This window comes from Gymnodinialimonas sp. JB5-7, assembly GCF_055693405.1.
Map to the genome: position 1 here is coordinate 1,393,954 of NZ_JBVFUX010000012.1, position 54,955 is coordinate 1,448,908.

The 54,955-nt window shown below is 62.3% G+C and carries 56 protein-coding genes and 6 pseudogenes (2 of these 62 running past the window's edge); 17 read left to right on the forward strand and 45 right to left on the reverse strand.

Translation table 11 applies throughout. The features are described from left to right. The 3 genes from ACZ1HK_RS15370 to ACZ1HK_RS15380 form a co-directional block, all read right to left on the reverse strand. On the reverse strand, positions 1–1,259 hold the 5' portion of the coding sequence (locus ACZ1HK_RS15370; RefSeq protein WP_472629431.1) for a heme biosynthesis HemY N-terminal domain-containing protein. 262 nt of this gene lie to the left of the window's left edge; only the first 1,259 of its 1,521 coding nucleotides appear in the window; it begins with the start codon at positions 1,257–1,259; its stop codon lies off the left edge, out of view. Then, positions 1,241–2,650: a COG4223 family protein gene (locus ACZ1HK_RS15375; protein ID WP_472629432.1), complete on the reverse strand. Its 1,410-nt coding sequence runs from the start codon at positions 2,648–2,650 to the stop codon at positions 1,241–1,243. The genes ACZ1HK_RS15370 and ACZ1HK_RS15375 overlap by 19 nt, the downstream gene beginning before the upstream one ends. A gap of 73 nt (positions 2,651–2,723) precedes the next feature. Beyond that, on the reverse strand, positions 2,724–3,446 hold the full coding sequence (locus tag ACZ1HK_RS15380; protein ID WP_472629433.1) for a uroporphyrinogen-III synthase: 723 nt from the start codon (positions 3,444–3,446) through the stop codon (positions 2,724–2,726). Between the two features lie 52 nt (positions 3,447–3,498). Between ACZ1HK_RS15380 and tsaD the strand changes: the two are divergent. The 4 genes and pseudogenes from tsaD to ACZ1HK_RS15400 all read left to right on the forward strand — a co-directional run bounded on the left by tsaD (position 3,499) and on the right by ACZ1HK_RS15400 (position 6,172). Continuing rightward, positions 3,499–4,564: pseudogene (gene tsaD, locus ACZ1HK_RS15385) on the forward strand (tRNA (adenosine(37)-N6)-threonylcarbamoyltransferase complex transferase subunit TsaD). Further along, a pseudogene (locus ACZ1HK_RS15390) lies at positions 4,561–5,483 on the forward strand (NAD(P)H-dependent glycerol-3-phosphate dehydrogenase). The pseudogenes tsaD and ACZ1HK_RS15390 overlap by 4 nt, the downstream one beginning before the upstream one ends. A gap of 3 nt (positions 5,484–5,486) precedes the next feature. Then, positions 5,487–5,759, forward strand: a complete 273-nt coding sequence (locus ACZ1HK_RS15395) for a YciI family protein (protein WP_472629434.1) — start codon at positions 5,487–5,489, stop codon at positions 5,757–5,759. Continuing rightward, complete coding sequence (locus ACZ1HK_RS15400; protein WP_472629435.1) at positions 5,759–6,172, forward strand: EVE domain-containing protein; 414 nt, start codon at positions 5,759–5,761, stop codon at positions 6,170–6,172. The genes ACZ1HK_RS15395 and ACZ1HK_RS15400 overlap by 1 nt, the downstream gene beginning before the upstream one ends. Positions 6,173–6,179: 7 nt before the next feature. Here ACZ1HK_RS15400 and ACZ1HK_RS15405 read toward each other — a convergent pair whose 3' ends face one another. The 9 genes and pseudogenes from ACZ1HK_RS15405 to ahcY all read right to left on the reverse strand — a co-directional run bounded on the left by ACZ1HK_RS15405 (position 6,180) and on the right by ahcY (position 12,704). Beyond that, positions 6,180–6,611 (reverse strand): DM13 domain-containing protein, encoded by a 432-nt coding sequence (locus tag ACZ1HK_RS15405; protein WP_472629436.1) that lies wholly within the window; start codon positions 6,609–6,611, stop codon positions 6,180–6,182. A gap of 367 nt (positions 6,612–6,978) precedes the next feature. Continuing rightward, on the reverse strand, positions 6,979–7,293 hold the full coding sequence (locus ACZ1HK_RS15410; RefSeq protein WP_472629437.1) for a DUF1272 domain-containing protein: 315 nt from the start codon (positions 7,291–7,293) through the stop codon (positions 6,979–6,981). 68 nt (positions 7,294–7,361) lie between these two features. After that, complete coding sequence (locus ACZ1HK_RS15415; RefSeq protein WP_472629438.1) at positions 7,362–7,703, reverse strand: DUF2853 family protein; 342 nt, start codon at positions 7,701–7,703, stop codon at positions 7,362–7,364. Positions 7,704–7,840: 137 nt separating this feature from the next. After that, positions 7,841–8,416, reverse strand: coding sequence for an HD domain-containing protein (locus tag ACZ1HK_RS15420; RefSeq protein WP_472630851.1), 576 nt, complete (start codon positions 8,414–8,416; stop codon positions 7,841–7,843). A 23-nt stretch (positions 8,417–8,439) separates the two neighbouring features. Beyond that, positions 8,440–9,300 carry a phytanoyl-CoA dioxygenase family protein gene (locus ACZ1HK_RS15425; RefSeq protein WP_472629439.1) on the reverse strand — a complete coding sequence of 287 codons (861 nt, stop codon included), beginning with the start codon at positions 9,298–9,300 and terminating at the stop codon, positions 8,440–8,442. Between the two features lie 332 nt (positions 9,301–9,632). Further along, positions 9,633–10,277, reverse strand: a complete 645-nt coding sequence (locus ACZ1HK_RS15430) for a class I SAM-dependent methyltransferase (RefSeq protein ID WP_472629440.1) — start codon at positions 10,275–10,277, stop codon at positions 9,633–9,635. A 91-nt stretch (positions 10,278–10,368) separates the two neighbouring features. Next, a complete protein-coding gene (locus ACZ1HK_RS15435; protein ID WP_472629441.1) occupies positions 10,369–10,770 on the reverse strand; it encodes a glycosyltransferase in 402 nt (133 codons plus the stop codon). 70 nt (positions 10,771–10,840) lie between these two features. Continuing rightward, complete coding sequence (locus ACZ1HK_RS15440) at positions 10,841–11,311, reverse strand: hypothetical protein (protein ID WP_472629442.1); 471 nt, start codon at positions 11,309–11,311, stop codon at positions 10,841–10,843. A gap of 9 nt (positions 11,312–11,320) precedes the next feature. After that, positions 11,321–12,704: pseudogene (ahcY, locus tag ACZ1HK_RS15445) on the reverse strand (adenosylhomocysteinase). Positions 12,705–13,176: 472 nt separating this feature from the next. Here ahcY and ACZ1HK_RS15450 point away from each other — a divergent pair. After that, a complete protein-coding gene (locus tag ACZ1HK_RS15450) occupies positions 13,177–13,740 on the forward strand; it encodes an HD domain-containing protein (protein ID WP_472629443.1) in 564 nt (187 codons plus the stop codon). After that, positions 13,737–14,225, forward strand: coding sequence for a GNAT family N-acetyltransferase (locus tag ACZ1HK_RS15455; protein WP_472629444.1), 489 nt, complete (start codon positions 13,737–13,739; stop codon positions 14,223–14,225). The genes ACZ1HK_RS15450 and ACZ1HK_RS15455 overlap by 4 nt, the downstream gene beginning before the upstream one ends. Positions 14,226–14,288: 63 nt before the next feature. On the opposite strand, the gene ACZ1HK_RS15460 is transcribed toward ACZ1HK_RS15455, so the two are convergent. Then, a complete protein-coding gene (locus ACZ1HK_RS15460) occupies positions 14,289–14,450 on the reverse strand; it encodes a hypothetical protein (protein ID WP_472629445.1) in 162 nt (53 codons plus the stop codon). Between the two features lie 95 nt (positions 14,451–14,545). Here ACZ1HK_RS15460 and ACZ1HK_RS15465 point away from each other — a divergent pair, with 95 nt between their 5' ends. Continuing rightward, positions 14,546–15,451 carry a LysR family transcriptional regulator gene (locus tag ACZ1HK_RS15465; RefSeq protein WP_472629446.1) on the forward strand — a complete coding sequence of 302 codons (906 nt, stop codon included), beginning with the start codon at positions 14,546–14,548 and terminating at the stop codon, positions 15,449–15,451. Positions 15,452–15,476: 25 nt separating this feature from the next. After that, positions 15,477–15,878, forward strand: a complete 402-nt coding sequence (locus ACZ1HK_RS15470) for a hypothetical protein (protein ID WP_472629447.1) — start codon at positions 15,477–15,479, stop codon at positions 15,876–15,878. On the opposite strand, the gene ACZ1HK_RS15475 is transcribed toward ACZ1HK_RS15470, so the two are convergent. From ACZ1HK_RS15475 to regB, 14 genes are all read right to left on the reverse strand, one after another. After that, the gene (locus ACZ1HK_RS15475; protein WP_472629448.1) at positions 15,875–16,222 is read right to left on the reverse strand and encodes a hypothetical protein; all 348 of its coding nucleotides are present in this window, start codon (positions 16,220–16,222) and stop codon (positions 15,875–15,877) included. The two genes, ACZ1HK_RS15470 and ACZ1HK_RS15475, sit on opposite strands and share 4 nt — an antisense overlap. Beyond that, complete coding sequence (locus tag ACZ1HK_RS15480; RefSeq protein WP_368477290.1) at positions 16,219–16,779, reverse strand: ActR/PrrA/RegA family redox response regulator transcription factor; 561 nt, start codon at positions 16,777–16,779, stop codon at positions 16,219–16,221. Before ACZ1HK_RS15480 ends, ACZ1HK_RS15475 begins: the two co-directional genes overlap by 4 nt. A gap of 143 nt (positions 16,780–16,922) precedes the next feature. Further along, entirely contained in the window at positions 16,923–17,243 is a 321-nt protein-coding gene (trxA, locus tag ACZ1HK_RS15485) for a thioredoxin (protein ID WP_339986555.1), read from the reverse strand. Between the two features lie 60 nt (positions 17,244–17,303). Further along, positions 17,304–17,951, reverse strand: a complete 648-nt coding sequence (locus ACZ1HK_RS15490; RefSeq protein ID WP_472629449.1) for a PD-(D/E)XK nuclease family protein — start codon at positions 17,949–17,951, stop codon at positions 17,304–17,306. Positions 17,952–17,992: 41 nt separating this feature from the next. After that, complete coding sequence (locus tag ACZ1HK_RS15495) at positions 17,993–18,937, reverse strand: 3'-5' exonuclease (RefSeq protein WP_472629450.1); 945 nt, start codon at positions 18,935–18,937, stop codon at positions 17,993–17,995. After that, complete coding sequence (locus ACZ1HK_RS15500) at positions 18,897–20,663, reverse strand: UvrD-helicase domain-containing protein (RefSeq protein ID WP_472629451.1); 1,767 nt, start codon at positions 20,661–20,663, stop codon at positions 18,897–18,899. The genes ACZ1HK_RS15495 and ACZ1HK_RS15500 overlap by 41 nt, the downstream gene beginning before the upstream one ends. After that, complete coding sequence (gene addB, locus ACZ1HK_RS15505) at positions 20,656–22,677, reverse strand: double-strand break repair protein AddB (protein WP_472629452.1); 2,022 nt, start codon at positions 22,675–22,677, stop codon at positions 20,656–20,658. The genes ACZ1HK_RS15500 and addB overlap by 8 nt, the downstream gene beginning before the upstream one ends. A 30-nt stretch (positions 22,678–22,707) precedes the next feature. Then, positions 22,708–23,175 carry a hypothetical protein gene (locus tag ACZ1HK_RS15510; RefSeq protein WP_472629453.1) on the reverse strand — a complete coding sequence of 156 codons (468 nt, stop codon included), beginning with the start codon at positions 23,173–23,175 and terminating at the stop codon, positions 22,708–22,710. Continuing rightward, complete coding sequence (locus tag ACZ1HK_RS15515; protein WP_472629454.1) at positions 23,091–23,612, reverse strand: hypothetical protein; 522 nt, start codon at positions 23,610–23,612, stop codon at positions 23,091–23,093. The genes ACZ1HK_RS15510 and ACZ1HK_RS15515 overlap by 85 nt, the downstream gene beginning before the upstream one ends. Next, positions 23,605–24,300 carry a nucleotidyltransferase family protein gene (locus tag ACZ1HK_RS15520; protein WP_472629455.1) on the reverse strand — a complete coding sequence of 232 codons (696 nt, stop codon included), beginning with the start codon at positions 24,298–24,300 and terminating at the stop codon, positions 23,605–23,607. The genes ACZ1HK_RS15515 and ACZ1HK_RS15520 overlap by 8 nt, the downstream gene beginning before the upstream one ends. Then, positions 24,297–25,196: a phosphotransferase gene (locus ACZ1HK_RS15525; RefSeq protein ID WP_472629456.1), complete on the reverse strand. Its 900-nt coding sequence runs from the start codon at positions 25,194–25,196 to the stop codon at positions 24,297–24,299. The genes ACZ1HK_RS15520 and ACZ1HK_RS15525 overlap by 4 nt, the downstream gene beginning before the upstream one ends. Further along, positions 25,193–25,723, reverse strand: coding sequence for a tRNA (adenosine(37)-N6)-threonylcarbamoyltransferase complex ATPase subunit type 1 TsaE (tsaE, locus tag ACZ1HK_RS15530; protein ID WP_472629457.1), 531 nt, complete (start codon positions 25,721–25,723; stop codon positions 25,193–25,195). Before tsaE ends, ACZ1HK_RS15525 begins: the two co-directional genes overlap by 4 nt. A gap of 92 nt (positions 25,724–25,815) precedes the next feature. After that, on the reverse strand, positions 25,816–27,468 hold the full coding sequence (locus ACZ1HK_RS15535; protein WP_472629458.1) for a PAS-domain containing protein: 1,653 nt from the start codon (positions 27,466–27,468) through the stop codon (positions 25,816–25,818). 107 nt (positions 27,469–27,575) lie between these two features. Further along, entirely contained in the window at positions 27,576–28,994 is a 1,419-nt protein-coding gene (gene regB / locus ACZ1HK_RS15540; protein ID WP_472629459.1) for a sensor histidine kinase RegB, read from the reverse strand. Positions 28,995–29,281: 287 nt separating this feature from the next. Here regB and ACZ1HK_RS15545 point away from each other — a divergent pair, with 287 nt between their 5' ends. Further along, positions 29,282–29,725, forward strand: a complete 444-nt coding sequence (locus ACZ1HK_RS15545; protein WP_472629460.1) for an SCO family protein — start codon at positions 29,282–29,284, stop codon at positions 29,723–29,725. 99 nt (positions 29,726–29,824) lie between these two features. On the opposite strand, the pseudogene ACZ1HK_RS15550 reads toward ACZ1HK_RS15545, so the two are convergent. Together ACZ1HK_RS15550 and ACZ1HK_RS15555 are read right to left on the reverse strand one after the other, a co-directional pair. Further along, a pseudogene (locus ACZ1HK_RS15550) lies at positions 29,825–31,214 on the reverse strand (ammonium transporter). A 34-nt stretch (positions 31,215–31,248) separates the two neighbouring features. Further along, entirely contained in the window at positions 31,249–31,587 is a 339-nt protein-coding gene (locus tag ACZ1HK_RS15555; protein ID WP_011457169.1) for a P-II family nitrogen regulator, read from the reverse strand. A 333-nt stretch (positions 31,588–31,920) separates the two neighbouring features. Between ACZ1HK_RS15555 and ACZ1HK_RS15560 the strand changes: the two genes are divergently transcribed. Next, positions 31,921–34,194 carry a transglycosylase domain-containing protein gene (locus ACZ1HK_RS15560; RefSeq protein WP_472629461.1) on the forward strand — a complete coding sequence of 758 codons (2,274 nt, stop codon included), beginning with the start codon at positions 31,921–31,923 and terminating at the stop codon, positions 34,192–34,194. Positions 34,195–34,250: 56 nt separating this feature from the next. Here the strand turns inward: ACZ1HK_RS15560 and ACZ1HK_RS15565 are convergent, their stop codons facing one another. After that, entirely contained in the window at positions 34,251–35,819 is a 1,569-nt protein-coding gene (locus ACZ1HK_RS15565; RefSeq protein ID WP_472629462.1) for a gamma-glutamyltransferase family protein, read from the reverse strand. A gap of 86 nt (positions 35,820–35,905) precedes the next feature. On the opposite strand from ACZ1HK_RS15565, the gene ACZ1HK_RS15570 reads away from it, so the two are divergent. Further along, positions 35,906–36,112, forward strand: a complete 207-nt coding sequence (locus tag ACZ1HK_RS15570; protein ID WP_472629463.1) for a hypothetical protein — start codon at positions 35,906–35,908, stop codon at positions 36,110–36,112. Positions 36,113–36,246: 134 nt separating this feature from the next. On the opposite strand, the gene ACZ1HK_RS15575 is transcribed toward ACZ1HK_RS15570, so the two are convergent. Next, a complete protein-coding gene (locus ACZ1HK_RS15575; RefSeq protein ID WP_472629464.1) occupies positions 36,247–36,597 on the reverse strand; it encodes an ATP-binding protein in 351 nt (116 codons plus the stop codon). Further along, positions 36,584–36,988 (reverse strand): STAS domain-containing protein, encoded by a 405-nt coding sequence (locus ACZ1HK_RS15580; RefSeq protein ID WP_472629465.1) that lies wholly within the window; start codon positions 36,986–36,988, stop codon positions 36,584–36,586. The genes ACZ1HK_RS15575 and ACZ1HK_RS15580 overlap by 14 nt, the downstream gene beginning before the upstream one ends. Before the next feature lie 90 nt (positions 36,989–37,078). On the opposite strand from ACZ1HK_RS15580, the pseudogene ACZ1HK_RS15585 reads away from it, so the two are divergent. Next, positions 37,079–38,251: pseudogene (locus ACZ1HK_RS15585) on the forward strand (acetyl-CoA C-acyltransferase). Positions 38,252–38,272: 21 nt separating this feature from the next. Continuing rightward, entirely contained in the window at positions 38,273–38,737 is a 465-nt protein-coding gene (locus tag ACZ1HK_RS15590; RefSeq protein ID WP_472629466.1) for a GAF domain-containing protein, read from the forward strand. Positions 38,738–38,828: 91 nt separating this feature from the next. On the opposite strand, the gene ACZ1HK_RS15595 is transcribed toward ACZ1HK_RS15590, so the two are convergent. The 11 genes and pseudogenes from ACZ1HK_RS15595 to ACZ1HK_RS15645 all read right to left on the reverse strand — a co-directional run bounded on the left by ACZ1HK_RS15595 (position 38,829) and on the right by ACZ1HK_RS15645 (position 51,184). Next, positions 38,829–40,202 carry a DNA recombination protein RmuC gene (locus ACZ1HK_RS15595; RefSeq protein ID WP_472629467.1) on the reverse strand — a complete coding sequence of 458 codons (1,374 nt, stop codon included), beginning with the start codon at positions 40,200–40,202 and terminating at the stop codon, positions 38,829–38,831. Next, complete coding sequence (locus tag ACZ1HK_RS15600) at positions 40,135–40,317, reverse strand: hypothetical protein (RefSeq protein WP_472629468.1); 183 nt, start codon at positions 40,315–40,317, stop codon at positions 40,135–40,137. Before ACZ1HK_RS15600 ends, ACZ1HK_RS15595 begins: the two co-directional genes overlap by 68 nt. Positions 40,318–40,320: 3 nt before the next feature. Then, positions 40,321–42,167, reverse strand: a pseudogene (gene mutL / locus ACZ1HK_RS15605) (DNA mismatch repair endonuclease MutL). A 49-nt stretch (positions 42,168–42,216) separates the two neighbouring features. After that, entirely contained in the window at positions 42,217–43,491 is a 1,275-nt protein-coding gene (locus tag ACZ1HK_RS15610; RefSeq protein WP_472630852.1) for a M16 family metallopeptidase, read from the reverse strand. Positions 43,492–43,583: 92 nt separating this feature from the next. Beyond that, positions 43,584–44,954 carry a M16 family metallopeptidase gene (locus tag ACZ1HK_RS15615; RefSeq protein WP_472629469.1) on the reverse strand — a complete coding sequence of 457 codons (1,371 nt, stop codon included), beginning with the start codon at positions 44,952–44,954 and terminating at the stop codon, positions 43,584–43,586. A 124-nt stretch (positions 44,955–45,078) separates the two neighbouring features. Continuing rightward, positions 45,079–45,579 (reverse strand): DUF3035 domain-containing protein, encoded by a 501-nt coding sequence (locus ACZ1HK_RS15620; RefSeq protein WP_472629470.1) that lies wholly within the window; start codon positions 45,577–45,579, stop codon positions 45,079–45,081. Between the two features lie 57 nt (positions 45,580–45,636). Next, positions 45,637–46,110: a signal peptidase II gene (gene lspA, locus ACZ1HK_RS15625; protein WP_472629471.1), complete on the reverse strand. Its 474-nt coding sequence runs from the start codon at positions 46,108–46,110 to the stop codon at positions 45,637–45,639. A gap of 39 nt (positions 46,111–46,149) precedes the next feature. Beyond that, positions 46,150–46,524 (reverse strand): hypothetical protein, encoded by a 375-nt coding sequence (locus ACZ1HK_RS15630; protein WP_472629472.1) that lies wholly within the window; start codon positions 46,522–46,524, stop codon positions 46,150–46,152. A 10-nt stretch (positions 46,525–46,534) separates the two neighbouring features. Then, positions 46,535–48,121: a bifunctional phosphoribosylaminoimidazolecarboxamide formyltransferase/IMP cyclohydrolase gene (gene purH / locus ACZ1HK_RS15635; RefSeq protein ID WP_472629473.1), complete on the reverse strand. Its 1,587-nt coding sequence runs from the start codon at positions 48,119–48,121 to the stop codon at positions 46,535–46,537. 26 nt (positions 48,122–48,147) lie between these two features. Further along, complete coding sequence (locus tag ACZ1HK_RS15640) at positions 48,148–49,626, reverse strand: heparinase II/III family protein (protein ID WP_472629474.1); 1,479 nt, start codon at positions 49,624–49,626, stop codon at positions 48,148–48,150. A 325-nt stretch (positions 49,627–49,951) separates the two neighbouring features. Beyond that, positions 49,952–51,184, reverse strand: coding sequence for an RsmB/NOP family class I SAM-dependent RNA methyltransferase (locus ACZ1HK_RS15645; RefSeq protein WP_472629475.1), 1,233 nt, complete (start codon positions 51,182–51,184; stop codon positions 49,952–49,954). A gap of 77 nt (positions 51,185–51,261) precedes the next feature. Here ACZ1HK_RS15645 and ACZ1HK_RS15650 point away from each other — a divergent pair, with 77 nt between their 5' ends. Next, positions 51,262–51,435 (forward strand): DUF1674 domain-containing protein, encoded by a 174-nt coding sequence (locus tag ACZ1HK_RS15650; RefSeq protein ID WP_472629476.1) that lies wholly within the window; start codon positions 51,262–51,264, stop codon positions 51,433–51,435. Between the two features lie 139 nt (positions 51,436–51,574). Here ACZ1HK_RS15650 and ACZ1HK_RS15655 read toward each other — a convergent pair whose 3' ends face one another. Both ACZ1HK_RS15655 and dapB read right to left on the reverse strand, forming a co-directional pair. After that, positions 51,575–51,934: a dihydrodipicolinate reductase gene (locus tag ACZ1HK_RS15655; RefSeq protein ID WP_472629477.1), complete on the reverse strand. Its 360-nt coding sequence runs from the start codon at positions 51,932–51,934 to the stop codon at positions 51,575–51,577. A gap of 52 nt (positions 51,935–51,986) precedes the next feature. Further along, complete coding sequence (gene dapB / locus ACZ1HK_RS15660) at positions 51,987–52,793, reverse strand: 4-hydroxy-tetrahydrodipicolinate reductase (protein WP_472629478.1); 807 nt, start codon at positions 52,791–52,793, stop codon at positions 51,987–51,989. 116 nt (positions 52,794–52,909) lie between these two features. Here dapB and rbfA point away from each other — a divergent pair, with 116 nt between their 5' ends. The 3 genes in view from rbfA to truB are tightly spaced (each overlapping or abutting the next) and all read left to right on the forward strand, a layout consistent with a single transcriptional unit that may run on beyond the window. After that, on the forward strand, positions 52,910–53,317 hold the full coding sequence (rbfA, locus tag ACZ1HK_RS15665) for a 30S ribosome-binding factor RbfA (RefSeq protein WP_472630853.1): 408 nt from the start codon (positions 52,910–52,912) through the stop codon (positions 53,315–53,317). Next, positions 53,314–54,138 (forward strand): phosphodiester glycosidase family protein, encoded by an 825-nt coding sequence (locus tag ACZ1HK_RS15670; protein ID WP_472629479.1) that lies wholly within the window; start codon positions 53,314–53,316, stop codon positions 54,136–54,138. The genes rbfA and ACZ1HK_RS15670 overlap by 4 nt, the downstream gene beginning before the upstream one ends. After that, a protein-coding gene (gene truB / locus ACZ1HK_RS15675) for a tRNA pseudouridine(55) synthase TruB (RefSeq protein ID WP_472629480.1) crosses the window boundary here: on the forward strand, positions 54,072–54,955 show its 5' portion. It continues 22 nt past the right edge of the window; only the first 884 of its 906 coding nucleotides appear in the window; its start codon is at positions 54,072–54,074; its stop codon lies beyond the right edge, outside the window. Before ACZ1HK_RS15670 ends, truB begins: the two co-directional genes overlap by 67 nt.

Consider the following 54,955-nt stretch of genomic DNA (forward strand, 5'->3'; position numbering starts at 1 on the left):
CAATCCTCATGGACGTGCCCGCAATTTCCGCAGACCCATTGGTTCCCGCGAGAGGCTGTGACAGCGCGCGCCAACCAGCCGCGAACGACGCGGTCTTCCGCGCCTTCGCCCCGTTCAATAGCAGCCATCAATGTCAGAGAGCGCGCTGTGGGGCTGGTTTCCGCCAGATCGCCGAGCGCTTGGCGCGCGGCCGGGAAATCCTCCGCCGCAATCTGCAGCTCGGCCTCCAGCATCTTGGTCTCGGGATGCCCGCGATGCTTGGCGAGAAGGGGACGGAACCGGCGCAGGCGCAAGGCAGGGGTCTCATCGGGTTCGATATCCGCGAAAGCGGCGGCCAGGTCCGGGTGCGGGGCCTGATCCCAGGCCTTGCGAATGGTCTTCACGGCCTGACGCTTGTTCCCGGCCTCGGTTGCCAGACGCGCCGACATGACGGAGGCCGGCACAAGGCCCGGGGCCAGGCGGCTCGCCTCGGCCACATCGCGGGTGGCGGTCACAACCTGCCCCTCAGCCATCGCCTCACGCGCATGGGCGAGCGCCAGAACAGCATCACGGCGACGGTGCAGATCGCGGGGCACATTGCCTGATTTCAGCGCTTGCGCGAGCGTGCCGCGCGCTCCCTGCCAATCTTCATGGCGTGATTGCAGCGAGATAAGAGTGGTCTGTACCTCGGCATTTTTAGGGCGCAGCGCCAGAGCCTTTTCCCCAAGTTTCAGGGCCGTATCCGTATCGCCCTCCTCAAGCCGCTGCTTCATCAGCCCGCGCACGCCGACAAACCGGGTGCGATCATCCTGGACCAATGCCTTGAAGGTCTCGGTCGCCAGCACCCGGTCCCCCACCATTTCCGCGCCCTGCGCTTTCACGAGGTTGGTCAGTTCGGGACGGTTCAAATACTTGCCCGCCCGCTCCGCCTTGCGGATCGCCAGACGGCCTTCGCCCGCGGCCAGCGCCATCATGCCCTCGCTCAGTGCCTCGAAGCCTTTGCGTTCCGAGCGGCGGTCGAAATAGCGGCTGACCGCAGTCTCATCCCCGTTCAGGAAGCGCAACGTGGCGACCAGAAGGCCCACGACCTTGAACAGGATCCAAACCGCCAGCAGCAGCACAAGCGCACCGATCACGGCCTTCACCGGCGTGATGATGTACTCGGTACCCAACACGATCAGAGTGCCAAGGTTGTCCATCTCGAACAACGCCGTCACGCCAAGGGTGAGGCCGACGACGATCAGGATGAACAGGATGATTTTCAGTAGCGACCAGAGCATGTCCCGCTCTCCTTAATTGTCGAGCGTGGCGGCAAGCTCCGCCAGAGCTGCATCTGCGTCGGCGCGGGTTTGCACTTGTGCGACCCAATCCGCCAAAGGCTGCGCGCGCCTTCAGGCAGGCTCTCGATCTCGGTGAGGGCCGAGGCAAGATCGCCCGCCTCTACGGCGGCGCCGACACGGCTGAGCACGGCATCCGGGTCATCGCCTTCGCGCGGCACAACGGACCGTCCGCCAAGCTGGTTTTGCAGGAACGCGCCAAGCCCGCCCATCACGCCATCCTCGGCGGTTTCTCGGTTGGCCTCGGCAAGTGCCGCCCGGGCTGCAGCGGGGTAGGCGGCTTGCAGGTCTTCCAGTGTCGGCACGCCAGTTTCGGCCACGGCCTGCAAAGCGTCAGGCACTTCGACATCCATACCCGATAGTGCCTCAGCAAAGGGATCACCGGCGGCCATGGCGATTTGCACGCGGCTCAGTGCGGCCTGCGCCTGTGTGGCGGCGGCAGTGGCTTGTGCTTCGGCCTGCGCCTCGGCAATTGCGGCCTGTGCCGCGTCGGAGGCTGCTTGCAATTCGGCGGCAGCAGCGGCCTGCGCGGCTTCAGCGGCGGCAACTGCCTCGGCGGCGGCATTGCGTTCTTCCGCCAGCCGGCCTTCAAGCGCTTCGACGGCGGCGGCCATCGCCGCGCTGTCTTCATCGATTTCGCCCGTGAAGACCGGTCGCTCTTCAAGTGCCACAACGCGGCCGGTTAATGCCTCAACCGCTGTACCGACGCCCGCAACATCGGACGCAACGCCTGCGATTGCGTTTTCGATGCCGGACAAATCCACCTCGGGCATTGCGGGCGGTTCAGCTGCGGCAAGCGCCGCGATCTGTTCCTGCAATCCGGCAATCGTGCCTTGCTGAGTCTCGATCTGTTCCAAGGCGGCCGTCAGGGTCGGGTCAGCTTCGGGGGCCTCACTGGGCCGCAATCCGAACAGGGCGGCCCCATAGCCAAGGGCCGCTGCAACCACACCCCCGATCAGGAGCGGACCAAACCCCGGGCCGGTCCGTTCCACCACACGCTCCACCGTCACGGGCGCAGCGGGCGCCTCCTCGACCGTAGTGGCACCTTCAGCTGGGGCGGTATCTTCCACAATCTCGGTTTGCGCGGGGTCATCATCGGCGCCTTGGGCCGCCGTTGTATCGCCCGGCTCGATCGTCACGCGATCACCAGGATTGGGTTCGGCTGCCACGGCATCCTCGCCCAACGTATCATCCCCCAGCAAAACCGTATCGCCGCCCAATTCGCCTTCACGCGCCTCAGTGCTCACGCTCTCTGCGTCTGGCGAAACACTTTCTTCTGCGTCCGACTTGCGCGATTTCCGGCTGCCCGAACGGGAGGACGTTTGCTTCGCCATATGCTGAGGCCCCTCATCTCTGTCATACACAAGCTGTCAACGTAACCTGACAGGGGCTCCGAGTCAGCCCGGTTCAAACTGTCACGACGCAGCAGCGGCTTCTAGGGGAATTCCGCCGCATTCCATACGGTTCCAATGCCTTGCGCATTTCTTCGCCATTGGGCTCTGAAATTACCTTCACACGCGTCTGGAGCGCTGCAGGGAGTGTGTCTTTCACGGCATCGCTCATCGCAAAAAGAACTGAATTTTCAGCAGGTTCCGGCGCCGCGTCCGCGAACAAGGCGGCGGAGCGCGGCGAGAAGAGGGGCACAAGCACCTCCGGCTGCCTAAGCGCCGCGTGAAACGTGGCGTCGGGCGGTAGGATGGCCTGATCATAGGCGGCAATCCCACGCGCATCGAGGCCCGCATCGCGCAGATGCCCCACCACATCCCCACGCGTATGCCGACCATGAACATGCAAAAGCGTGCCCGCCAGGCGACGCGCCACCAAGTCCGCAACCAGCGCCTCAGCATTCGGACCGGATTCGACGGCATCAAACCCGGCTTGGGATGCCGCATGGGTCGTCCGCGGGCCCACGCAAAAGGCGGTCAGGGCGGCCTGCGGTAGGAACGGGACTGCATTTTCAGAAGTCAGGATCAGGGCCGAGATACCATGCAGCACAACCGGCGCACCCGTCGGAACAATCTCCATCAATGGTGCAATGACCACATCGAACCCGTCCAAACCTTCTGCGAACCGCTCGGATGCTGCGCGCGGGCGGGTCAAAAGCAGGGTGGGGCGCGAGTGGACAGCCATGGACCACGGTGTTACCCCGCATGGGCTTGGCAGACAACGGCAGCGCGCGCCCATGACCCTGACGATCCTCGGCATCGAAAGCTCTTGTGACGATACTGCCGCCGCCATCTTGCGCGGCTCGGGCGATGCGCCGCAGATCCTGTCAAACGCAGTGCGAAATCAGACGGATCTACATGCAGCCTACGGAGGCGTTGTGCCTGAGATCGCCGCGCGCGCCCATGCCGAGGTGCTTGATCTGATGGTTGAACAGGCGTTGGCGCAGGCCGAAGTCTCGCTGTCAGATGTCGATGCGATTGCCGTCACTGCGGGGCCGGGGCTGATCGGGGGCGTGCTGTCGGGCGTCATGGCCGCGAAGGGCCTGGCGATGGGGCTTGGGAAACCGCTTGATCGGTGTGAACCATCTGGCCGGTCATGCCCTGACCCCGCGTCTGACTGATGGGGTCGCCTTTCCCTATCTGCTTCTGCTGGTCTCAGGTGGGCATTGCCAATTCCTGCGTGTGGAGGGGCCGGACGCATTCACTCGCCTCGGCGGCACCATCGACGACGCGCCGGGCGAGGCGTTCGACAAGGTCGCCCGCCTTTTGGGCCTGCAGCAACCCGGTGGTCCGTCCGTCGAGCTGGCCGCGCAAGCGGGCGATGCGAAGCGCTTCAAGCTGCCGCGCCCCCTGTTGGATCGCTCGGGGTGCGACCTCAGTTTCTCGGGTCTTAAAACCGCCGTGTTGCGTGCGCGGGACGATCTGGTGGCAGAGAAGGGCGGGATGACAGAACAGGACCGATCCGATCTGTGCGCCAGTTTTCAGATGGCAGTAGCAGATGTGCTTGCCCAGAAATCGCGCCGCGCGCTGGCAGCATCGGATGTCACCGCTTTTGCCGTGGCGGGTGGTGTCGCGGCCAACAAGACGCTGCGCGCGCGGTTGGAGGATGCCACGGACCTGCCGTTCATTGCGCCACCCCTCGCGCTTTGCACCGACAATGCCGCGATGATTGCCTATGCGGGGATAGTCGCATTTGAGGCCGGGCGCACGGACGATATGGCCCTCAATGCGCGCCCGCGCTGGCCGTTGGATGAAACGGCGGCCCCCATGATCGGATCGGGCAAGAAGGGGGCCAAGGCATGAGGTTGGATGTCATCGGGGCAGGGGCCTTTGGCACGGGCCTTGCCATCGCCTTCGCCGAGGGCGGGATCGACGTGACCCTTTGGGCGCGCGACATCGGGACCTTCACAGGTGGCGAGAGCCATCGACTGCCCGGCCATAAACTGCCGGTAAATATTCGCGCGACGGATGATCTGTCGACCTGTACCGCCGAAACCGCCGTCTTCGCCCTGCCCACCCAAACTCTGGGCGGCTTTTTGGCTGCACGTCGCTTTGGCGCACAAACCGCCATCTCGTGCGCGAAGGGCATCGACCGCGCGACGGGTGCCGGACCAACGTCGCTTATCGCAGCCCACATCTCGCAGGTCGCGCAACTCACCGGCCCCAGCTTCGCGGCCGACATCGCCAAGGGCCTGCCCACGGCCCTGACGCTGGCTTGCGCAGACGATGCCCTTGGGGCGCATCTGCAAACCGCACTCAGTACGCAGGCCCTGCGCATCTACCGCACGACGGATGTGATCGGGGCGGAGCTTGGGGGGCACTCAAGAATGTAATCGCCATCGCTGCGGGCGCTGTCATTGGCGCGGGTTTGGGCGAGTCGGCGCGGGCAGCCTTGATCGCGCGCGGCTTTGCCGAGATGACCCGCTATGCGACTGGAAAAGGCGCCCAGGCAGAAACCCTCACCGGCCTGTCCGGCCTTGGTGATCTGATCCTGACCTGCGGGTCCGAGCAATCGCGCAACTTCCGTTTCGGCCTCGCCCTTGCGCGCGGCGAGGCTCTTCCTGAGGGTACCACAGTTGAGGGCCTGCACACCGCTCGCCAACTTAGCGAAAGTGCCGCTGATACGCCAATCGCAGACACGGTTGCGGCCCTTGCAGATGGCAGGCTGGACATAGCCGGCGCGCTCGACCACCTTCTCAACCGTCCCCTCAAACCGGAGTAAGCCATGCTTGTTGCCATCATTGCCACCGACAAACCGGGGCATCTGCAAACCCGCCTCGACAACCGTGATGCGCATCTCGCCTATGGCAAGGACAGCGGCAAACTGGTGATGGCGGGGCCAATGCTGGACGCCGACGATCAGATGTCCGGCAGCCTTCTGGTGATCGAGGTCGACACCATTCAGGAAGCATACGATTTCGCCGACAACGACCCCTACGCCAAGGCGGGCCTCTTTGAGAAAGTGCGGATCGAGAAGTGGAAGAAGGTGATCGGCTGATGCGCTACTGGCTGTTCAAATCCGAACCCTCAACCTGGAGCTGGGATCAACAGGTTGCCAAGGGCGAGGCGGGCGAAGAATGGGATGGAGTGCGTAACTACCAGGCGCGCAATTTCATGCGCGAGATGGCGTTGGGCGACCGCGGCTTTTTCTACCATTCGCAGAAGGAGAAGGCGGTTGTGGGCATCGTGGAGGTTTGCGCCGAAGCGCACCCGGACAGCACCACCGATGATGATCGGTGGGAGTGTGTGGATATCAAGGCAATAAAGGCGGTGCCTACTCCGGTCACGTTGGATCAGATCAAGGCGGACGAGCGGCTGGCGGACATGGTTCTCGTCAAGAATTCCCGCTTGTCCGTGCAGCCGGTGACCGAGGATGAGTTCAAGGTGATCTGCACCCTCGGTGGGCTTTAGGCTACACTCAGTTCAGCGTGGCCGTTGCGAACAACACGCTGAAATCTTCGCACCAGATAACGACCGAGCCATAGGCGCTTACGTCGACATCCGCCGGGATGCTGTAGGTCTGCGTGCCCTGCGGCGATTGCAGCCGCCCGAGCGATACCCACTGGCTCGCGAGTACCGCGCCGCTTGTTGCGGGGGAGCCATCGACCACCAGCCAGACCTCAAGGTCCGGGCCCGGCGTGACCGAGAATTCCGACAATTGCAGGATCGTGTCGCCGTCCGCTGTTGTGGCGATCGTCGCCGTGCCGTCGCCCTGATGGCGCGCGTCGGCGTCCTGGAACTGGCCGGAGGCCACGGCGGTCGCAGTGGCTTGCGCCTCTGCTGGTGCGGTGAAGCCTCCAAGGCCGGCAAGGCCGACACAAAGGGCAAGGGAAAGGGTGAAAGCGCGCATGGCTTGTCCTCCGGCACGAGATTGGATGCCGCAAACCTAGTCGCGTCGCGTCTCAAACAGGAAATCACGTTCGCGGCACAGCGGCGTGAACACTGCCTTGCCGTAAATAGAAATGGGGGTTCCGACCCCTTGGAACCCCCCATCCACCCACGCGCGGCCTCGCTCCGCTCGTGTAACTGAAATTCGGGTCCGCCTTACTGGCCAGACGACAGCGTTATGCCATTCATGCCGCCCTGCAGCAAAGGAATTGCATTTCGCATTTGACCTAAATGCTAGGGCACTTTGCGTTTTATCTGGGGCATTCTTCCCGCGTTCGCGCCATCGGCGCGAGGCAGCGGGTTGCGATTCAAATCAATCGCAAAGTGCTCTAGCGCTTGCCGGGCGGAAGTTTGGCAAGGCGATCCGATAGATGGGCCACTTCTGCCGCGCTCCATTGCGAATGCACCCGCGTGGTGCTGGCGGGTTGATGCCCCAAGCCCAATGTCTTGCCTTCCCGATGCGCGCCGCGTGGGCGGATCGGCCGCGGTTGAAAGCCTCCGCCGCAAGTTGGGCAGACATTCCGCAAAACCTGTTCCACGCAGTCCGCGCAATAAGTGCACTCATAGGAACAGATGCGCGCCTCCGCCGCGTCCGGTGGAAGATCCTTGTCGCACCATTCACAGTTTGGCCTCAGCTCAAGCATAACCCACTCCTCAAACGAAAAAGGCCCACCCGAATTGGGCAGGCCCTCAACAGTCAACGCATCCGGTCTCAGCCGTAAACGCTCTCTTTGCCGAAATGCTTGGTCAGCATGTAGTAGACCACGGCGCGGTATTTGTTGCGCTCGGAACGGCCATAGGTCTCGATGACCGAGTTGATCGCGTTCATCAGATCGGGGCTGTCGGGCAAACCCAGCTTCTTCATCAGGAAGTTGTTCTTCACGGTTTCCAGCTCGCCTGCCTGCGTTGCCGCCACAGTCGATGCGTCCGCGTCGTAGATCGACGGGCCGCAGCCGATGGTCACTTTGGTCAGCAGCGCCATGTCCGGCTCCATGCCGCACTTGTTCTTCAGGTCATCCGCATATTGCGCGATCAGATCGTCACGTTTGCCCATGGGTTGGTTTCTCCCCCGTTAGTGTTTTCATGTCTCGCACCGGACCTTTCGGCCTGGCTCGCGCGGAGGTTAAACGCGCGCACCCTTTCGAAGAAAGAAAAAGTTGCAGGGAAAAACGTCCCGGCGGTCCCCTGCGCTTATGCTGCAACAAGCGGCGAGACTTCGCCTTCGCGCAAAACATCAGCCGCATAGGCCTTTCGGCCAAAGACCTCACGCACCATCGGCTCAAAATGATCCAGCGTCTCGCTGTCATAGTCCGGGTCGAAACTGGACTGATCCCAGCGCTCGCAGAAGGTCGCGCAGCTCTCGAAGCAGGGATGATCGCGGTAGCGGTCCCGCGCGTTGCGATCCCAGCCATAATGGTGCCCATAGTAGAGCATCTGGAAAAGCCCATGATGTTCCACCACCCAGGCCACATCCCAACGCACGAACGGGCGGATCACTTCGGCTGACATGCGATCGTGGTTTTGCGGGGCCAGCCCGTCGCCGATATCATGCAGGAGCGCGCCAACGATCCAGTCGATGTCCGCGCCGTCCCGTTCCGCTCTGGTGGCGCTTTGCAGGCCATGGTCCAGCCGAGTGATCGGATAACCTTCCAAGGTGATGTGCTCCTGCCGCCGCAACTCGTCCAGTACGCGGTCCGCCGTCAGAGCAAGGAACGGCTTCTCCAGCCGTTCGAGCATTTCGTAGTCGGCCTTCGTGCCATCCTTCATCTGCGTGAAACTGACGGTCTCGCTCACAGCTTGGCCCCTTCATACATCGCCACATCGGCTTCGGCCCCGGCCGTCAAGGCAGCTGATTGGGCGACCAGAACCTCATTATAGAGGGTCAGATCTCGTGGGTCGAACAAACCGCGTGGCCCGGCAAGGTTGATCCAACCCTGTGCCTTGTCCTTCCCGCGCACGAGCATCGCATAGTCACGATGCAACCCCTGCCGCACGTCCGGCGTGACATAGCGGATCGCGCAACCAATGCGCCGATCGTCCGAGCGGTTGGGCGCCGAGGCATGGAAGCAGCGCCCGTGGTGCAGCGACATCTCACCCGGGCGCAACGGGCCGGGCACCGCGCGCGCTTCATCGACACCCGCAATTTGCTGTCCGCGGCTCAGAAGGTTCGCGTCGTCAAACGTGTCTTCATGGCTGACAATGCCACCGACATGGCTGCCGGGAATGAAGCGCATGCACCCGGCCTCAACCGACACGTCACTTAGCGCAAGCCATGCGGTCACTTCCTCGTCGGTCTCGCCCATGCCCCAATAGGTGATGTCCTGGTGCCAAGTGACAATGGTGCCATCGCCGGGTTCCTTGATGAACAGCTCAACCGACCAGACCAGAAGGTCGGGGCCAAGAACGTCTTCCACTGCATCCAGAATTGCGGGTGTGCGCGCGATCTCAGCCAGAAGCGGGATCACCAATTGCCCATTCACCCTGAAAAACTGGCTTAGGCTGTGACCGCCCGCACCATCGCCGTGGGTTGCCTCCAAGGCCTCAACCTCGGCGCGCAGATCGGCGGCCTCTCGTTCCGTGAAGACCGGGACGGGGTGAAGGACACCGTCCGCACGATACCGCGCGATTTCTGCGTGATTGAGTCCAGCCATGACGAACCCTCCCTTACGCTGAACGGTTTCATTGCGGCTTTGTGGCGTCTGTCACAAAATCGACCCGTGAAGCGTCGCATTTTCTTCATATCGTTAACGTTTCTGAAACCCCGCCACAGGACAAAGCCTGTCGATGCATCACTGCGGGGCTTCTCGACAAGGGCGGCACCGCTTCGACGACGGTTTGAAAACCTGGCCGAAGACAGCCCCCGAATTGGGCCTAGGTCAGGTTTCTCGGACGCGCATATTCCGCCCCGTTAGCACCGGGGATCGAACCGCCGCACCTGCGCGGCGCCGCGTATCTTGTTTGACGGTTGCCCGATCAAACCATCCTAAAGCGAGGCGATGTAGCGATCCGGATCCTGCAACTCGAACGCGCCGAAAAACGCATCGGGCCCGTAATCCGCCATGTCCAATTCTAGGAAATCGGCAAAGATCTCGTGCTCAGCGTCGAACAGGGTGCGGTTGTTCGGGTCTATGTTTCGGACAACAAGAATGCCCGTGCGCGGCGCACCGACAACCTCCAGCACCAGATCGGGGCGGTATTTCTGCAGGATCGGAATGATCTTCCATACATCACCTGTCCAGGCATCGATCTCGTCCAGCGCGCTCAGCTCGCGCGTCGTCATCTCGGCATTGAATGGCAAGATGTCATGCAGCGCGATCACGCCACCCGCCGCCATTGCAGCTTCGGTATTGCGAAAATCGCGCAGCACATAGTCGATCAGATGCATCCCGTCGATGAAGGCCAATTGCGGGCTGATCCCGGCGCGCGCTAGAAAGCCGCCTTCGAAAAAAGTGTCACTCTCTTCCTGAAAAAACAGCTGCGCGCGGGAGGCGTTGAACACATCGGGCACCAGTTTGAATTCAGGATCAACGGCGACAAAGCTGCACTTTCTGTCCTTAAGTGACGATCCCGTGCGGGAGCCGATCTCAAGATACCAGTCGGGCGCCACCTGCGTTTCAAGCCCCGCCAACACACTGCGATACCCCGCCCCAGAGATCTGAGGGAATCCCGGTGCATGCAGCATTTTCCGGCGGGATGATTTGCGTTTGAACAATGGCATGTCAGCTCAGCACCTCACGAACAATGGTTTCAAGGTCACGCGCGATCTGTTCGGGGCGAACGCGCTCGGCCATGGCCTGACCTCGATCTTGTGCCTCAGCCCAATCTGGGCCGTTCCAACTGTCTTTCAGCCGCGCGATGGCATTTTGAATGTCGGGCACGTCGGGCGTATCACACATAAACGGATAGTCTTCGCCCAAAAAAGCCTCTGCGTCATCGACGCTGCGGTTGACGACCATCGCAGCGCCACACCACGCGGCGGTAAAACCCTTGGTGAAAGGCTTGAATTTGCGGTTTGGGGCATCCGCCGGATCGGGGCGGACACAGTAATGTGCCGCCGCGTTTGCCAGGGCCGTTTGCGCCGCCTCGAATTCGGCGGGTGTGCCGCCCTCAATCACGTCCACTTGCGGGCGGATGTCATCTGGTAAATGGGTTGAGCGCGCTGATCCCACATAGATCAGCTTTGGCGCGGCGTCAGGTTGCTTCGGCGGACTGGCGACGCAAGCGGGCATCCACGTTGTGCAAGAGCGTGCGCGCCTCACCCTTGGCGCCGGTCGCCTCGATCCATCTCGCAAGGCCGTCCGTTCCAACAAATGATGTCGAAAGATGCACGTCGACAAATTCCGGCGGCATGACGTCAATATTGCTGTCGACATAATCGGCCAACACGGCCCGGCCCTTCTTGCGCAGCGCCTTAAGCGAAGCGGCAGGCCAATACCACATGACCTGTTTCGGCACGATGAAGACAACATCTTTTGGCAAGGCAGCGATGGTCAAAGCGCGCAGAACCCGATTATGGGTGGCAACCGGCCGCACGATGACATCAATATCGTCCGGCCCATGCTTTTCCATCAGCGCCGAAAGCTGCCGGACCCGCATCAGATGGGAACCCGACTCAGGTGGCTCTAGCTTGCGCAAGAAACACAGCTTGATCGGGTTCGCCATCTTTGGTGCTTAGTACCGGTAATGCTCTGGCTTGAACGGCCCGTCCTGCGGCACGCCAATATAGTCGGCTTGCTCTTTGTCCAGCTCGGTCAGCTTCACGCCGATCTTTTTCAGATGCAGGCGCGCGACTTTCTCGTCGAGCTTCTTGGGCAGGATGTAGACCTGGTTCTGGTACTCATCTCCGCGCTGCCACAGCTCCATCTGCGCCAGCACCTGGTTGGTGAACGACGCCGACATCACGAAGGACGGGTGGCCGGTGGCATTGCCAAGGTTCAGCAGACGGCCTTCGGACAGCAGGATGAGGCGATTGCCCGAGGGCATCTCGATCATGTCCACCTGTTCCTTGATGTTGGTCCACTTGTGGTTCTTCAGCGCCGCGACCTGGATCTCGTTGTCGAAGTGGCCGATGTTGCCGACAATCGCCATGTCCTTCATCTCGCGCATATGCTCGATACGGATCACGTCCTTGTTGCCGGTGGTGGTGATGAAGATGTCGGCGTCGAGGTTTTCTTCCAGCAGCACAACTTCGAATCCGTCCATGGCGGCCTGAAGCGCGCAGATCGGGTCGGCCTCAGTCACCTTCACCCGTGCGCCTGCGCCACGGAGCGAAGCGGCAGAGCCTTTGCCCACATCGCCGTAGCCCATCACAACGGCGACCTTGCCGGCCATCATCGTATCCGTGGCGCGACGGATGCCGTCGACCAGCGACTCCTTACAGCCATACTTGTTGTCGAACTTCGACTTGGTGACGCTGTCATTCACGTTGATCGCGGGGAACGGCAGCTGGCCGTTCTTCTGCAGGTCGTAAAGACGGTGCACACCGGTGGTTGTCTCTTCCGACACGCCTTTGATCTGATCACGCATCTTGGTGAACCAACCGGGGCTTGCCGCCAAACGCTTGGCGATCTGCTTCTTGATCACCTCTTCCTCTTCGGACTGCGGCACGGGGATGATCTCTTCTCCCGGCTTCGGCACGCGCACCGAGCAGAATGTAGAGCGTCGCGTCGCCGCCATCGTCGAGGATCAGGTTGGGGCCGTCTTCAAACATGAAGGACTGGTCCAGATAATCCCAATGCTCTTCCAGCGTCTGGCCCTTCACCGCAAAGACCGGAATGCCGGCCTTGGCAATCGCTGCCGCCGCATGGTCCTGCGTGGAGAAGATGTTGCACGAGGCCCACCGGACATCCGCGCCGAGATCGACCAGCGTTTCAATCAGAACCGCAGTCTGGATCGTCATGTGGAGCGAGCCCACGATCCGCGCACCAGCCAGCGGCTTTTCTGCACCGTATTCCTCACGCAGGGCCATCAGGCCCGGCATTTCGGTCTCTGCAATGTCGAGTTCTTTCCGGCCAAACTCGGCCAGGGCGATGTCTTTGACGACGTAATCGGTCATGTTTCTGCCTCCTGCGGGCGCGTCCAAAATCTTGCTTGCCGCCCCCATAACAGCGCCGCGGATATTGAGCAATGCGGCGCACATGACCGCATAAAAATGAACGGAAAAGGGCCACACCGCGTGGGAGCGGCGTGGCCCTTTCGTATGATTTAACACATCCGTGCGGCTTACTTGTCGCTCGCGGGACCTTCCTGCGTGTTGGGGCCCTTAGGGCCGCCAGCGCCGGGGGTGGTGTGGTTGTGGGGGTTTGGCCGGGGCCTGCGCCGTCGCCTTTTCCAGTCTTGCTCATAAAGGAATATCCTCCGTTCAATCTAAAGTTGCGGGCAGAGGCTAACCTGATCATCGACGGATCACCTAGAACTTTCCGTGGCGCGTTGGGTAGGGCTATCCCTACCGCGCAGGTTTGCTACAACCGCAAAAACGGTTCGGAGCGTTCACCTTGCCCAAACACCCACCCCGCGCGTGGCAACGCATGCTGTCTGGTCGCAGGCTTGACCTGCTGGACCCGACCCCGATGGATATCGAGATCGAGGATATCGCCCACGGCCTCGCATTCGTTGCGCGTTGGAACGGGCAAACCCATGGCGACTATGCCTATTCGGTGGCGGAACATTCGATCCTTGTAACGGATATCCATGTGCGCTTGGCCCCGGACGCGCCGGTCAAATGGCGACTGGCTGCTTTGCTGCATGATGCCCCGGAATATGTGATTGGCGATATGATCAGCCCCGTAAAAGCCGCGGTTGGCCCCGGCTACGGCGCGCTCGATGATCGATTGGCGGCCGCCATCCACCTGCGCTTTGGTCTGCCTGCCGCTTTGCCGAAAACAGTCAAGGCCACGATCAAAAAGGCCGACAAGATTTCCGCATGGCTGGAGGCAACGCAACTGGCGGGTTTCACCGAAGCGGAGGCCGACAAATTCTTCGGCAAGCCCGATCCAACAATCACCCAAGGCCTCACCCTGCATCTGCGCCCGCCATCCGAGGTGCGCGCCGACTTCACCGCGCGTCACGCGGCATTGATGGAGGCCCTATGATCACCGTCCGCAAAGCCCACGATCTTGACGCCCGCGAAATGGCGGCAATCCTGAACGAGGTCATCAGAATTGGGGGCACGACTGCGCTGACAGGCGAGATTGAAGCGCAATACTTCCTCGACCGCATGAAGACTGATCCGGATACGTCATCCTGGATCGTTGCTGAAAAGCCCAACGGAGAGATTGTTGGATTTCAGTGGTTCACGAAAGGCGAAGGTTATTTGCCGCCCGAGGCCGCCGAGATCGCGACCTTTGCCAAGCCCGGGCAGCAAGGTTTGGGGATTGGATCGAAGTTGATGGAGGCGACGAAGGCTGCCGCCAAGGCCAAGGGCTATAAATGGATCAACGCCAATATCCGCGCCGACAATGAAAGCGGGCTGACGTACTACCAATCCCGTGGGTTCGAGGATTACGGCAAGATCGAAGGCTATCAGATGGCCGACGGGAGACGTGTCGACAAGATCCTGAAGCGCTTCGATCTCTAAAGCGCATCGTGCAGGAAAGGGATTTGGGCCCGCACATCTGAGACGCTCTACTTATACCCTGCTTCACAGGATGCCGGTCTGGCGCAGCCACCGACGACGGTCCGCTTCATCGCGGTGGCGTTGCGCCGAAGTGCGATGATCATAGGTCGACCAATGGTCGGGGGCATCCCAGTTCCGCTCCTGCCGGGTTGCGATTTTCAGTGAGTTCGCGAGAATTCCAAACATGGCGTGTTCCTCTCAGATGACTGCCATGTTGATATCCTCTTGCGCGCCGAAGGCCGAGATCCGCAATACTTCCAATATGTCAGATGAGATAACATATGGATTGGCGTGACATCCCCTCCCTCTCGGCGCTGCGCGCGTTCGAGGCAGCGGCGCGCCTCGGTTCGCTGTCTGAGGCCGCGCGCACGCTGAACGTGACACACGCCGCCGTCGCCGCCCATGTACGGACGCTGGAGGCAGAGTTCGGGCAACCGCTGCTGACCCGCGCGGGTCGCGGCATGGTGCCGACGCAGGCAGGCGCTGAACTGGCCCGCGACCTCGGGGCTGGCTTTGCCGAGATTGCTGCCGGCGTTCGCGCTGCACGGCAAGGGCGTGAGGATCGTCCGGTGATCCTTTCCACAACTCCCAGCTTTGCGGAGAATTGGTTAATGCCATGCCTTGCCGCCTTCTGGACTGCCCATCCGGACGTGCCGCTGAGCGTTCAGACAAGCCAAGACCTTGTTGATCTGCGACGCGATGGCGTTGATCTGGTCATCCGCCATGGCGAAGGCCCCTGGCCAGGCTTGGAGGGAACGGTTCTGACTGAGGCGAAGATGGTCGTCGTCGGCAAGCCCGGCCAGTTTGGCCCGGTTCCTGAAAAACTGTGCGGTCGTGCGGCGTGGGATCGTCTGAACACGCTGCCCTGGCTGCTTAATGACGCCAACCAGGAATATAACGATCGCCTTGAGAGCCTTGGTGTCGATGTTGAAAACCTGAAGGCGACAGAGTTGGAATCGAACATGCTTCTTCTGCCGGTCTGTCGATCCGGCGGCGGTGTTTCGGCGCAACCCTATGCGCTGGTCGAAGGCGATATCGCTGAAGGCCGGTTAGAAGTACTCGCCGAAGAAGTCGGCGAACGCTATGCCTACCACCTGTTGCATCTGCCGGGGCCACTCAGCCGACGCGCGCAAACCTTTGTCACCTGGCTGAAACGAGACTTGCAGCGTGGCGCGAAAGCGGGCTGACTGGGCGCAACCAACAGGAGCAGACATGGCCAAATTCAAGGGCTTCGTAAAAATCGCGTCCAGCTTTGACCTGATGGAGGTCCGCATGGCGGTGGCTGCCCTTGAAGGGGCAGACATCATGGCCATCGCACCGGGCACGGAGCTGTCGAATACTCTGCCCCATGCCAGCCTTGCCTTCGGACCGATGGAAATCCACGTCCCCGCCGACAAGGCTGATGAGGCGGCTGCGTTGTTGAACGCGGTCGCAGCTGGCACCGTGATCCCGCACGATCAGCGCGACCTAATGGAAGACCCGGAAGATCCGCCCGAACCCCTGCGCACGGACGCCACGATTGGCGACAAGATCCGCAATCTGCTCGGGTTTGTCGTTGGTGGCGTATCTCAGCCGCTCAAAGGCCTGCTGGTCGAAAAACGCAAACGCGATTAATTGATCGCTAGGGGAGTGCAGGTTTCGCCGGCACCATTCCCTTCATTGCTCCATCCCACCAGATTTCCGTTCCGAAAGACCAGCAAAGGCCCGTCCTGCCAACGAGCGGCAGAGCGGGTGGAAAGATCGCACGGCAGGATTGTCGGCGCACGACCTTGCAGCCGGGTCATCGTTTCAATCACGCCTGCCTGCGCGCGTCCAAAGTCGATCCTTTGGCCAGAGCCATCCACCGAAATGCCCTGCGCATCGTAGGATACCGGAAAGATCGGACGGTCGGAAACCGTCGGAGAAGTGCCACCGATGCAGGCGCCGAGCAGCAGAGGAATGGCGTAAGCCAGCCTCACCGAGGAGAGCGTTTTGCGAGGATGCGCTGCAAGGTCCGGCGGTGCATATTCAATCGCCGAGCGGTCTCTGACACGTTGCGATCGCACAGCTCATAGACACGCTGGATATGCTCCCATCGCACGCGATCCGCGCTCATCGGGTTTTCCGGCGGCGGAGGCATCTCTTCCTCTTCGGCTAGAAGGGCGAAGGTGATGTCATTGGCATCGGCTGGTTTCGACAGGTAGTCGGTGGCGCCCATCTTTACGGCGGCCACGGCCGTTGCGATTGCACCGTAACCGGTCAACACGACAATCCGTGCATCGGGCCGCTTTTCGCGCAAGCGTTCGACAACGTCGAGGCCATTGCCATCCTCAAGCCGCAGATCAACGACGGCATAAGCAGGCGGGCGCGCGGTGGCGATGGCGGACCCGGCCGCGACGGAACCAGCGGCTTCCACCTCAAAACCCCGCTTCTCCATCGCCCGCTCAAGGCGGCGCAGAAATGGTTCATCGTCGTCGACGATGAGCAGTGATTTGTCTGGGCCGATGTCCCGGAGGCTGCGGTCGGTCGTTGCCATTGCGGTCGTCTCCTCTCATCCCTGCCTCTAAGTTATAGGAATATCGGGAAAATGGTCAAACGGTCGCAGGTGAAAAGACTGTTGGCGCAAACGGAAAAAGGGCGCCGCATCGGGCGCCCTTGAGAATTCGACGGTCGAGTTGATCAGACGGCTTCGTCGATCCACTTCTGAAGGGCAGCCTTGGGTGCAGCGCCTACCTTGTTGGACACGACCTCACCGCCATTGAACATGAACAGCGCCGGAATGCCACGAACGCCCAGTTGCATCGGCGCATTCGGGTTTTCATCGACGTTGACCTTCACGATCTTCACGCGGCCTTCATATTCGGTGGAAAGCTCTTCCAGCGCGGGGCCGATCTGCTTGCAGGGGCCACACCATTCGGCCCAGAAATCGACGACGACAGGAATGTCGGACTGCTTCACTTCGGCATCGAAGGTGGCGTCGGTGACGGCGGTGGTAGCCATGGTTTGCCCTCCAGGCACATTTGAATTGGAGTCGGAAGCTATGGTTGGGGGTCGTCCGGGTCAAGCACCCCTAGCGCTTTTCAACGCTTCGGACACGAGATCGTGTGGCAGTTCCATCAAGGTTCCCGTTCTCGACCAAAGGATCGCAGTGGCAATTTCCCGATCCGGATAAACGGCTTGCAGCAATTCCGCATAGGCGCCCATCTGGCGCAGCAGGCCGTCGGGAACCTCTTCTGCCTTTGCCGGGACGGTTGCATTTGTCTTGAAATCCACCGCTGTTACCCGGTGCGGCTCCACGATCAGGCGGTCGATGATTCCAAGCATCGGGGCGTCCAACGTCGCTGAATGCCCGGCGACTTCGACCTCGGCCAAGGTGTCGGGTGCGAAAAGATGGCTGAGGCCGGGATCGGTCAGAACGCGTGTCGCCTCGTCCAGCATCGGCTGAAGCTCTGCATCGGTCACGTCGGAGGCGTGAAGGGCCGCAATGCCGGGGGCCGCAGCGGACCATGCGGCCGCGGGCAAGCGCGGTAAGTGTTCCAGCAAGAGGTGCGTGATCGACCCCCGCCGCATCGCGATTGCGGTTTCATCACCTGCGCCGGGCAGCGCCTTTGCTCCTCCCAGATCAGATGGTGTCCGCGCGTCCTTGTCTTTGGCAGGCGTCTTCACCCGCTCCATGACCCAATCCGGCAGAGCTGTGCCCTGTGTCATCCCCTTGATCTGGTTTGCGCACAGTGGGCCATTTCCCCGTCTCAATGCGCAGGCCTGTGCCCGTCCAGTCCCGGCACGTCCAACGGGCGGGCGCCACTGTCTTGCATCGCGTCTTCCACGATCTTGTACCAGCACGAGGCGGGCTTCTTTTCACTGCCCAACTTGCCCGCGGCCGCAATGATCAGCCAGCTTTCCGCCCGGGTCAGTGCAACGTAGAGCAGGCGGTTGGCCTCTTCCGCTTCCCGGGCCTTGGCGGCCTCCTTGGCCTCCAACACGCCGTCGCTTTCCTCGCCGGATTTGGGCGACCAAACCACCGGACCGCCCTCGGGTGACAGCAGCCTGATCCGCCCACCTTGGCCCCTGTACTCGGCGCAATCCGGCAGGATCACGACGGGGGCTTCCAACCCCTTTGCCCCATGAACAGTCATCACGCGGATCTGCCCTTCGGCCTGGCTGAGGTCGCGCTTTACCTGCACGTCGCCGGATTCCAGCCAACCCACAAAACCTGTCAGCGAGGGCACTTCGCTAGCCTCATAGCTCAGCGCCTGCGCCAGCATCGCGTCGATGGCATCTTCGGCCTCAGGCCCCAGCCGCGCCATCAGGCGGCGACGGCCGTCATGTCGGATCAGGGCGCGTTCCAGAAGGTCATAGGGGCGCAGAAAATCGGCCTGATTGAACAGATCGCGCAGGATCGCATGGGCGTCCGGGAATTCCTCCTTACGGTCGCGCAGGGCTGACCAAAGATACCCGGACCGACCATGGGCCAGATCGTAAAGCTGCGCTTCGCTCAACCCAATCAGGGGCGAGCGCAACATGCAGGCCAGCGACAGGTCATCCTCGGGCGTCGCGAGGAAACGGCACAGCGCCAGCAGATCCTTGACGGCGAGCGGCGAGGTGAGTTGCGACCGGTCTACGCCCGCAACAGGCAGTTCGCGCGCTTTCAGTTCAGCGATGATCTTGTGAAACAGGGGCGAGCGTCTGCGCACAAGGATCGAGGATGTCGCCAGCCGTCACCGCTTTGCCCAGCGCGTATTCGACGGGATTTTCAATCATGTCCTTGATGCGGAGCGCTACGTTTTCCGCCAGTCTTGAGGAATGGTGATCCTCGCTCACCAAGTCCTGCGGGTCGTCCCAGTTGGGCTTTTCGGCCTTCTCAGCCGGGGCGATATGCGGCCAAAGATCGACCCGGCCCGGCTTCTCGAAAAAGGCTTCGTGTTGAACGTTTTGCCCCAATCCCGGGGCGCCGAGGCGTGTTGCGACACGGTCCACCAACGCCAGAATGGGCGGCGACGAGCGGAAGGAATGGATCAGCGCGGCATCCTGAAACGGGGCCTCGATGGCTTTCAGGCGCGCCTCGAAATAGTCGCGCATCCGGTCGAATTCGTCCGGGTCTGCGCCCTGGAACGAGTAGATGGATTGCTTCTTGTCGCCCACCACGAAGATCGTACGTTCAACGTCGGTGCGTGCGCCTTCACCGGCTGCGAAATCCTCGGTCAGGCGTGTGACGATATCCCATTGCCGGGGCGAGGTGTCCTGCGCTTCATCTACAAGAATGTGGTCGATCCCCCCGTCCAGCCGGAACAAAACCCACTGCGCGACGCGGCTGTCTGACAGAAGCGCGCGTGTCTTGTCGATCAGGTCGTCAAAGTCGAGCCAGCCACGCGCCTGCTTTGCCTGCGCGTAGGCCGGCAGAAAGGCGTCGGCGAACCGGTGCAGGGCGTGGGTGCGTTTTGCCGTCAGAAGACCGGTGCGCAGCGGGCGGGCTTCGGCCAGACGCTCCGCCAATGCATTCACCGCCTCCATCGTATCGCCAAGGGCACCGCGCACCTTCGCATTCGCGATGGCATCAATGCGCGGCTCACCCATTTTCGCGCCGGATTGGTACACGAAGATCGCTTCCAGCGTCGCTATGGTTTCAAGCGTTGGCCTGTCCCAGGCTATGGCTTTCAACTTCTCTGCAAGCGTCACATGTGTTTTCGTGCTCGGGTCGAGGTGCGCGCAAATGACATGGGCAATATCCGCCTCATCGCCCTGAAGAACGTCCGCGATGATTTGCGCCTCGGTCAGCCTTGGATCAATCCCGACCCAATCGCAAATCTCGGCCCACTTTGCCGGGGGCGTCATCGCCTCCGCCTTGCCTGCAACGGCGCGGGCCAGCGCGACCGCGCCTTCATCGTCGGACAGATGTTCGGCGATCAGGCCCAAGGCGGCCCGCCCGCTGTCGTCTTCGGCCATCTGGTCCAGCAGGTCCGACAAAAGCCGCGACTGCATCCGCTCATCAATCTCGGTGAAGGCCGGGCTCACCCGCGCCTCCAGCGGGAAGCGGCGCAAGACGGACGAACAGAAAGAGTGGATCGTCTGTATCTTCAACCCGCCCGGCGCCTCGATTGCCCGCGCAAAAAGCGTGCGCGCTGTGTCGAGGTGATCGTCCGCCAAGGCCAAGACGCCGATGTCGGCCAAGGTCTGGCGCAGCGTCGGATCGTCTTTCATTGCCCATTCGCCGAGACGTTCGAACAGGCGGTTCTGCATCTCCATCGCGGCGGCTTTTGTGTAGGTCAGGCACAGGATGCGTTCGGGTCGCACACCCGCCAGCAACAGCCGCGCCACGCGGTCCGTCAGAACACGGGTCTTGCCGGAGCCTGCATTGGCCCCCAACCAGGTTGAGATATTGGGCTGCGCAGCACGGGTCTGGGCGCGGGTTGCGTCATCCATCCTGCGACCCTCCGACCGGGATCACCTTGGCCTCTTGCGTCTCGTCCCATTCGCCGAGCCGGGCGAGATGGTCATAATCCCCCTCAAACCGCGTATCCTTCACAGACCGGCGCGAGGGGAAGCCCACCTGCTTCAGACGATAATGGGTGATCAGTGTTTTCAGACCATCCATGACCTGCGCAAAGGTCTCCGCATCGACGGGTTGTTCCCGGATCTCCGGCTTTGAGCCCAACCCGATATAAGCCAGCTTCGCGACGTCTAGCGGGCGTTCGGCAAAGGCGCCGCCGCGGGCCATCAGCCCTTCGATCAGAAGCTGCTTGTTATACGCAATTTCCTGTTTGTCGGTCGGCAGGTTGCCGGTCTTGTAGTCGTAGATGGCCACGCGTCCGTCCGGCAGCAGATCAATGCGATCACCCTTTCCGGTCAGGCGCAACGACAGGCCGGGAATATCCCAATGCTTGGATTGCTCCAGCATCCAGGGTTCGGCCAAGTTCCGCAGACCAGCCTCCTGTTCGAGATACCAGGGCAGGATGCGGTGCAAGCGCGCGCGCCAGAATTGGCGCGTTGCGGGCCAAGGCGCATCTTCTAGAAGAATACGTTCGGCAATGTTTGAAAACTGCGCGGGGGCATCGTGGGTCAAACCCTCGGACGTCTCGCGAACGAACTCCTCAAGAATGGCATGCACGACATTGCCCCTTAGCCGGGCATCCGGGCTGGCGCGCAGAGGATCAATAGGGCGCAGGTTCAATATGCGGCGGGCGTAGATTGCATAGGGGTCGCGGATGAGCCGTTCGATGTCTGTGACCGATAGCTGCGTCAGGCGAGCGCCCAACAGCGGCGCAGGCGCAGGTCGCGGCGCAGGAGGGTCCCACACATCAGGCCGGGTCAACTTGGCCGCCTTCGCAAGCCAAGCCTCACCCCTTGCGCGCATCTCCTTCAGCGCGTGCGCGGAGGCAGGGCTGGCCCCACCCAGAAGGTTCACAAGCCGATTGACCCAGCGTGCCGGGACCGTGTCTGTCTCATCATCGCGCTTGGATCGGCTCAGCCAGACCTCGCTGCCCGCAATACCCTGTTGGAAGTCATGCGCGCTTAGCCCGATCACCCTATCGGGCAGGCGTAAACCGGCCTCTGCCCGCAAGGGTCTGTTGAGCCAAGGATCGGCCTCCGCGGCACCGGGCCATGTGCCCTCATTCAGGCCTGCGAGAATGGTGATATCCGCCCCTTGGACACGGGCTTCCTGCGTGCCCCAGATCAACACGTCGGCATGGGGACGTAGCGCAAATCGAACCTCACGGTCATGGGCAAGAGAGGTGAAGAAATCAGCGTAATCGCGGGCCGACATGGACCCGCCGTAGTGCGCATCAGCGGCGAGGTCCGCCATGAGCCGCGCCGCTTCGCGGCCCGCCTCCTGTTCGTAAAGCTCACCGCTTTCCTCGGTCCCCGGTCCGCCGGCCAGGCGATGCGCCAAGGCCGTATGCGCCTCAAGATGCTGCGCGATGGGTTGCGGGCCGGTGCGGGTATCTGTCGAAAGAAGAGGGCTTAGCCACTCGGCCCAAGCGACCGCGCCATCGTCATTCTCGCGCTCCTGTGCCCACGCCAGCAGGGCCTCAGTCGTTGGAAAGGCGAGGCCCTTGCGCAGCTTCTGCAGCTCAAAATCGTTGACGCGGCGGGTATGGTCGCCGCGCTCGGCGCCGGTATGGCAAAGTGGATGCTTGAGCAGGGCAACTAGCGTCTCCGCCGTCAACGGCTCTGTCCGGGCTTCGGCCACCTGGCGCAGGAAACGGCCAGGTGCGGTTTGTGCCAGCACGTCCCCTGCGGAATCGTCGGGCTTCACACGCCAACGATCCAGTTGTGCCGTCACTTTTCGCGCCAGCCGCCTGTCGGGCGTCACCAGGGCTGCGCGTTTGCCGTCTTCAATCGCGGCACGCAGGCGTAGCGCAATAGCCGTGGCTTCGGCCTGGGGGAGGGGCCTCCAGCAAGGTGATGTCTGCCACTGCGCCAGCAATGTTCGCAAGCTTGGGTCCTTCTGAGCGCCATTGGTTGGTCACGGGCGCCGGGCGCAGGGCCAGGGAAACGAGGGCGTTCCGCGCGGGTCGCACGGGGGTATGCTTCCCCAAAGAACGACATCGGCGGGATCCATCCCCGCCTCGTCCAAGACGCGCGCTAGGCGATATTGCGGATGATCCTCGCCGGCCAATTCGCGTTTGCGGTCCTCAAGCAAGCGCCGCCACACCGCGCGCGGCAGATCGGTGTCCAACCCCGGCAGGATCACGGCCCCTTGCGGCAGGGTTGCCACCGCCTGCATCAACCGGAACGTCGCGCGGCGAGAGCCGGTGGACCCCGCAACGATCATCGGATGGTCCGGCGGGTTTTGCCGCCATTGGGCCACAAGCCGATCGACCACCATGGCCTGTCGCGCCTCGGGGATCAGGCGGTCATCCTGCGCCAGAAGGGCAGAGGCGATCCCGAGGAATTCCCGCGCGCGGTCCCAATGTTCAGAATGCTTCCCCATGTCGAGCGCCATGAGATCGGCCGGGCCAACACCTTCTTCGACCATCTCGCCCATGAAATCCGCAAGACTGTCGGCCAGATCGTAAAGCGCTGCACGGGGGCGAGGTCGGGGTTCGCGTCGATCAACCGTGCAATCAGTTGCGCAAGCTCAAGCCGTACCTCAAGCGGGGATTTGACGGGCGGCAGACCGTCGAGGTCTGCGGTTTCGGACAGCGACAGGATCGGCCGGATGCGCGGCAACAAGCCCGGGCCGCGTTGCATGTAGAGCGCTTGAAGGCGGCGCTGCATACGGGCGTTCGCGACGAAGATTTCAACGCGGGCCAGCGCCTCGGGCCCCTGGCCCGCCAGGCGCGCGTCCACCCCGTCGATCAAGGCGGCGCAGAAATCGACGCCCAAGGGAGTCGCGAAGATGCGGGGTGTTTCGCTGGGGTCAAACATCGACAGCCTCCAGCATGGCTTCGGCAAGGGCGATGCCTTCGGGGTGGCCCACATCGGCCCATTGCCCGTCATAGACCAGCCCGAACAGCCGCCCTTGGTCTTCCAGCTGCGCCCAGATGTTCCGGAGCGAGAAGGCGTTGCGAGGGTCGGCGATGCAAGGCGCGGGGTCGAGGATTTGCGCGCCAAGATAGACGTAAGCGCCGTGCGTTTTGTCGAGGGTCAGACGACCGGCGGTGTCGATCGAAAAATCTCCGCCATCCTTGCGGCCAACAACCCTTTCGCAGGGCAGAAGAAGCAGCAAGGCCCCCATGCGCGTCGGATCGAAAGCGGCGCTGAGGGCAGCCAACGGGTTGGGCCCATGCCAGACATTGTCGGCGTTCAAGGTCAGCATTGGGTCGTGTCCCAGCACCGCGGCTGCGTTCTTGACCGCACCGCCGGAGTCCAAAATGTCGGGCTGTTCGATCAGGACGGGCACCGTGTCGTCCTGCTTCAAGTGATCCACGATCTGATCTGCCAAATAGTGGGCGTTAACTGCGATCTTTCGGCATCCTGCGCCCCGCGCAATGCCCATGGCGTGATCCAAGAGGCTCTGCCCACGGACCTCGATCAGCGGTTTGGGGCGCGTTGCGGTCAAGGCCCCCATGCGCGTTCCAAACCCAGCGGCCAGGATCAAGCAGGGCGCGGTCATGGCGCGGCCCAATGTGCGGTTCGATCCAAAAGCTCTGCCACGGGTTGACGGAGCGCGGGCAATTCCTGCGCTGCCCGTTCCACAAGCGCCGCTGTGCGCGGCAGGAAGGCGCGATACTGCGGTTTGCCATATTGCGTGGCAAGCCGATGAAAGATGCCCAAAATCCGCAGATTGCGTTGAAGCGACAGAGTGTTGAACCGCGCATGGTCTGTCACAAGCGAGGTCTTCCAGATCTCGGGCACGTCGCGGCGCGGATCGTCAAGCAGGGAGGCCAGATCATAGCCATCTGGCAACATCATCGCGTCCTGGTAGTCCAACAGACCGATCCGCGCGACACCAAGGCGATCCGGCAACCAGATCAGATTGTCTGCATGCACGTCGCGCAGCGCGAGGGTGCGCAAGCCAGATGCATGGCGTTCCAATGCTTCGGTCATTGCAGTCATCAGCTTGCTTCGAAGGGCATCACTGTCCGGCAGTAGATCAAAGGTCAGGCCCGTCATCGCCGCCATGCCCGCAGCGTTCGGAGCGTCCAGTCCGGATGGTGGATCAACGGCCAGATGTGGAAGCATCGCGGCGGCCTCCGCATATGCCCGTTCCGCGGTATTTGGGTCCTTAACCAAAAGGTGGGACAGGGTCAGATCGCCAAGGTCTTCCAACAAAAGCAGGCCATGTTCGGTGTCCGACGCAAGGGTTAATGGCGCGGACAATCCAAGGCTATGCAGATGGGCGCCGATCCTCTGAAATCGGAAGAGATTGGCGCCATCGGAATCCTCCATCAGGATCGCCGTTTGGCCATCCATCTGAAGCCGCGTGTAACGCCGCGCTGACGCATCGCCCGCAAGCGGCGCGCGTGTCGCTTCGCCCCATCCGTGCCGGTCAAGAAACGCCTCGATCATTCCGTGAAAGCCTTGGCCAAACGCGTGGCCATCGTAACGCCGGGCGCAGCCATCAAAGTGGCGCGGCGGGTATCATCATCCTGGCGTACCAGGTGCAAAAGGCAGGCCCTTGGCCAATCGGGCGCGATCCGATCCGGCCATTCGATCAGGCAGAGGGACGCGCCAAATGCGTCATCCAGCCCCAATTCAACCAACTCCTGCGGATCGGATAGACGATAGAGGTCTGCGTGCCAGATTTCGCCACGGTCTGACGCATAGGTCTGCACGAGTGTGAATGTCGGGCTGGGGACAGGTTCATCCGGGTTGCCCATCCAGCTTCGGATCAGAGCGCGTGCAATATGGGTTTTCCCAGCCCCTAGCGCGCCGGACAGCAGCAGCGTGTCGCCCGGTTCCAGCACCACGGAAAGGCGGTGTGCCAAAGCGTCCGATGCCGCTTCATCAGCGAGGTCGATCTGTGTGGACACTGGCCAATCGGGCAGGATTGGCGCGTCGTCACTAGGCAAGGATACGGGGTCGGCGGAGTTCATGGTCCGCCGGAGATTAGAGCACTTTTGGCGGAACATGAATCAGAAAACGGGAGGTGGCATGCGATCCGTGTGGCGCAGGGCTTCCGGGTCGCTCAAGCGGTCTTAGCGGTGTCTTCCGTCTTTCCAACGGCCCGCGCGGCATCAAGAAGCGGCGTGGCGCTGTCTTGGTCGATCTCTGCCAAAGGATCCGTCAAACTGTCGTCCATCGGCATGAATTGCACCACGGTAGCCCGCCCCTTGGCTGGAACCATGCGCACCGCAAGCCGGACACCGTCGCGCGAGCAGACTTCATCCACCCAAGGCCCCCGCTCAATCTCATGGGCCACGAAGGAGCGTATGTCGGCCCAAACGCCCGACGGCTCACAATGGGCGGCCCATAGGGCCGTGCATTCGCCGAGGCCCGGCATATGCTCGAGCGTTGTCACATCTTGCCCCCAAAGCCGGGCATAGCCGCTATTGGCGCTAAGCATCGTGCCGTCGGCCTTAAACACGGCCAGTCCGACCGGAAGCGTATCCAGAACGGCCTGATACATCGCCAAATCAGCCCTGAACTGGCGCGTCAGCGAAACCTCGGCACTGATATCCTCAAACATGAACGCGATGGCCCCGTCGGGGTGCGGGCGCCCCAGAACGCGGAAGGATTTGCCGTCGGGCAGTTCCCATAACTCCTGATAGGTTCCGTTTTCAGCACCTTCTTCGAGGCGGGTGATTTCATCGCGCCAGGCCTTGTAGTTGCGCGGCTCCGGTATCCGTTGGCGTTCGCGCAGGGCGTCCAGAAAGCTGCTGAGGTCGGGCCGCGTAGACAGAAAATCAAACGGGATGCCCGACAGGTTCAAAAGCGCCGGATTGAACGTCACCAACTCGCGCCGCCTGTCAAAAACGGCCAATCCGATGGGCAGAGCCGCGAAGGTCTTGGTGGAGGTTTGCAAGAAGGTGCGAAGCGAAGTTTCTGCCGCGATGAGGCGGTCAATCCGGTGCGCCGTGAAAAGCGCTGCACCGCCCGGCAGCTCCTCCCGGCTGACTTCGAACCAGGCGGGTTCCTCCCGATCTGGCAGGGTCAGCTGACATCGACGCATGGTGCCGTCGGTCGGGGCCGGGTCCAGTTGGTCAGGGAACAGGTGGGGCATCGGCCAACCCGATGTCTCCCCGTCGCGCATGCGTTCTGCCATGTGCACGTAGGCCGCGTTTCCCCAGATCACCCGGTGGCGGTTGTCTTCGCGCCAGATAAGGGCCGAGTTGCTGTCCAATGTGGCCCGGAGATCAGACAGCTCAGCTTGCAATGTTTCCAGCGTGGCTGTTTCCACGATTTGCCGCCCCGCCGTCTCCCCACCCGGGCCGACTGTCAGGACAAGTTCACCATCTTCCTCACGCCCACCGATGGAGACCAGATCGGAGCCGATGCGCGCATCCAGCAAGAAGGCTTGCCCCCGATGTTGCAACGCGTCGATGTGGTCGGTCATCTCAGGACTTAGTGGTGTGAGGACGCCTAAAAGCTCCCGGAACGCGTTGGAGCGGTCCGTGTCGGTATCCAGGAAGGCGTCATCGGGAGAAATATCTGACAGCAGATAGCCTTCGCGAAACCTGTAGCTGTGGAACAGACCGGTTGAGACACTCGTGCTGCCGGTCGCACGGGCCATTGGATCGCGTTGCAACAAGAGGCGTGTGGTCAGCCCGACTGCCAAAGCAGCGGTGCACAGCACAATCGCAAGAAAGATGAGTGTCGCCGCATTGTCCAAGATCGGCACCGTTTTCTACCCGACACGGACATTGCGGAAAAACGGTTAATGGGTGGTTAACAAGGCCCCGCCGATCGAGGCTTCATTGTATCCCATTTGGAAACAGCCAGGGCGGCTCAATCGGTGATTTGCATGTTCTGGCCAAGCGGTTCGTCAGGGCGATCTGCCAGGAATGCATTGTCTGGCCAAGTGACTTCGACCATGGCTCCGGTCAGGCCCGCCGCGTCGTCATCTGTCAGGAATGGGTCCCCTGCATTGAGAAAGCGAACCTTGGCGCCAGATCGTTCGAGCAAGGTTTTTGCGATGAACAGCCCCAGGCCCATCCCCTCATAGCCCGGGCGCCCATCGCTTGGGCCCGGGCTGCGGCGGCGCAGGAAAGGGTCGCCGAGGCGTCCCAAAAGATCCGGCGGAAAGCCTTTGCCATCATCCGTGATGCGAAGCCGAAGGGACGTCTCGTCCCACTCACCGCTAATCCAGACCTGTTCCTGGGCGAAATCGACCGCGTTTTGCACCAGGTTTCGAACGCCATGGATCACCTCGGGCTTGCGCCAAATGTGCGGCTGCTGCTGGGGGTCATCCGCGTCGTCTGGATGGCTCGGGTGGAAATCGTAGTGCAATTCTATGCCACGATCGGCATGTGGATCAGCCGCCTCCTTGATGACAGCCCCAAAGGGCGCACGCCGCAGATGCAGGTCGTCTTTGCCGGCCCTTCCCATCGACCGCAGGATATCACGGCATCGATCCGCTTGGTCACGGATTAACGCCGCGTCTTCCGCCAGCTCCGGTTGCCCGTCCAATTCATCAAGAAGCTCGGACGATACCAGTTTGATCGTTGCCAACGGTGTCCCAAGCTCATGGGCCGCGGCCGCAACCACGCCGCCAAGATCCGTCAACTTCTGCTCCCGCGCGAGGGCCATTTGAGTGGCCAGCAAGGCCTGGCTCATCCGGTGCGTTTCCAGCGCAACGCGGCGGGCATAGGCGGACAGGAACAGGATGCCGATGACGATGGAGGACCAAAAACCAAGGATGAACAGGCTTGGCAGTTGCAGGACCTCCCCCGCAACGGTTGTTAGCGGGAGATACCAAAGAGCCAGGCACGAAATCAGGAAGATCGCCAAGACGCCGAGTATGAAGGTGGAGCGCAGTGTCAGCGCCGTTGCCGAAATGGTGACCGGGGCAAGGATCAGAAGGGCAAAGGGGTTGTTGAGGCCGCCGGTCAGGAACAGCAGGAAGGCCAGTTGCGACAGGTCGAACAGCAAGGTTAGCATGGCATCCCGATCGCTGAGGCGCTGGTTCTCGGGAAAGATCGACATGGCGATCAGGTTCGACACGACAGAGGCGCCGATTGCCATGAAACAAAGCCCCAGCTCGACCCTAAGGCCCAGGTAGAACGCCGCAATCACAACGGCCACCGTCTGACCCAGAATGGCCAGCCACCGCAGCACAAGAAGCGTCCGCAGGCGGACCCAATCCACGCGGCTTTCCTGTTGGACCAGCTTCAAGGCCGGGTCGTTCACGGGTTCGGTCACGGCCATGCGGGTCATCCTGTCACATCAACGGCTTCGTGAATTGATAGGTCGCGGTGCTTAGGTATTCAACGGAACGACGCTTATGACACGAGGTTTGGTGAAATGAAGAAATGGATTTACGCGCAGGCCGCAGTCTCAACACTTGGTGTGGTGCTGATCGGCACTGGTGCCTACATTTATTTCGCGCCCCTGCCTCCGGTGATCAATTCGCGCAGTGCCGCCAGGGCGTTGTCGCGGGCGGTGCCGGCGCAATTGGTGGCCCCTTCACGCTCGTCAGTGAGACCGGCGAAACGGTGACCGACACCGATGTCATCACAGAGCCCACGCTGATGTATTTCGGCTATACCTTCTGCCCCGATGTCTGCCCCCTTGATGCAGTGCGCAATGCGGAGGCGGTTGATATTTTGGACGGCCAGGGGATCAGCGTGCAGCCCACCTTCGTGACGCTCGACCCAAATCGCGACACGCCTGAGGTCTTGTCCGCGTTTACGGACAATATCCATGAACGGATGCTTGGCCTGACAGGAACGCCAGAGCAGACCGATGCGACGGCGGATCTCTACCGGGTCTACTACCAAAGCCACGACGATGGCACGGATCCGTACTACCTCGTGGATCACACGGCTTTCACCTACCTCATGCTGCCCGAGATTGGCTTTGTGGAGTTCTTCACGCGCGACACGTCGCCCGCGGATATGGCAGCGCGCACGGCCTGTTTTGCGAATGCTGCGAGTTGATACGACCAACATTCCGGACCGAAAAAGGGCGCCCGATTGAGGCGCCCTTTCAGTTTGATCCGAGCCACAGGGAGGAGTGGCCCGGAGGTTCTGCAAAACTTAGCGGTTTGTGAAGTCCGGATAGGCTTCCATGCCAAGCTCGGTCACATCGAGGCCGTTGATCTCTTCCTCTTCGCCCACACGGATGCCCGTGACGGCTTTCAGGATGAACCAGATCACCAGCGAAGCAACGAAGACGAAGCCGCCGATTGCCGCGATACCGAGGATCTGAGCACCCCAGCCGCCAGTGTAGAAGGCGACGGCGAGTGTGCCCCAGATACCTGCAAACAGGTGGACCGGAATGGCGCCGACAACGTCGTCGATCTTCAGCTTGTCGAGAAGCGGAACGGTGAAGACCACGATCACACCACCCACAGCACCTGTCAGCAGCGAGCCGAACAGCGACGGAGCGAGCGGTTCAGCCGTGATCGACACCAGGCCGGCCAGAGCGCCGTTCAGCACCATTGTCAGGTCCGACTTGCCATACATGATCTGCGTGAGGATCAGGCAGGTCACGGCACCGGCAGCAGCCGCCATGTTGGTATTGGCGAAGATGCGCGACACGTCGGTGACGTCGTTGATCGTGCCCATGGCAAGCTGCGAGCCGCCATTGAAGCCGAACCAACCCAGCCACAGGATGAACGTACCCAGCGTCGCCAGCGGCATGTTGGAGCCTGGCATCGGGTTGACGCGACCGTCCTTGTACTTGCCCAGACGGGGCCCAAGCACGATGGCACCGGCCAAGCGCTGCGAAGCCACCTGCTGCGTGCACGAGGGTCGAACCAGCGAAGTCAGAGAAACCTGCTGCGGACAACCAGCCGCCGCCCCACTGCCACGATGCCTCGATCGGGTAGATCAGGCCGGTCAGCACGAGAACGAAGATCAGGAAGGGCCAGAGCTTGATACGCTCGGCCAGAGTGCCCGAGACGATCGACGCGGTGGTGGCACAGAACATCAGCTGGAAGAAGAAGTCCGAACCATCGGAGGCATAAGACAAGTCCACGTCTGTGGTGCCGACGGGTTGCAACACGGCTGTGCCAAACGCGCCGAGATAGCCGATCACGCTGACGGTGCCGTCTTCGGCCTCGGACAGCGAATAGAGCGTCCAGTTGATCAGGCTTGTGTCGACGGCATCCATGCTCTCAAACGCCATTTCACCCAGCGGGTACATGACGTTGTAGCCGATCAGCCAGTACATGATGGCGGCCAGCGAGAAGAGCGCGATGTTCTTGGTCAGCTGCATCGTGACGTTCTTGGACCGCACAAGCCCTGCTTCGAGCATTGCGAAGCCTGCGGCCATCCAGAACACCAGGAAGCCACCGATCAGGAACAGCAAGGTGGTGAAGATGTAGCCTACATCGTCCAGTGACGAGGGCGGATCGTTCGCCCAGGCTGCGGCTGGGAACGCAGCAAGTGCGGCGGCCAGCGGAAATAGAAGTTTCTTGTTCATGTCTCTCATTCCCCTTGGAGATTTCCGAGCGCGATCAGAGCGCGTCGTCGTTGGTTTCGCCGGTGCGCACCCGAACGGCGCTTTGCACGTCGAGAACGAAGATCTTGCCGTCACCAATCTTGTCGGTCTTGGCGGTGGTCTGGATCGTTTCGACGACCTGATCGGCCATGGACGCTGCTACGACGATCTCCAGTTTCACCTTCGGCACGAAATTCACGGCATATTCGGCGCCGCGATAGATCTCGGTGTGGCCGGATTGAGAGCCGAAGCCCTTGATCTCGGTCACCATCATGCCGCGCACTCCGATGGCGGTCAGTGCTTCACGGACCTCCTCCAGCTTGAACGGCTTGATTGCTGCAATGATGAGTTTCACGTTTTGTCACCCCTTGCGGTTGTTGACTGTCCCCACGGCCACATGGCCGGGCCTTGTTTGTGCGACCCGAGAACGGGCCGGATACGGGGGTTAAAACAGGCTTAAGGGGCGGGAAGGGCAACGAAACGGCTGGGTTTTTGCAGCCTTCCAGAGAGGCATTTGCAAAATTTTTGCGCAATTTTGGGCGTGTGCATAATTTTTGTGCGACGCGATAATCGGCAGTGTCGTGCTGCCCCCTTCGCAAGCGACTCGAATTTGCCTATCTTCATGTCCAAATGAGGTTGGCCCCGGCATGTGCCGCAATCGGGCCCCCGACAGAGGCAAGAGACGAAAATGAGCCCATCAGGAAATGGCAGGCGTCGGCTGGTGGCTGACCGTCGCAGCAACCAAGCCCCCAAAAAGCCCGCGAAGAAAAAGCGTGCGACTTCGAGTGGCGGCAGTGGCGGGCGTGGGTCTGGCGGCCGGCGGCGGCGGCAGACCCGGCGCAAAGCCCCACAGCGTGGCGGCATCCTTGGCTTCGTCGCCCGCATTATCCGTTTTGTCTTTCGCCTGATCTGGAGCGTGATGTGGCGCGGCGCGGTTGTCGTCACCCTTCTGGTCGCGATGGGTGTCGCCTATTATTACAGCACGCTTCCCGAAGTTGACGAGTTGCTGGACGCCCGCGCACGCGGCTCCGTCACGATGCTGGATCGACACGGGGAGATCTTTGCGTGGCGCGGCGAGCAGTTTGGCGGCGCGATTGATCCGACCAACACGTCCATCCATTTGGTGAACGCCGTGGTCGCGACGGAAGACCGCCGCTTTTGGTGGCATCTGGGCGTCTCTCCGCGCGGCATTGCCAGCGCCATGCGGATCAACATGCGGGAAGGCCGCGGTCCGTTGCAGGGCCATGGGGGTTCGACCCTCACGCAGCAGACTGCGAAATTGATGTGTCTGGGTCGTGAATTCGATCAGGACATCTGGGACAGTGAGGCCGCATATGAAGCCGACTGCCGGCGGACGACCCTGTGGCGCAAGGTGCAGGAGATGGTCTTCTCTTTCGCGATGGAGCTTCGGTACACCAAATCCGAAATCCTCTCGATCTATCTGAACCGTGCTTATCTTGGCGCGGGTGCCCGCGGGTTTGAGGCCGCGTCGCAGCGGTATTTCGGCATCTCGTCGACCGAGGTGAACCCGCAGCAGGCCGCGATGCTGGCGGGTCTTCTGGTGGCGCCTACGCGCTACGCGCCGACCAACAACCTGACGCGCTCGCAAGAGCGCGCGAACCTCGTCCTGGGCCTAATGGAACAGCAGGGCTATCTGAGCGCCGAGGCCGCAGATCGTGCGCGTGCGAACCCGGCGACGCTGTCCGATGCTGCGCGCCAGGACACCGGTGGGTATTTCGCGGACTGGATCATGCAGTCCGGGCCCGACTTCTTGACCAACGAGACAACGGAAGACGTCATCATCCGCACGACCTTCGATCCTGAGATACAGGCCGCGGCAGAGGCGGCGGTTGCCAATGTCTTCGCCAACCAGGTGCGCGAAGGGTCTGAGGCGGAAACTGCGATTGTCGTGATGAGCGCGGATGGCGCTGTGCGTGCCATGGTGGGTGGGCGCGATCTGGCCGGGGGTGGTCTGTTCAACCGTGCGGTGCAGGCGTTCCGACAGACGGGATCGGCCTTCAAACCGTTCGTCTACGCGACGGCGTTGGACCTTGGGTTCCGCTTCGACGATCTTGTTCTGGATGCAGAGCTGACGATCAACGTGCCGGGCTCTGGCCCCTATCGCCCTGAAAACTACGATGGACAGTTCCGTGGCGAAGTTACTCTGACCGATGCCTTGCGCCATTCATTGAACACGCCCGCGGTGCGGTTGTCCGAGGAGGTGGGTCGCGATCTGGTGCGTACGGTCGCCTCGCAATTCGGGATCGAAAGCGATCTGGCCGCTGGCCCGGCGCTGGCACTTGGCGCGTCGGAATCGACTCTGATCGAGATGACGGGTGCCTATGCGGGTATTTTGAACGGTGGCTCTGCCGTTCGGCCCTATGGCCTGACAGAATTGCGCCTGATGGGTGAAGACAGCCCGATGTTTGAGCAGGATACCGGCATCCGTGAACGCGTGATCTCGGAATTCTCGGCGCAGCAGCTGACCTATATGATGAGCCAGGTCACAGCCGCAGGCACCGGTCAGCGTGCGGCGCTGCCCGACCGGCCCACTGCGGGCAAAACGGGGACCACGAACTCCGCACGGGATGCGTGGTTCGTTGGGTTCACGGCAGATTATGTTGCGGGTGTCTGGATGGGATATGATGACAACCGGCCGCTAAGCGATGTGACGGGCGGCGGCCTACCTGCCGAAATCTGGCGGCAGGCGATGGAGGAAATCCATGCAGACCTTCCGCCACGCCCCTTGCCGATGATCGACCCGATTGCAGAAGCGCGGCCACCGGAGCAGCCGCAGGTGTTGAATGCGGAAGGTTTGGTGCGGGATGGCACGGGCCAGCTTGTGGGGCCAGTCACGCCGCGCGGCACACGCATCCCGATTGGCAACGCGCAAGGGCAAGGCAATCTGGGCAACGCCATCAACGATGTGCTGAACCAGATCTTCGGGCCGCGGAACAACTAGGCAATGCGGATTTCGCGCGAAATCCGTGCGGAAAACGCGCGTTTTCCGGGCGCGCTCTAGTAGCCGAGGGCGATCCCGTCCTTGCGCGGGTCGCTGCCCCCTTCGAGCACGCCGTCGGGCCGGATGCGGATCGCCTGCGCGCCGCCCACCGCCGTTGCAGGGATCTGAACATCATGACCCTTGGCGGCGAGCCCATCGTGGACGTCCTGCGCATAGCCGCGTTCAACCTTGATATGCCCGGCCTCCGCAAAGCTGCGGGGGGCGTCGATGGCGGCCTGCGGGTCAAGCCCGTAATCCACCACGTTTGACACAAACCGCGCATGGCCGGTGGACTGATATGCGCCCCCCATGACCCCGAACGGCATCAGGCTGCCGTCGCCCAGTTTGAGCATGCCGGGAATGATTGTGTGCATCGGGCGCTTGCCGGGTCCAACCTCGTTCGGATGCCCCTCCTCCAGCGTGAAGCCACCGCCCCGGTTCTGGAAGAGGACGCCAAATTTGTCAGAGGCGAAGCCGGAGCCAAAGGAATGGAAGATGGAATAGATCAGGCTGACCGCGCGACGATCCTTGTCGACCACCGTGATATAAACCGTGTCTTTGTGGACATTGTCGGAGGCGGCCCGCGCGTCGGGCATGGCCGCGTCGGGGTCGATCAATCCGACCAGGTTCTTGGCGGTCGTCTTTGACAGCATGTGATCCAGCCGCGTGACATGGTCCATATCGGCGATAAAGCGGTCGCGGGCGTCGTAGCCGAGCTTGGTGGCCTCGGCCTCAAGATGTGCGCGCATGGTGCCGAACGGGTCTGTCTGCGGGTCCATCGTTTCAAGCATGTTGAGGATCAACATGGCCGTGGCACCCTGTCCATTGGGTGGAAGCTCAAGCAATTCGGCGTCACGGTATTTGGAGCGCAGCGGTTCGACATAATTGCATTCGGTTGCCGCGAAATCGTCGAGCGTGTGGCTGCCGCCCAGTGCACGAAGGGAGGCGACCATATCTTCTGCAACTTCGCCCTCATAGAACCCGGCACGCCCTTGGGCAGCCACGCGGCGCAGAATTTCGGCCTGTCCCGGCGCCGTGAACCGCGCGCCAACGGGAAGGGGCGCATCGTTGTGCAGGAATATGCTGCGGGCGTGCCCCGACAGGACGGAGCCGCTCTGCTCATAATCGAAGGCGACGCGCGGGGCGACAGGAATGCCGGCTTCCGCATAGTGGATCGACGGGGCCAGAACGCGGTCGAGCGACAGCTGCCCGTGATCCGAATGCAGTCGGCAAAAGCCATCAACCGCGCCGGGCACGGTGACGGCAGCAACATCGTAAAGCGGCATGTCAGAATGGTTCGCGCGAATGGCATCGGCATCAATCCCGGCCGGGGCGCGGCCCGATGCGTTCAGTCCGATGATCTCTCCATCGGGTTGGGCCACCAGCGCGAACATGTCGCCACCGATCCCGGTGCTTTGCGGTTCACACAGGCCCAAGAGGATGGCGGCACCAATTGCGGCGTCCACGGCATTGCCACCGGCCTGAAGCAACGCAATCGCCGTTTGCGCAGCCAAAGGATGTGAGGTGGCGCACATGCCTTGATCTGCATAGGCCGTCGAGCGGCCGGGTTTGTGAAAATCGCGCATGGTACATCCCCCTTCTTTCAGAAGGCGAACCCTAGGCGGTCGCGCACAAAGGACAAGGGCAGAAACGCCTGCGTTGCGGACAAGCCGTGCTGTTGCTGAAAGTATTGGGATTTGTGGCCGCAGAGGACCTCGACGCCACGCACTGGGTGGGGGCTTTGACACGCGACGTCGAGGGAAGCCTCTGCAGCTACATGTTCGGTATCGACGTTATTCGCGGCTTGCATTTGCTCGAAATAGGGCAATCTCGTGTCGGAAGGTTCAATCTTGTCGACAATAAACTGAAATTTCCCTGATTGATCTTCGATATTGGGAAATCGCGCCGCGGGAAGGACGTGGCCGCGTCAGGTTCCGTCCTTGGGAATCGAAAAGACCAGCTCGTTGCGCCCGCCGTTCCGCGTATAGGTAAGGCCCGTCGTCATCATGTTGATCATGGCCCATCCAAAGCCACCCTCCGGCAAACTGTCGGGATCGTCTGGGTCGAGGTCGGGCATGCCGCCATTAGGGGCTTCCCTTCCGGCATGGCCACGCCTTCATCAACAACGCGGCAGTTCAGTGCATCCGGGCCGAACGAGAGCTTCACATGGATCGGGTGCCCGGCCTCATATCGGTAGGCATGCTCCACAACATTGTTCAGCACTTCCGCGAGGATGATCTGGGTCGTGTCACCGATCGCCCGGTATTCTGGCACTGCGTCCATGCTATCCCGAACATCGTCCAGGGCGCGGCGCACATGTTCGGTATCCGACAACACGGTTGTGACAATGTCAGGTGGGGCCAATCTGTTCGGTCCTTGTTCGACGAGATTTACAGGCGATGCGGTCACTCCGCCGCGTGGGGGCTGCCGCGGCGGCAAGGGCATCGTCCAGTGTTGGGAAAATCGCGAAGACCGTGTTCATGCGCGTCAACGTCATGACCTTTGCAACGGCAGGCTGTAGGCCGGCTAGTGCCATGGCACGATTCGGCCCAAGGCCTTTGAAGACGGCGACGATTGATCCAAGGCCACTGGAATCGAGGAATTCCACTTGCGACATTTCAAGGATGACGTCGCCACCCCCATCCGTCAGGTTGCGGAAATCTTCCTTAAATTGAATGGCGATGCTGGCATCGAGCCGGGTGTCATCCACATGGACAACCTGTGCATAGTCATGATCACTGGACGAAAGAGGCATGTCGTGTTCTCCAACAAGTCGATTTGGTGGGAACGCTAGATGGCAAGTCTTACAAATTCGTTGTCATCCCCTCGTCTGTAGGAGGCAAACATGGATCAAGTTGTCATTACCGGGGCGTCGCGCACGCCAATGGGCGGTTTCCAAGGGGGCTTTCGCCCCTGACAGCGTCTGAACTTGGCGGGGCCGCGATCCGCGCGGCGCTTGACGGTGCGGGCGTAAGCCAAGTCGACGAAGTGCTGATGGGCTGTGTCTTGCCAGCGGGGCAGGGGCAGGCCCCTGCGCGTCAGGCAGGGTTCCACGCGGGTCTTGATGAAAGCGTGCCAGCGACGACGCTTAACAAGATGTGTGGGTCTGGCATGAAGGCTGCGATGATGGCGTTTGATACGCTCGTCCTTGGGCAATCGGATGTCATCGTCGCCGGCGGCATGGAGTCCGATGACGAACGCACCCTACCTCATGCCGTCGATGCGCGGCGGCGCCCGGATCGGGCATCAGAAAACGCTGGACCACATGTTCCTCGACGGTTTGGAAGACGCCTATGACAAGGGCCGCCTGATGGGCACCTTTGCCGAGGATTGCGCGGAGGCCTTCCAGTTCACGCGGCAGGCGCAAGACGCCTACGCCCTGGGCTCTCTCGAAAACGCGCTAGCCGCAATCAATAGCGGGGCATTTGCGGCAGAGGTCGCACCCGTCACAGTCAAGACGCGCAAAGGTGCAGTTGAGGTTGCAACAGATGAGCAGCCCGGCAATGCGCGCCCTGACAAGATCCCGCAGCTGAAACCTGCCTTCCGCGAGGGTGGAACGGTGACGGCGGCGAATTCATCTTCGATCTCGGACGGTGCCGCCGCATTGGTGCTGACGCGCGCTGAGGTTGCAGAGGCTCAGGGCCTGCCGGTTCGCGCACGCATCCTGGGCCATGCCTCGCACGCCCACGCGCCCGCGCTTTTCCCGACTGCGCCCGTCCCTGCGACGCAGAAGCTCTTGTCCAAGCTGGGTTGGACGACCGACGATGTCGACCTGTGGGAGGTGAATGAAGCCTTCGCCGTTGTCCCCATGGCCTTTATGCACGAAATGAACATTCCGCGCGAAAAGGTGAATGTGAACGGCGGCGCCTGCGCCCTTGGCCATCCCATCGGCGCGTCCGGCGCTCGGATCATGGTGACTTTGCTCAACGCGCTGGAGGCGCGCGGGCTGAAACGCGGGATTGCGGCCATCTGCATCGGCGGTGGCGAAGGCACGGCCATCGCGATTGAGCGCGACTGACCCCATCTTTGTTCCATGAATATGCAGAATCCGACCCTGGCCGACTACGCAACACTAGCTAAGACCATCGCCTCCCTCACCGAGGGCGAAACCGACATGGTCGCCCTTATGGCAACGGTGGCCTGTGAGCTGCACCATTCCGACGACCGGTTCGATTGGACGGGCTTCTACCGTGTGACAGAGCCGGGATTGCTGAAGATCGGGCCGTACCAAGGGGGCCATGGCTGCCTGGTGATCCCGTTCGAGCGCGGCGTCTGTGGTGCTGCGGCGCGGACGGGCGAGTTACAGCTGGTGCCGGACGTGGATGCATTCCCCGGCCATATCGCTTGCGCGTCGTCGACCCGGTCCGAGATTGTCCTGCCTGTCCGCAATGCCAGCGGAGAGATCATCGCCGTGCTCGATATCGACAGTGACCAGCCGGACGCTTTCACGGAAGAGGATGCTGTCGCGCTTGATGCGATCCTGACCGCAACCTTCGCGCGCTAAAGCATTTTGCGTTTTATCTGAGGCATTCCTATCGCGTTCGCGCCACCGGCGCGAGGCAGCGGGTTGCGATTCAAATCAAACGCAAAGTGCGCTAGTCGTCGTCGCCGTTCACCACGGTAAGTTCGGGCGCCGAGAGGGAGCGCGGCACAGCTTCGACCCGCGGCGCCTCTTTCAACTCGTCCGCCGGAGCCTGAACAACCTGCATCGCTTCCAGCTTGCGGGCCGACGGCAAGACACGCGCCTCAAGTGAGCCCATCGCCTTGTTATAGCTGTCGACGGACCGGTTCAGGTTTGTGCCGACCTTCTGCAGGTTGGCCGCAAAAGTCGCCAGACGTCCGTAAAGCTCCTTGGCCTCTTTGTGGATCGTGATGGCGTTCTCGGCAATCGCCTCCTGCTGCCAGCCGAACGCAATCGTGCGGAACAGGGCCACAAGGGTGGACGGCGTGGCGATGACCACGCGGGCCTCCAGCGCACGCTCGATCAGACCCGGATCCGCCTCAACCGCCGCCGACAGGAAGACGTCACCGGGGATGAACATCACAACGAAATCGGGCGTGTTTTCCAAAAGGTCATGGTAGCGCTTGGACGACAGGGCGCGCACATGGTCGGCCACTTGCCGCGCATGGCGTGCAATGGCGATGTCTCGCGCCTCGGGCGTCTCCGCCTCAAGCGCATCAAGATATCCATCAAGCGAGGTCTTGGCATCCACCACCAGAGACCGCCCACCGGGCATGTTCACGATGGCATCGGGCCGTTGCAGGCCCGTGTCGGTCTGGTGGCTGACCTCGGTGCTGAAATCCACGTGCTCGGTCATGCCGGCCAGTTCGCAGACCTGCCGCAGCTGCATTTCACCCCAACGCCCCCGCGTCTTGGGCGCACGCAGGGCTTGAACCAGCTTGCGCGTCTCACCGGTCAGGGCCGATTGCCCCAGCTTCAACTCCTCCACCTGCGTGCGGATGGTCGAATAGGCCTCCGTCCGTTTCTGCTCCATATCCCGCAGGACCGTATCAAACGCGCCGAGCTTCTCGTTGAGCGGTTTGACCATCCCGTCGATGGCTTTCTGGCGCGCGTCCATCTCGGCCTTGGCGGTCTCCGAATGGGTGGCGAAGCGTTCGGTCACACGGTCAAGAAAGGCCTTGGAATTGCCTTCCAAAACCTCTCCGGCAAGGTTCTTGAACTGCGATTTCAGCGCCTCGTTCAGGCCGTGCAATTCTTCCAACCGTGCCTTGTGGGTGGCCTGTTCCGTCTCCAGCCGCGCTTCGGCCTGGTTGAGCGCGCCAAGCAGGCGGTCGCGTTCCTCCCGTTCTTCGGTCAGCGACTGTTCCATCTGCGGCAAGCGCTCCGTGCGCGCCTCCATCGCGGCCATCTGACGGCGCATTTCTTCCAATCCGGCCAGATCACGCGCGGCGCGGCGAAGACGTGCGCCCCGCACAAGCCAGGCGACAAACAGGAACAAAGCCGCCAAGAAGCACCAGCAGGAAATAGGCAGGCAACGGATCGACGTCGGGCCCGAAGGGGCTGGTGGACCGCAGACGCGTCGCGACGCTATCGAGGAAGGCAAAGAAGGGGGCGTTTTCCATGGCTCAGGTCCGCCCGAAGAGGCGTTCGATGTCGGACAGCTTCAGTTCCACGTAAGTCGGCCGCCCATGGTTGCATTGCCCCGACATTGGCGTCGACTCCATCTCGCGCAGACAGCGCGTTCATCTCGTCCGCGCGCATCTGGCGGCCGGAGCGGATGGAGCCGTGGCAGGCCACGCGGCTCAGCACCGCCTCGACCCGGGCTTGCAGGGTCTGGCTGTCGCCCAGATCGTCCAACTCATCCAGCACGTCGCGCGATCAGCGCCTCGGCGTTGATCTCTCCCAGGATGGCTGGGGTCTCGCGTACGGCGATGGTGCCGGGCCCGAACGCCTCGATCAGCAGCCCGAACCGTTCCAACTCCGCCGCGTGATCCAGCAAGCGGTCGGCATCCGCGCCAAGCGTGATGATCTCGGGGATCAGCAGCGCCTGCCGCGCGACGCCGTGTTCGGCCATCTGCGCCTTGAGCTTCTCGTAGACCAGCCGTTCATGGGCGGCGTGCTGATCGACCAGAACGATGCCGTTCGGCGTCTGCGCGACGATGTAGTTCTCGTGCACCTGTGCCCGTGCCGCGCCCAAGGGGCCGTCGCTTTCCATGACCGCCTGATCGATACGGGCGGACGGGGCATTGCCCCAATCGGGCTGCGCTTCGGCAAAGCCGGTCATGCGCCCCTGTGCGGGCCGGTCCATCTGATAGACACGCGGTGCCCCGGAAAATGTCGGCTGCGAGGATGGGACCTCGCCCAGAGAGCCACGAGGAGGGGCCGAGAAGGCCTGCAAGGTCGCATCGGCCACGGTCGACGAGGCGCGGTGCCCGGCCTCGGCCAAAGCGTGGCGCAGGCCGGATACGATCAACCCGCGCGCAACGCCCGGTTCGCGAAACCGCACTTCCGACTTCGCGGGGTGCACGTTCACGTCCACCCGCTCGGGCGGGCAATCAATGAACAGAACCGCCGCCGGATGTCGGTCGCGACTGAGCACATCCATATAGGCCGCGCGCAAAGCCCCGGTCAGCAGTTTGTCGCGAACCGGGCGGCCATTCACGAACAGGAATTGCGCCACCGCAGAGCCGCGCGAATAGGTTGGCAGCCCGGCATAGCCGGTCAGGCGGATGCCCTCGCGCTCTGCATCAATCGCCAGGGCATTCTCGGTAAACTCACGTCCAAGAATCGTCGCCAACCGCCCGCGCAACGCGTCAAACAGATCACCGGTCTCCGGGGCCGCGCGGAAGGTTAGGCGCTCGCCCTCGGTCACATCCTTCAGCGTAAAGCCGACCGCTGGCTCGGCCATGGCCAGACGCTTCACAACATCCGAGATCGCCTGCATCTCGGCCCGGTCGGAGCGCAGGAATTTCAGCCGCGCAGGCGTGGCGAAGAACAGGTCCCGCAGTTCCACCACGGTGCCTCGGTTGAGAGCGGCGGGCTTCACGGCCTCGTGCGTGCCGCCGGTCACGCGGATCACATGACCCGCGTCTGAGGCGCGAGACGTGATCGCCAGCCGCCCGACGGAGCCGAGCGAGGGCAGAGCCTCGCCCCGAAAGCCGAAGGAATGGATGTTCAACAGGTCGCTGCCGTCGATCTTCGACGTCGCGTGGCGCGACAGGGCCATCGGCAGGTCATCGGCCTCCATCCCCACACCATCATCGGTCACGCGGATCAGCGTCTTGCCGCCATGGGCGACCTCGATCACGATCCGCCGCGCCTCGGCATCAATGGCGTTCTCGACCAGCTCTTTCACGGCCGAGGCGGGCCGTTCGACAACTTCACCGGCCGCGATGCGGTTGATCGCGGCTTCATCCAGCTGACGGATCACTGGGCGCGCATCTGCGCGTATGTTGGGGTTTGGGGCGGCCATGCCCCTAGGGATAGCATGACCGCCAGTCTCTTGGAACCGATCTCGCGCCCTAGTTGGAGGGCTCCAATCCCTCCGGTCGACCAACCACCACAAATTGCAGCGTTTCCGGGTTGATCACACGCTCAGCCACCCGCTGGATATCCTCCAGCGTCACGGCCATCACGCGCTCATTCCGGGTGTTGATGTAGTCGATGGGCATGTCGTCGGCCTGCATCGCGGCCAGCGTGCCGGCAATGGAGCTGTTGCCTGAGAACCGCAGCGGATAGGCCCCGGTCATGTAGCGTTGCGCGGCTTCAAGCTCTTCCGCTGTCACGCCATTCTCAGACAGGTCCGCCCACTCGGCCAGCACCACGTCGATGGCTTCAGCCACCAGATCGTTGGACGAGCTGAACGCGCCCTGATGCATCGCAATGTAGTCGGACAGACCGGTCCATGTGCTGATGCCGTAGGTCAGGCCACGTTCCTCACGCACTTCCTGGTTCAGGCGAGAGCGATAGCCGCCTGCGCCGAGGATCTGGTTCATCACGAAATAGGGGAAGAAGTCGTCATCCGTGCGCGTGATGCCCACATTACCGAACAGGACCGAGGATTGCGGGACCGGGAAATCCACGACCTCGATGCCGCCTGAGGCGCGAGGAATTCCGCCGGGCTCAGGCAAGGGCAGGTCCGAGTCCGGCAGATCGCCGAGCAGGTCATCAAGCAATACGCCCAATTCCTCGGGCGTGATGTCACCGGCCACACCGACAGAAACGCGATCCCGCACAAGGGCAGAGCGATGGGCAGCAACGATATCATCCCGGGTCAGGCCCGCCACGCTCTCAACGGTGCCGTCGAGGCTGGTGGCATAAGGATGATCGCCATAAGCCAAAGCATTGAACGTCTGGCCCGAGATCGTGTCGGGGTCGGTCAGGTCGTACTCGATACCCGAGATCACCTGCTGGCGCACCCGCTCCAGCGCGCCCTCGTCAAAAGAGGGCTCCACAATCGCGCCGCGCAGCAGCGCCAGCGCCTCATCACGGTTCTGGGTCAGCACCTGCGCACTGACCGCAACTTCATCACGGTAGGTGTCAAAGCCAAAGCTCGCGGCCAGCCCTTCCTGGGCGGCTGCAAATTCCTGCGAATCCAGATCGCCCGTGCCTTCCTCAAGCAAGGCCATCATGAGGTTGGTTGCGCCGCGCGCGCCCGGACGGTCCAGCGAGCCACCGCCGTCAAACCACATCTCGATGGCCATGAAGGGAATGGAATTGTCCTGCACCAGCCAGGCCTCGATCCCACCGGGGGAGGTGACAAGCTGGATGTCGATGATTGCCTCGACCGGCTCCATTTCCTCGGTTGCAGGCTGCGCCTGTGCATGGAGCGTGACCGGGGTCGTCAGCAGCGTGGCGGCAAGAAGCGGGGTGACAAAACGGGTGAAGGTCATTGCGACACCTCCTCTTCTTCGGCTTCAACGTCTGGGGCAGGGCGGGTCAGATGGCCGATCACGGCGGGGTCTTGGGCGAACAAGGCGCGCGCCATCTCCATCACTTCATCGGTGGTGATGGAGGCCGTGACCTCCAGCCAGTTTTCCCAATCCTCGACGCTATAGCCGGTGGTCAGCGCCGTGCCGAGGCTGCGGGCCTGACCGGCCGCATCGTCTTGCGCATAGATCTGGCTTGCCTGCCACTGGAACTGGATGCGGTCAAAGGCGGCCTGGTCGATACCGTCTTCCAGGAAGTCCGCAACAACGCCAAGAATGTCTGCTTCCGCCTCTTCAAGCGACCGGCCTGGGATCGGCATGTTCAAGAGCGTGAACGGCCGGTGATCGAGACTGGTGGAGCTGTAATAGGCGGCTGCAAACAGCGAGACCTCGTTCTCGATCTGCAACTCGCGCGCAAAGACCGAGGTGAAATCACTGTCGCTCAGCACGGCGCGCAAAAGCTCCAGCGTTGCGGCAGAGCGTAGGTCATGCACGAGGGCATCGGTTACGGGGAATTGCATGGACACATAGGGGTTCGCGACGCGGGGGTCTTCGTAGATCACGCGGCGAAGGGCGTTCTGCGGCGGCTCGGTCGGGCGCACCCGCGCCTCTTCCGAGGCAATGTCAGGGTTTGCAGGGATCGGGCCGTAATGCTCCTCGGCAAGCGCGCGCACCTCTTCCGGGGTCACATCGCCGGCAACAACCACGATGGCATTGTTCGGATGATAGTGCAGATCATACCAATCCTGAGCCATCTCAAGCGTCAATTCGCCAATCTCATGGCGCCAACCGATGATAGGCTGGCCATAGGGATGGTTGCGGTAATAGGCAGCCGTCATCTGTTCGTTGAACAAGGCACCGGGCGAGCCATCCGTGCGCTGCGCGCGTTCTTCCTGGACCACCGAAGTCTCGGTTTCAACTTCCTCCGGCACTAGGACCAGATCGCGCATCCGGTCCGCCTCCATCTGCATCATCAGCCCCAAACGGTCTGCGGCGACAGTCTGGTGATAAGCCGTGTAGTCCCATGACGTGAACGCATTGTCCGACCCGCCATTGGCCTCCACCGTTTCCGAAAACTCACCGGGGGCCATGTCGTCCGTGCCGTTGAACATCAGATGTTCCAGCAGGTGCGCGATCCCGCCCTGTCCGGGCAATTCATCGGCGGCCCCTGCGCGGTACCAGATCATGTGCGTCACAGAAGGAGAGCGGTGGTCTTCGACAACAACAACCTGAAGGCCATTGTCGAGGGTAAAGTCGCTGATCTCACCCGTGGCCTGAACGGCAAATGGGGTGAAGGCCAGGCCAAGCGTCAGGCCGAGGCGTCGGAACATGTAGGTTCTCCGGCAATAATGTGTCTGCCGGTGAATGTATGGGAATGCCGGGGCGCATCAACCGCCATGACGCAGACGTTATGCGCAAAACGGGTTGGGTTTCCCGCACTGGCGGTGCGTTGGCTTATTCCGGTGGAGGGGCAGACGGCGTTTGCACACCCATGCGGCGCAGGCGCTCAAGCTCCGCATAACGGTCCAGCGACTGGTCCTCGTACGCGTCGAAGTAGACATTGTTGCGGAACAGACGTTCCAGCAAACGGCCATCATTTTCGCGGCGGAATTGTTCATCTTCCGCGGCCAAAGTCCCCCGGATATCGCTGGCCACGCCAAAGCGTCCCGCATAGGAGACCAGGCCACCCGCGCTGGGTGCTGCATTGATATTGCCGCCCAGTGCTGCAATGGCGTCTGCTTCCGGTGTGGGGTCTGCGCGGTTGATGCCGCCGGGCGTCGGCGAAGGCAATTCGCGCGATGTGGGCATCTCAAGCTCACGTGTCGGGACAACGCTGAACTCATCCGGGCCGGATTCCGTGTTCCGCAGGTTCATCAGCGTCGGCACAGCATCCGAGCATGCCGAAAGAGTCAGCACAGCCACGGTCAAACCCAAAATCGTAACGCGCATTGGCATCCCAATCTCTCCTTGCAGGGTCGGTCTAACGCATCTTCGCATGGGCGTCACGGGGTATCAGGTGGCCTCTTGGCGAGAATTTGCAAAGAAGATCAGCCCGAACGCGCCCGCAAAGATACCGACATCCGCAATGTTGAAGGCAAAGGGGTTCACGATCCCGCAGCACGACATGTTCAAAAAGTCGATCACGGCGCCATGGATGGCCCGGTCCAGCGAATTGCCGAGCGCCCCGCCGATCACGGCACCCGCCGCCAGCAGGGCAATCGGGCGCGTGAGCCCGGTTTTTGCCCAAAAAAGCAGCCAACCAACGATCACAGCGGCCACGCCAATCAAGACCCAGCGCATCACCTCCGGCCCGCCGCCGAAAAGGCCAAAGTTGATGCCGGTGTTCCAACCCAGATGGAAATTCAGCAGCGGCGGCAGCACTTCAAGGTGCCGCACTTCGATCAGATTAAGGCCGTAAAGCACGCCGTATTTCGACCCCTGGTCGAGGGCGAACCAGATCAGAGCGCTGAAGAAAACAAGCCGCATAAGGGGAGCCTTTCGAAACTCGGTTGCGTCGTAGATAGGTCAGTCTTGCGCAGCTTGCACCTCTGCAATCAGCTCGTCGACCGGGCTGCTGAGGATATGGACCAACGTTTCGCACCCTTGATGCGTCAAGGCGAGGTTTGACGCCCACATCCGTGCGCCGGCCTGCGGGTCGCCGTCATAGATCGTTCCGATGATCGTATCGGTATCGCGCAATCCCATGGCGTCGCCGACCACGCCATCCAATGCAGCGGCAAGACCCTGCGGGTCTACCGGTTCATCTTGATAGGCGCAGGGGCTGCGCGCGATGTCCTGCAATCCGGCAAGGGCCAGGGCGCCGTCTGCAAATGCGGGCGATGCTGCGAGGAGGGTCGGCGCCGCCAGCAGCGCCGAGCCTGTGAGGGACGTGAGGCGCATCGGGCGTTCCTTAGTGTCTGAAATGACGCATGCCCGTGAAGACCATGGCAAGCCCGGCCTCATCGGCGGCGGCAATGACCTCCTCATCCCGCATCGAGCCGCCGGGTTGGATCACTGCGGTCGCGCCCGCCTCTGCTGCGGCAAGAAGGCCGTCGGCGAAGGGAAAGAAAGCGTCCGAGGCCACAACTGAGCCTTTGGCCGGAGTCTCCGTCAGCCCCAGTTCATCCCCCATCCGCGCAGCTTTCAGCGCGGCGATGGTGGAGCTGTCCACGCGGCTCATCTGTCCCGCGCCGATGCCCACTGTGGCATTGCCTTTGGTGTAGATGATCGCGTTGGATTTCACGTGCTTGGCCACGGTCCAGGCAAAGCGCAGATCGGCCATCTCCTGTTCCGATGGCGCGCGCTTGGTCACGACTTTCAAAGCGTCCGCTGGGACGTGGCCCGTATCCTTGTCCTGCACCAACAGCCCGCCTGCGACCTGTTTGAACGCGGTCACCTGCGTGCGCGGATCGGGCAAGCCGCCGGTCGTCAGCAACCGTAGGTTCTTCTTCGCCGCAAAGACCGCCTTGGCGTCATCATCCGCGTCGGGTGCAATCACGACTTCGGTGAAGATCTTCACGATCTCTTCTGCCGTCGCCCCATCCAGCGTCTGGTTCAGTGCGATGATCCCACCGAATGCGCTGGTCCGGTCACAATCAAAGGCGGCCTTGTAGGCCTCCAGCACCGTCGCGCCCTTCGCCACACCGCACGGATTGGCGTGTTTGATGATCGCCACGGCAGGGCCCTCGGCGGGCGGGAATTCCGCCACCAATTCAAAGGCGGCATCCGTGTCGTTGATGTTGTTGTAGCTGAGCGCCTTGCCCTGATGCTGCGTCGCGGTTGCCACACCGGGGCGGTTGGAGCCATCCAAATAGAAGCTCGCCTTCTGATGCGGGTTCTCGCCATACCGCATTTCCTGCGCCAGCGTTCCTGCAAAGGCGCGGTGGGGCGGTGTGTCGATCCCGGCGGCACCGGCCATCCAGCTGGAAACCGCCGCGTCGTAGGCCGCCGTGCGCGCATAGGCAGCCTGCGCCATGCGTTGGCGGAAGGCGAAGGTGGTGCCGCCATGCGCCTCAAGCTCCTCCAGCAGCTCCGCATACTGGCCGGGCGTCGTCAGAACCGTAACTGCACCATGGTTCTTCGCGGCTGCGCGGATCATCGCAGGGCCGCCAATGTCGATATTCTCGATGCAGGTCTCGTAATCCGCACCTGCCGCGACCGTCGCCTCAAACGGGTAGAGGTTCACGCACAGCAAGTCGATCGGCCCAATCCCATGCTCTTCCATTGCTGCGATGTGGTCGGGATTGTCGCGCAGCGCCAAAAGCCCGCCATGGATCATCGGGTGCAGCGTCTTCACGCGGCCGTCCATCATCTCGGGGAAGCCGGTCACCTCGGACACGTCCTTGACCGCCAATCCCGCCTCGCGCAGTGCCTTGGCCGTGCCCCCGGTGGACAGCAATTCAACCCCGCGATCCGCCAGCGCTTTCGCAAATTCCAGAAGTCCGGTCTTGTCGGACACAGACAGCAAAGCGCGGGTCAGCGGGGCGGGATCTTGCATGGGCAATCCTATTCGGTGGCCGCTTCTCAGAACGGCAGATCAGGGGCGGGCAAAAGCGCGGCAGGGCGCGCAATGGACCAGGACACGGCTGCCCCATAGCCCCTCACGCGGTTGGTTAAAACGATCTGTTTTGTCGCGCGTGGCGTCAGGCGACCCGCATCGAAGTAGACGGAAGGTTGAATGGAAAGCTCGCCCTCGCCGCCATGGCGGAAGACCCAGACCTCTTCATTTGGCAAGGTCAAGGAGATCGCGGCACCGCCCATATCCAGCTCAACCACAACATCCGGATGCAGATGGAACCGTGCAGCAAAGCGCAGGCCCACGTCTGAGGGCAGGTTTCGGTTGATCGACAGAAACTTCTCGCGGTCATTGGCGTCAAGCGCCGCCAAACCATCCTCGCCCCGCAACAGGTTGCCATGATCTTCCAGCGTCAGAGACCGCAGATGCACAAGGCCATGGGTGCGCCGCCACCCGTCATGGGACAGGATCACGCCTTCGCCATTGGCGATCTCGGCCCATTGCACGGACACGTCCGATGGCCCTTCGGCAAAGCCAAGGCGTTCGGGCGGCTGGTCGCGCGCTTTTTCGGTGAAGCGCGATGAGGAATAACCCTGCAGCGAAACGGTGGAATGGCTGACAGTGGCGCGGCCCGCCCGCCGCCAATCGGGGCCAAAGGCGGCACCCGAGCCTGCGTTGACGATCAGCGGGTGGTTGGCAGACGTCATCTCGAACGCCAGCGTCCCTGCATGGGCGTTGGTCGATGCCGGGCCGATCTGTGGTGGCGCTGCATCCGTGATCACCGTCACGCGGCCTGCGGCCATGCGGGCGAACCCCATGGCGAGGCCCTTCATGCGCGACGGGCGCACGCCTGATTGGATCAACGCCCCAATCAATCGCCCCGGTGCACCGCGCCCGCCGCCATGGGCGCGCGCCAGGCTGCCGTCGGCGTGCCGGATAGCGCGCAAAGTGGGTGCAATGCGCAAAATGGCGGTGTCGATGGCCGGATCGGCCTGCTTCCCGGTCTCTTGCATGATCTGCGCGGCCCAGGTGAGAAGGACGAAAACCTCCAACAATTCCTCGGGGTTGCGGGTGACGATGCCGCCTTGGCTGTCAATCTCGCGCGCGCATTCCCGGGCGAGGCCATTCAGGGCCGGATCAAGTTGCGTCTCCATCCCGATCAGGGCGCAGGCGGAATAAATCAGGCCAGTCAGCGCCTCGAATCTCGGCAACCCGCTGGTGGTCTTGGGCCAGGTTTTTGCAAGGTACGCCGTCTGGCGAGAAAGAGCCGAATGGAAGGATTTGCTGTCGTCCGGATCTTGGCCGTTCATCAAGAAAAGCGCCTGGCTGATCCACCTAATTTGCCGCCGTCCGGTCAGGTCCGGGCTCCAACCGGGGCCTTTGCCTTTGCCGATAACGCACCAGCCAATCGCCAAGCCAGGCTTGCGCGGTTGCGCGCCCGCCGCCATCGGGGATCGCCGCCAGATCATCGAGCCAATCGAAGCCATGCAGGGCGGCCTCGAACGCATCGGTCGGAGCGTCGATGTCCCACGGGCTTTGGCCAGCGCCCTCGACCAGCGCGCCCCCAGCCGGAAATTGCCTGCCAAAAGCTGCCGACCGCGCGCGGCTGAGCCGGGAAAACGCGGCTCAGGCTGCCATAGAAACCCCTGCATTTGCGGCCCGAACCCCGCCCGCCACACGGCCCAACGATGCCCGCGTCGTGCATCGCGCGCGCGGGGCCTGCCGGGGGAGGGGTTTAGCGGCTCGGACATGGTTTGATGGCTGCTCGGACGTTGGTTTTGGCGAGGAATATAAGGGGTTTGATGGGCAGAGTCACTCGCGGGTCAGCGCCGCCATGTAAAAGCCGTCAAGGCCGCCCTTCTCCGCCCAGTGGGACGGGAACAGGCGCAGGCCGCCTTCGGGGCTGGCCCAATCGGCCTCCCCACCAAGCGCAATCGGATCAGCTGGGATGACACGCAGATCGGCGTGGCGTTTCAGGGCGGCGGTGATTTGGTGTTCGCCTTCGACCGGCAAGAGCGAACAGGTGCAATAGACCAGCGTACCGCCGGGGTTCAGAAGCGTCAGGGCGTGGTCGAGAAGTTGCATTTGCAGCTTGGTCAGCGGCTCGACCTCGCGGCCATTTTTGACGAAAGGCAGGTCGGGATGACGACGGATCGTGCCGGTCGCGGTGCAGGGGGCGTCGAGCAGGATCGCGTCATATTTTGCTTTGTGATCAAAGGCATCTTCGGTGACAAGTTTCGCGGTCAGACCGGTGCGGGCGAGGTTCTCGGCGACACGCTCCATGCGCGGCTCAGATACATCAAGCGCGGTCACATCGGCCCCGGCAGCGGCAAGCTGCATCGTCTTCCCGCCCGGCGCGCAGCAGAGGTCGAGGACAGATTTTCCTTTGAGATCAGCGAGAAGTCGGACGGGCAGCGCGGCAGCGGCGTCTTGCACCCAGAAGGCACCATCGTCGTAGCCCGGCAGCGCGGTGACTTGCGGATGCGTGTGGAACCGCAGCGAACCGGTGGGCAGCCGTTCCGCCCCTTCCATTGTGAAATCGGGGTCCTTCGGTGTGATGTCGAGCGGTGGGGCCTTGGCATGGGCGGCCTGGATCGCGGCGAGGCCATCCTTGCCGATCCGTTTGCGCAAAGCCTTGTCGACCCAGGGCGGGACACGCTGGGCGGGGGCGGCGGCAAAAACCTCAGGCCCATCGGCAATGACCTTGCGCAGAACGGCATTGACCATGCCCGATGCCTTTGCCGATTTGGGATGCTTTTTGGCAATGGAAACAAGGTCATGGGTCACGCCATGGGCGTCTTCACCGTTGCCCAGAAGCTCCACCACCCCCAGCCGCAGGATGTTCTGCACGGCGAGCTGTGGCTTGCGCATTGCGTAAGGTTCCAGCACGGCGTCGGCGGCCCCGATCTGGCGCAAAACCTGCGTGGCAAGGCGGCTGGCGCGGGCGGCCTCAGGCCCCTCGGCCGGGACCCTCACATGGGCGAGCATGCGCTTTTCGCGCAGGACAGCATCGAGAAGGTGAAGGGCGGCTTGGCGGGCCTGCATTGGCTCGGAATCCTTGTTCTGGAACAAGCGCCGCGTATATCAGGGGGGACGGATGAGACAAGCAGAGGCTTGAGCGAATGACCGATAAGACCGAATTGCCGCCCGAGGCGCAGCGCGCGCTGGCCGAGGCGGAAGAGCGCCGGAAAAAGGCGAAAGAGCTGGACCTGCCGACGGAACTTGGCGGGCGCGATGGGCCGGAACCGGTGCGCTACGGCGATTGGGAGAAGAAGGGCTTGGCGATCGATTTTTGATCGCTGATATCTGCTCAACTGAACGAAGATGCGTGCATCTGAGCAGGTTTTTCAGAAAAAGTGCGTTCAGATGAGCGGAGTTTGCATCGTGCGCGCGGCGCGCTGAAAAACTGCTCACCTGAACGGGATTTGGCCGGGTTCAACGGATGCGGAAATCCGCGATGTCGCCGGTGCCCTGATCGGCGTGGAAGCGGATCGAGTTGCCATCGACGGACACGACCTGGCAATTGCGCCCAAACTGACGGTCCCCTGCATCGAGCGTGCGGCAGAACATGCCGCCCTCCCAACTCCACGTGCCGGTCACGTTGCGACCAAGTGCGCGGCCTGCGATGGAGCCGTCAGGGCTGACTTGCAGCGAGACGCCGATGCGGCTGAGTTCACGCCCCTGCACGTAGGACAAGAACGTGCCTCGGTCGCTGACGCGGGTGAGGTCAGCCAAGGCTGGCGCCGCAAGGCAAAGCGTCGCCACGGCGGCGGTGAAGAGGGTCTTGAGGGTCATGATCGGTCCTCCGCGCTCTGAATTGGATGCGGAGGGAGGTAGACCGTTTCGGCTAAAGGCCAAGCACGTCCATCATGTCGAACTGGCCCGGCCCCTTGCCTTGGCCCCAGAGTGCTGCCTTGAGCGCGCCGCGTGCGAAGATGGCCCGATCCGTCGCCAGATGGCGCAAAACGATGCGTTCGCCATCGGCGGCAAAGATCACGTCATGCTCGCCCACGACATCGCCACCACGAATGGCGGTGAAGCCGATATTGCCGCGATTTCGGGCCCCGGTGATGCCATCGCGGCCGCGGTCTGCGACATCCGTCAGAGACACGTTTCGCCCTTCTGCCGCTGCTTCGCCAAGCATCAGGGCGGTGCCAGATGGGGCGTCGACCTTGTGGCGGTGGTGCGATTCCACGACCTCGATATCGAAATCCTCATCCAGGGCGGCGGCGACCTGTTGCGTGAGTTTCACCAGGAGGTTCACGCCAAGGCTCATATTGCCCGCGCGGATAATGGTGGCGTGGCGCGCGCAGGGCTCCAGCTGGGCGATTTCATTATCGCTCATTCCCGTGGTGCCGATGACGTGGACGCAGCGCGCCTGCGCGGTCAACTTTGCGTGAGCCAGCGTGGCGGCGGGGGAAGTGAAGTCGATCACGGCCTGCGCCTTGACGATGGCGTCGAGCGGGTCGCCCACGACCGGAACCCCCGTGGCGGCACCGCCCATCGCCTCGCCCAGATCGCGCCCGACCCAAGCATGGCCGGGGCGTTCTGTCACTGCGATCAGATGCGCTTTGTCCGAGGCATTCACGATCTCGATCAGCATTTGGCCCATGCGGCCTGACGCGCCCATGATTGCGATTGCAGTGCTGTCCATCTTGCGGCCTCCGGTTTTGTTGGAAAGCGTCGTAGCGGAACCCTGCCGGACAGGGAAGCGTCGCTTGCGGGCGCGCGTGCATGGCCTACCTCTGGGGCGGAGTTAAGGACGACCCGATGGCACGCAACACCCACCATGATGGCCCCGGCCCCTCGCAGCGGCAGCTGCGCGTTGGCGAATTGATCCGCCGCACGCTGTCGAGCGTGCTGTCGCGGGGCGATGTGCATGACCCGGAACTGAACCAGATGTCGATCACGGTCGGCGAAGTGCGGACCTCGCCCGATCTGAAGGTTGCGACGGTTTACGTGATGCCCTTGGGCGGGGGCGCGCGGGAGGAAGCGATCCAGGCGCTCAAGCGCAACAAGGGCGAGCTGCGGCGTGCGCTGATGAAGGACATGACGCTGAAATATGCACCGGACCTGCGGTTCATCATCGACGAGACGTTCGACCGGATGGATGAAACGCGCGAGATGTTGTCCCGTGCGGAGGTGCGCCGGGATGTGGAAAAGGGGGATGATGCGTGATCCGCGCGATTGCCCTTTTGACGGCCCTGTTGGCCCCGACCGCGTCCGGCGCGCAATGTGAGACGGTGCTGTTCGACGAGGCGGAGTTCACGGCCTGTGCGGTAGATCTGAGCGAGGCGGACGTGCGCCTGTTCCTGCGCGACGGCGAGGGGGCTGTCTTCGGCACCTTTGGCCGTGTGGAAGAGGCCTTGCCCGAAGGGCGGCGCCTGGGCATCGCCATGAATGCGGGCATGTTCCACGAGGACCGCTCGCCCGTTGGCCTATACGTCGAGGATGGTGAGCAGGAGATGCGCATCATCACCTCCGACGGGCCGGGGAATTTCGGGCTGCTGCCCAATGGTGTGTTGTGCCTGGGTGAGGGCGAGGCGGCGGTGGTTGAAAGCCGCGCCTTTGCCGAAGATCCGCCCGCCTGCCTGCACGCCACGCAATCGGGGCCGATGCTCGTGATCGATGGTGATTTGCACCCGCGCTTCATCCGCGACAGTGACAGTCTGAACATCCGCAACGGTGTGGGTGTCGATGAGACGGGCAACCGGATGTGGATGGTGATCTCGGACCAGGCGGTGAACTTTCATCACTTCGCACGGTTCTTCCGTGATCATCTGGGCACGCCCAACGCGCTCTATTTCGATGGCCGCGTCTCACGCCTGCATGCACCGGATATCGGGCGGTCTGACCTGGGCTTTCCGATCGGGCCGATCCTGGGCGTTGTCGTCAGCGACGAGGCCGCGGCTGCGGGCGACGGTTGGCGCGAATGGCGCGCAAGCGGAAGGGCCGGGACGTTTCAGGATGGCTGTTGGTGGACAAGCCTGCGGGCCTGACCTCCACCGCCGTGGTCAACAAGGTGCGCTGGTGCTTTGATGCCAAAAAAGCGGGCCATGCGGGCACGCTGGACCCGGACGCGACAGGGCTTTTGCCGGTCGCTTTGGGCGAGGCCACGAAAACGATTGCCTATCTGGGCGACGCGCTGAAGGCCTATGAGTTTCGGATGCGGCTGGGGGTTTCCACGAAGACCGATGATGCCGAGGGCGCGGTGATCGAGGAGCGTTCCGAGCGCCCCAGTGATGCCGAGATCGAGGCCGCATTGCCCGCCTTTGTGGGAGAAATCCGGCAGGTTCCGCCGCAATTCTCGGCCGTGAAGGTGGATGGTGAGCGCGCCTATGACATTGCGCGTGGCGGCGGCGAGATGGAGCTGGCGGCGCGGGATTTGTATGTGGACGAGCTGTCGATGATTGGCCGCGTGGATGCGGACCATGTGGATTTGCGCTTTGTCTGCGGCTCGGGTGGCTACGTCCGCTCCATCGCGCGGGATCTGGGCGAGGTTTTGGGCTGTCTGGGCCATGTGATTTGGTTGAAGCGGGTCTGGGTCGGGCCGTTCGATCTGGAAGAGGCGGTTGGATTGGACCGGGTTGAGGCGTTGGCCAAGACGCCGCAGATTGACGCCTTGTTGCAGCCCGTGGGGCTTGCTTTGGATGGCATGCCTGAGGTGAGGGCGACCGAGGCAGGGGCTGCGCGGTTGCGGAACGGGAACCCCGGGCAGGTTTTGCCGGGGGAGGTAGAGTATGGCGATCTGGCCTGGGCGTCGCTGGACGGGGTGCCGGTGGCCGTGGGGCGGTTTCGCGCGGGGGAGCTTCATCC

Bases quoted from the DNA above. Each gene is read 5' to 3' on its own strand.
- ACZ1HK_RS15455 (WP_472629444.1), top strand. From the start codon at position 13,737: ATGATCACCGTCCGCAAAGCCCACGATCTTGACGCCCGCGAAATGGCG.
- ACZ1HK_RS15405 (WP_472629436.1), bottom strand. From the start codon at position 6,611: ATGCGCGCTTTCACCCTTTCCCTTGCCCTTTGTGTCGGCCTTGCCGGC.
- ACZ1HK_RS15510 (WP_472629453.1), bottom strand. From the start codon at position 23,175: ATGGGGAAGCATTCTGAACATTGGGACCGCGCGCGGGAATTCCTCGGG.
- ACZ1HK_RS15470 (WP_472629447.1), top strand. From the start codon at position 15,477: ATGGCCAAATTCAAGGGCTTCGTAAAAATCGCGTCCAGCTTTGACCTG.
- ACZ1HK_RS15600 (WP_472629468.1), bottom strand. From the start codon at position 40,317: ATGGAAAACGCCCCCTTCTTTGCCTTCCTCGATAGCGTCGCGACGCGT.
- ACZ1HK_RS15630 (WP_472629472.1), bottom strand. From the start codon at position 46,524: ATGCGCCTCACGTCCCTCACAGGCTCGGCGCTGCTGGCGGCGCCGACC.
- ACZ1HK_RS15565 (WP_472629462.1), bottom strand. From the start codon at position 35,819: ATGCGCGATTTTCACAAACCCGGCCGCTCGACGGCCTATGCAGATCAA.
- ACZ1HK_RS15590 (WP_472629466.1), top strand. From the start codon at position 38,273: ATGCAGAATCCGACCCTGGCCGACTACGCAACACTAGCTAAGACCATC.
- ACZ1HK_RS15410 (WP_472629437.1), bottom strand. From the start codon at position 7,293: ATGCTTGAGCTGAGGCCAAACTGTGAATGGTGCGACAAGGATCTTCCA.
- ACZ1HK_RS15515 (WP_472629454.1), bottom strand. From the start codon at position 23,612: ATGTTTGACCCCAGCGAAACACCCCGCATCTTCGCGACTCCCTTGGGC.
- ACZ1HK_RS15375 (WP_472629432.1), bottom strand. From the start codon at position 2,650: ATGGCGAAGCAAACGTCCTCCCGTTCGGGCAGCCGGAAATCGCGCAAG.
- ACZ1HK_RS15480 (WP_368477290.1), bottom strand. From the start codon at position 16,779: ATGGCAACGACCGACCGCAGCCTCCGGGACATCGGCCCAGACAAATCA.
- ACZ1HK_RS15615 (WP_472629469.1), bottom strand. From the start codon at position 44,954: ATGTTCCGACGCCTCGGCCTGACGCTTGGCCTGGCCTTCACCCCATTT.
- ACZ1HK_RS15620 (WP_472629470.1), bottom strand. From the start codon at position 45,579: ATGCCAATGCGCGTTACGATTTTGGGTTTGACCGTGGCTGTGCTGACT.
- tsaE (WP_472629457.1), bottom strand. From the start codon at position 25,723: ATGAACTCCGCCGACCCCGTATCCTTGCCTAGTGACGACGCGCCAATC.
- trxA (WP_339986555.1), bottom strand. From the start codon at position 17,243: ATGGCTACCACCGCCGTCACCGACGCCACCTTCGATGCCGAAGTGAAG.
- ACZ1HK_RS15460 (WP_472629445.1), bottom strand. From the start codon at position 14,450: ATGTTTGGAATTCTCGCGAACTCACTGAAAATCGCAACCCGGCAGGAG.
- ACZ1HK_RS15610 (WP_472630852.1), bottom strand. From the start codon at position 43,491: ATGGAGCCGGTCGAGGCAATCATCGACATCCAGCTTGTCACCTCCCCC.
- dapB (WP_472629478.1), bottom strand. From the start codon at position 52,793: ATGGACAGCACTGCAATCGCAATCATGGGCGCGTCAGGCCGCATGGGC.
- ACZ1HK_RS15560 (WP_472629461.1), top strand. From the start codon at position 31,921: ATGAGCCCATCAGGAAATGGCAGGCGTCGGCTGGTGGCTGACCGTCGC.
- ACZ1HK_RS15650 (WP_472629476.1), top strand. From the start codon at position 51,262: ATGACCGATAAGACCGAATTGCCGCCCGAGGCGCAGCGCGCGCTGGCC.
- ACZ1HK_RS15425 (WP_472629439.1), bottom strand. From the start codon at position 9,300: ATGGCTGGACTCAATCACGCAGAAATCGCGCGGTATCGTGCGGACGGT.
- ACZ1HK_RS15525 (WP_472629456.1), bottom strand. From the start codon at position 25,196: ATGATCGAGGCGTTTCTTGACCGGCACGGATGGGGCGAAGCGACACGC.
- lspA (WP_472629471.1), bottom strand. From the start codon at position 46,110: ATGCGGCTTGTTTTCTTCAGCGCTCTGATCTGGTTCGCCCTCGACCAG.
- ACZ1HK_RS15520 (WP_472629455.1), bottom strand. From the start codon at position 24,300: ATGACCGCGCCCTGCTTGATCCTGGCCGCTGGGTTTGGAACGCGCATG.
- ACZ1HK_RS15500 (WP_472629451.1), bottom strand. From the start codon at position 20,663: ATGGATGACGCAACCCGCGCCCAGACCCGTGCTGCGCAGCCCAATATC.
- ACZ1HK_RS15440 (WP_472629442.1), bottom strand. From the start codon at position 11,311: ATGGCGAACCCGATCAAGCTGTGTTTCTTGCGCAAGCTAGAGCCACCT.
- ACZ1HK_RS15380 (WP_472629433.1), bottom strand. From the start codon at position 3,446: ATGGCTGTCCACTCGCGCCCCACCCTGCTTTTGACCCGCCCGCGCGCA.
- purH (WP_472629473.1), bottom strand. From the start codon at position 48,121: ATGCAAGATCCCGCCCCGCTGACCCGCGCTTTGCTGTCTGTGTCCGAC.
- ACZ1HK_RS15395 (WP_472629434.1), top strand. From the start codon at position 5,487: ATGCTTGTTGCCATCATTGCCACCGACAAACCGGGGCATCTGCAAACC.
- ACZ1HK_RS15580 (WP_472629465.1), bottom strand. From the start codon at position 36,988: ATGCCTCTTTCGTCCAGTGATCATGACTATGCACAGGTTGTCCATGTG.
- ACZ1HK_RS15415 (WP_472629438.1), bottom strand. From the start codon at position 7,703: ATGGGCAAACGTGACGATCTGATCGCGCAATATGCGGATGACCTGAAG.
- ACZ1HK_RS15420 (WP_472630851.1), bottom strand. From the start codon at position 8,416: ATGAAGGATGGCACGAAGGCCGACTACGAAATGCTCGAACGGCTGGAG.
- rbfA (WP_472630853.1), top strand. From the start codon at position 52,910: ATGGCACGCAACACCCACCATGATGGCCCCGGCCCCTCGCAGCGGCAG.
- ACZ1HK_RS15640 (WP_472629474.1), bottom strand. From the start codon at position 49,626: ATGGCTTCGATTGGCTCGATGATCTGGCGGCGATCCCCGATGGCGGCG.
- ACZ1HK_RS15400 (WP_472629435.1), top strand. From the start codon at position 5,759: ATGCGCTACTGGCTGTTCAAATCCGAACCCTCAACCTGGAGCTGGGAT.
- ACZ1HK_RS15655 (WP_472629477.1), bottom strand. From the start codon at position 51,934: ATGACCCTCAAGACCCTCTTCACCGCCGCCGTGGCGACGCTTTGCCTT.
- regB (WP_472629459.1), bottom strand. From the start codon at position 28,994: ATGGCCGTGACCGAACCCGTGAACGACCCGGCCTTGAAGCTGGTCCAA.
- ACZ1HK_RS15645 (WP_472629475.1), bottom strand. From the start codon at position 51,184: ATGCAGGCCCGCCAAGCCGCCCTTCACCTTCTCGATGCTGTCCTGCGC.
- ACZ1HK_RS15490 (WP_472629449.1), bottom strand. From the start codon at position 17,951: ATGACACAGGGCACAGCTCTGCCGGATTGGGTCATGGAGCGGGTGAAG.
- ACZ1HK_RS15450 (WP_472629443.1), top strand. From the start codon at position 13,177: ATGCTGTCTGGTCGCAGGCTTGACCTGCTGGACCCGACCCCGATGGAT.
- ACZ1HK_RS15465 (WP_472629446.1), top strand. From the start codon at position 14,546: ATGGATTGGCGTGACATCCCCTCCCTCTCGGCGCTGCGCGCGTTCGAG.